The sequence below is a fragment of the Azovibrio sp. genome (assembly GCF_049658005.1).
GTDB lineage: Bacteria > Pseudomonadota > Gammaproteobacteria > Burkholderiales > Rhodocyclaceae > Azovibrio.
On record NZ_JBASOH010000050.1, the window covers coordinates 1 to 55,230 of the forward strand.

Genomic DNA, 55,230 nt, shown 5'->3' on the forward strand with positions numbered 1-55,230 from the left:
ATCCTGCGGTGGACTTCCGGAAATGAGTTTCGCTGATAGAATCCGGCCCATGCGCCGCTGGCTGACCATCCTCCTTCTCGTTTTTCTGCCGTTCCAGTTCTCCTGGGTTGCGGCTGCTGGCTATTGCCAGCACGAGACCGGGTCGGCTGCTCAGCACTTCGGTCATCATGACCACAAGCATCAGGCCGCTGCCGATCACGTCGGCACCCCGGACGCTAAAACCCTCGGTGGTGGCGTTGATGGCGATTGTGTAGCCTGCCATGCCGGTTGCGCTGCCGCGATCTTTAGCATCGTCAGCTTGCCAACTTCCGCCATCGCGTCTTTTGCGATTCCCTGGTTACCGGGGCATCTGAACGAGCCACCTCTCGCGCACCCCGAACGTCCCAACTGGTACTCGCTCGCCTGATACGGCGGGACGGATGCCTGTTCTCAAGTCAGCACGCGCTTTGTAGCCAGTGCTCTCCGTTTCGCCGAATTTATCCTGTAATTTCTGGAGAATTCGATGCGAAGACGTCTATTGCCGCTTGGGTTGGCGGCGCTGTTATTCAACCCCTCTTTTGCACAAACGATCGATATCGGACGTGGTGGCACTTACGAAATCAGTAACGGCAGCGCGCCGCGTGCTGTCGAACCGACATCCTCACTCAGCCTGAAGGCGGCGCTGTCCCTGGCGTTTGGCGCCAGCCCGGAACTGTCGGGCGCCAGACGCGAATTGGAGGCGATCGAAGCAACGATCATTCAGGCGCAAGTCCGCCCGAATCCAGAGCTTGCAACGCTGATCGAGGATACCCAGAAGGCGACCCGGACGACGACCCTGCAGTTGAACCAGCCGATCGAACTGGGTGGCAAGCGCGCCGCCAGGATCGATGCCGCCGAGCGAGGCCGCGATGCCGCAACGGTGGAACTGGACGCCAAGCGCGCTGAAATTCGTGCCGCCGTGGTGGCGTCCTTCTTCGATGTGCTCATTGCCCAGGAACGTTTGCGCCTGGCGCAGGGCTCGGTCGAGTTGGCGCAACGCGCCAGCGGCGCCGCCTCGCGCCGGGTCACAGCCGGCAAGGTGTCACCGGTCGAAGAAACCAAGGCCCGCGTGGCCGAAGCCGGGGTGCGGATTGAATTGACGCTGGCGGTCAGTGAACTGGCGACGGCACGCAAGCGACTCGCTGGCATTTGGGGCAATCCGGCACCGCGTTTCGAGCGCGCCGAAGGGGATCTGAATGCCTTGCCGCCGCTCCCAGCGCTGGCCGATTTGAACGCCCGCCTGGCCACGTCGCCCAATCTATTACGGGCAAAAATCGAGGTTGACCGCCGGCAAGCTCTCGCGGAGATTGAACGCAGCCGGCGCGTTCCGAACGTGACCGTCAGTCTGGGCGCCAAACGCGATGAACAACTGGGTAGAAATCAGGCGATTCTCGGCTTGTCGATTCCCCTTCCCGTGTTCGACCGTAATCAGGGCAACCTGCTGGAAGCACTGCACCGTACTGACAAGGCGCGGGACGACCTGTCGGCCACCGAAATCCGCCTGTCCAACGAGTTGGCACTGGCCTATGAGCGACTGAATAGCGCACGCTGGGAGACGGAGTCGCTGCGGCAGGACATTCTGCCCGGGGCGCAAAGTGCCTACGATGCCGCGACCAAGGGCTTTGAACTGGGCAAATTCAGCTTCCTCGACGTGCTGGATGCCCAACGCACGTCATTCCAGGCCAAATCTCAATATCTGCGCGCTCTGGCCGAAGCGCATCGATCTGCGGCCGAGATCGAACGCATTCTCGGTGAGGCATCGGCCAGTTCCCCCTCTGCCTCAGCCGCTACAAAACCGTAGGAACCCCATGAAAATCGATTTCAAGAAGAAACAAACGCTTTCCATTGCCGGCGTTCTGGTGGCCGGCGTCTTACTTGCCGGACTGATCCTCGGCACCGACAAGTCGCAACCGGAAAACGACGAGCATGGTCACGGCAGTCACACGGAAGCGGCTACGCATGCCGACAAGGAACACCACGGTGAGCCGGCCAAAGACGGCCATGCGGACGACAAGGGGCACGCCGACGAAGAACACCATGAGGCGAGCGCTCCCCGGAAAGGCCCGCACGGCGGGAAACTGTTCACGCAGGAAGGGTATGGCGTCGAGGTCACCATCTTTGAACAGGGCGTCGAGCCGGAGTTTCGCGTCTACGCCTATCAGGATGGCAAGGCGCTCGACCCGGCGGCCAGCCAGGTCAGTCTCACTCTCGAGCGCCTGGGGCGCCCGCCGCAGGCTTTCACCTTCGTGAAGGAAAAGGACTACCTTAAGGGTAATGCGGTGGTCGAAGAGCCGCATTCGTTTGCCGTAACGATCGCCGCCCAGTACGGCAACAAGGCTTATCGTTTCGCTTACGAGCAGATCGAGGCACGCGTCGCCATGTCCGATCAACAACTCAAGCAGAACAACGTCGAGGTGCTGACGGCCGGACCGGCGCGCATCAAGAGTGCCCTGCAACTGATCGGTGAAATCCGCTTCAACGAGGATCGCCAGGTGCACATCGTGCCGCGCTTGACCGGCATCGTCGAATCGGCGGCGGCCAATGCTGGTGATCAGGTGCGCAAGGGCCAGGTTCTTGCCGTGATTTCCAGCCAGGCACTGGCCGACCAGCGCAGCGAACTGCTGGCTGCGCAGAAGCGCCTGGCGCTGGCGCGCACGACCTATGCCCGCGAGAAGAAACTGTGGGAAGAGAAAATTTCCGCCGAACAGGACTATCTGCAAGCCGGCAACGCCCTGCAGGAAGCCGAAATCGCCAACCAAAACGCCCAACAAAAACTGGCTTCGCTCGGCGGCGAACTACGCGGCAGCGGCAATCTGACGCGCTACGAGATTCGCGCCCCGATTGATGGTGTGGTGGTCGAGAAGCACCTCTCTCTGGGCGAAGCGGTCAAGGAAGACGCCAACATCTTCATCATCGCCGACCTGTCCACGGTGTGGGCCGAGATGACGATTTATGCCAAAGACCTCAACACCGTCAAGGTTGGCCAGAAAGCCAGCGTCAAGGCGACCGCGTTTGAATCCCAGAGCAGCGGCACCGTTTCCTACGTTGGCTCGCTGATCGGAGAGCAGACCCGGACCGCGAAGGCGCGGGTCGTACTGCCCAACCCGAAAGGCATCTGGCGCCCCGGTCTGCCGGTCAACATCGAAGTGGTGGCCGACGAGGTCGAGGTGCCGGTGGCGGTCTCGGCGGAGGCGATCCAGAGCGTGCGCGACTGGACCGTCGTATTTGGCCGCTACGGCGACAACCTAGAAGCGCGGCCCGTGCAACTGGGGCGCAGCGACGGCAAATTCACCGAAGTCGTCAGCGGGCTCAACGCGGGTGAGCAGTACGCCGCGCAAAACAGCTTCCTGATCAAGGCCGATCTGGGCAAATCCGGCGCCAGCCACGACCACTAGGAGATCATCATGAAACAGATCATCGCCATTGTGCAACCTCACCGTCTGGAACAGATCGAACACGCCCTGCATGGCCTGGCGCATTTGTCCGGATTCACCATCTTTCCGGCGCGCGGCCATTCCCGCGGAAAAGGTCCGCACCACGCCTTCGCCGCCACCGAGTGGAACCCCGACGCCCACGACCGCCTGGTCTTGATGATGTTCTGCCCCGATGAGCAAGCGCCAACGGTGGTCGAGGCCATTCGCGTCGCTGCCCATACCGGCCTTGCCGGCGACGGCTTGATTGCGGTTTCCGAACTTGCCGACGTGTCACGCATCCGCTCCGGCGAACGCGGCGACGCGGCGCTCTAACCGAAAGATTCCCATGTTCGAAAAAATCATCCGTTTCGCCATCGAGCAGCGCTGGTTAGTGCTGCTGATGGTGCTCGGTATGGCAGCGCTGGGTGTTTATAACTACCAGAAGTTGCCGATCGATGCCGTACCCGACATCACCAACGTGCAAGTGCAGATCAACACGGCGGCCCCCGGTTATTCGCCGCTTGAAGCCGAGCAGCGCATAACCTACCCGATTGAAACCGTCATGGCCGGCTTGCCCGGCCTGCAACAGACCCGTTCGCTGTCGCGCTACGGCCTGTCGCAGGTCACCGTCATCTTCGAGGACGGTACTGACATCTACTTCGCCCGCCAACTCGTCAATGAACGCATCCAGCAGGCGAAAGGGAAACTGCCGGCCGGCACCGAGCCCGGCATGGGACCGATATCCACCGGCCTGGGGGAAATCTTCATGTGGACGGTCGAGGCGAGCGACGGTGCGCTCAAGGCCGATGGCACGCCCTATACGCCCACCGATTTGCGCGAGATCCAGGACTGGATCATCAAGCCGCAGTTGCGCAATGTGCCGGGCGTGACCGAGATCAACACCATCGGCGGCTACGCCAAGGAGTTCCAGGTTGCCCCCTTGCCCGACAAACTCGTTTCCTACGGTCTGGCCATGCCGGACCTGGTCGCCGCGATCGAGCGCAACAATGCCAACGTCGGCGCCGGTTACATCGAAAAGCGCGGCGAGCAGTATCTGATCCGCGCCCCGGGTCAGGTGGCTGACATTGCCGACATCGGCAACATCGTGGTCAGCAGTCGCCAGGGCGTCCCGATCCGTATCCGCGATGTCGCCGAGGTCGGCATCGGCAAGGAGCTGCGCACCGGTGCGGCGACCGAGAACGGGCGCGAGGTGGTGCTCGGCACAGTGTTCATGCTGATCGGCGAGAACAGCCGCAAGGTCTCTCAGGCCGTCGCCAAGCGTCTGGACGAGATCAACCGGACACTGCCGCCAGGCGTGGTGGCCCAGACTGTTTATGACCGGACGATACTGGTGGACAAGGCGATCGACACGGTCAAGAAGAACCTGATCGAGGGGGCCCTGCTGGTCATCGCGATCCTGTTCCTGTTTCTCGGTAATATTCGGGCGGCGATCATCACCGCCCTGGTCATTCCGCTCGCCATGCTGTTCACCTTCACCGGCATGGTCAGCAACAAGGTCAGCGCCAACCTGATGAGCCTGGGTGCACTGGACTTCGGCATCATCATCGATGGGGCAGTGGTGATCGTGGAAAACTGCGTGCGCCGGCTGGCCCATGCACAAGCCGTAGCGGGTCGGCCGTTGACGCGCAACGAACGGTTTCATGAAGTGTTCTCGGCGGCCAAGGAATCGCGCCGTCCGCTGTTGTTCGGCCAACTCATCATCATGGTGGTGTACTTGCCGATCTTCGCGCTCACCGGCGTCGAAGGAAAAATGTTCCATCCAATGGCGTTCACCGTGGTCGCCGCCTTGCTGGGCGCCATGATCCTGTCGGTTACCTTCATCCCGGCCGCCGTGGCGCTGCTGATCGGCGACAAGGTCAGCGAAAAGGAGAGCCGCCTGATGCTGTGGGCCAAGCGAGGCTACGCGCCGATGCTCGATCGGGTGATGCTCAACAAGCCCCTCGTCCTGACCATTGCGGCGGTCGCCGTCATCCTCTCCGCCTTGCTGGCCACCCGCATGGGCAGTGAGTTCGTGCCCAGTCTCAACGAAGGCGACATCGCGCTGCATGCCTTGCGCATTCCCGGGACCAGCCTGTCGCAGGCGATCGAGATGCAAACGGAACTGGAGCGAACCATCAAGCAGTTCCCGGAGGTCGACAGGATTTTCGCCAAACTCGGCACGGCTGAAATCGCCACCGACCCCATGCCGCCCAACGTCGCCGACAACTTCGTCATGTTGAAGCCGCAATCGGAATGGCCCGATCCAAGCCGCGACAAAGCTGATCTGGTCAATGCCATCCAGGCAGCGGTTGCCAAGGTTCCCGGCAATAACTACGAGTTCACTCAGCCGATCCAGATGCGCTTCAACGAGTTGCTTTCCGGGGTGCGCAGCGATGTGGCGGTCAAAGTGTTCGGCGACGACATGGACACGATGAACAGCACCGCCGGGGAAATTGCCGAAGTGCTGGAGAAGATTCCCGGCGCCGCCGACGTCAAGGTAGAACAAACCACGGGTTTGCCGATGATGACCATTCAAATCGACCGCGAGAAGGCCGCTCGTCTGGGTGTGAATGTTGGTGACATCCAGGAGGCAATCGCCATCGCCGTGGGCGGCAGGGAAGCCGGGGTGCTGTTCCAGGGTGACCGGCGTTTCGACATCATCGTCCGTCTGCCCGAACGGCTGCGCAATGACATGGAGGCCATGAAACAGTTGCCCATCCATTTGTCCATGGACGAGCCGGGGGGACAAAATCGCCGTGCCTATCTGCAACTGGGCGACGTGGCGAGCATTGAAGTCGCGCCGGGGCCGAACCAGATCAGCCGCGAAGACGGCAAGCGGCGGGTGGTCGTCACGGCCAATGTCCGCGGCCGGGATATCGGGTCTTTTGTCGCCGAGGCCGAAAAGAAGATGCAACAGACGGTCAAGGTGCCGGCCGGCTACTGGACAACCTGGGGGGGAACCTTCGAGCAGTTGCAGTCGGCGTCAAAACGTCTGCAGATTGTCGTTCCGGTGGCGTTACTGCTGGTATTCATGCTGCTGTTTGCCATGTTCAACAACATCAAGGATGGACTGCTGGTGTTCACCGGCATACCGTTTGCGCTGACCGGTGGCATTCTGGCGCTCTGGCTGCGCGATATCCCGCTGTCCATCTCGGCCGGGGTCGGTTTCATAGCGCTGTCTGGCGTGGCGGTACTCAACGGCCTGGTGATGATCGCCTTCATCCGTTCTCTGCGCGAGGAAGGTCGGTCCTTGGATGCGGCGATTCATGAAGGCGCCCTGACGCGACTGCGCCCGGTGCTGATGACCGCGCTCGTCGCATCACTCGGCTTCATTCCAATGGCCATCGCCACCGGCACTGGCGCCGAGGTGCAGCGCCCGCTGGCTACCGTTGTCATCGGCGGCATCTTGTCATCGACAGCGCTGACCCTGCTGGTATTACCGATCCTGTATTGGCTGGCCCACTGCAAGGATGATGAGGAGGAAGCGGGTGTCGCGGCATAAGCAGTAGGCCACTTGCGCATCAGGTATACCCTGAAAAAGCCTTGGCCGATAGGCTGGGGCTTTTTCAGGGTCGCCAACCCAGCATCCCGGAGAACCAACTGCGGCGCGGTTGATATCAGTCCACGCCGAGTGAAAGGGAAAACACTACCGGTGGGTACTGGGCAACGAGAGCGTAAAGCACGTTTTTCCGCCTTCTGAATCGACCGCAACATTCCCGCCGTGAGCAAACACGATCGATTTTGTGATCGCAAGCCCTAACCCCGAGCTTTCTGTCGTTCGCTGTCGTGAACTATCGACACGATAGAAGCGATTGAACAGACGAGGCAAATGTTCCACAGGAATGTCGCTCCCAGTATTCTCGACGACAACGAGGGTCTTGCCGTCGCCATTCTGGTTGATTTTGACCGTGACCGTGCCTCCCGTCGGCGTATGCCGCAGCGCATTGGACAGCAGATTGCTTACCGCCCGACGCAACATGAGCCGATCACCGACTATTTGGCCATTGCCAGTAAGCGACAAGACAATCGCCTTCTCGTCGGCCAGCACGTCGTAATACTCCAGCAAATCGCCGATTTCCTCAGCGAGATCGATCAGTTCTTGGTTGGGAATGATCTGGTTGTTGTCGGCTTTGGCCAGGAAGAGCATGTCGGAAATGGTTCGCGACAGGCGCTCGAACTCTTCGGCATTCGAAGCCAGGATGTCCCTATAGTCGTCAGCTGACCGCGCTTTCGACAGCGTGACCTGGGTTTGGGTCAGCAAATTGCTGACCGGTGTTCTCAATTCATGCGCCAGATCCGACGAAAAATCCGACAGGCGCTGAAACGACTCCTCAAGCCGCGACAGCATGTCATTCAGGGTGTCGGTCAAGGCGGCCAGTTCAAGCGGAATTGCCTCCGCCGGCAAGCGGGTATGCAGGCGATTGGCGGTAATTTCGGCAGCTTGGCGTTTGATCGAGTGCAGCGGAGCGAGACCGCGGCGGACGACAACCCAGCCCAGCAGCCCGATGGCCAGCGTGGCCAGCGTGATGAACACCCACAAGGTGCCCCGAAATCCCGACATAAAGTGTTCGTGATGGGATATTTCGGTCGCGATGACTATGGTGTAAGGGGTCTTTCCGTCGATCCCGGCGGTCACGGCGGCAGAAATGCCTCGCCATGGGAGCCCATCGGGAGCAGTCCACTTGATGGGGTGCTCGGGATTGCTGACGGCTGGCCGATCGAACAGCGCTGGGGGAAAGGCCAGATTTTCGTTGCCGTATAGAGCTTGTCGGGATGGTCCAAAAACTGCAACCACCAGGCCGTGGTGGCCGGTCAGGGCATCATCGAGTTGCCTTCTGAGCGCGTCGTTGTCTTGTGTTTTCGAATCTCTTTTAAGAATGTGTTGGGTCAGCTCCATTTTTCCGGAGAGCGCTTCCATATCCTGCTGCACGAAATGCTGCTCCACCAAATTGCCAATGAGCAGTCCCAGCAGAAAAAGGACGAGTGCCGCCGCCAAGGCAAACAACAGCGTCAGGCGCAGTGTCAGCGATCGACTCCAGGTAACGTTCAATCCGTAACCTCCAGCACATAGCCCATGCCCCGTACCGTACGGATCAGCTTGGGTTCGAATGCCTCGTCGATCTTTATCCGCAGGCGCTTGATGGCAACTTCGATCACATTGGTGTCGCTATCGAAATTCATGTCCCAAACCTGGGACGCAATTAACGACCGCGGCAAAACCTCGCCTTGCCGCCGAAGCAGCAGTTCGAGCAAGGCGAATTCCTTGGCGGTCAGGTCGATCCGCTTGCCCGATCGACTCACCCGGCGCCGCATCAGATCGAGTTCAAGGTCGGCAGCACGTAGATACTCCGACTCCTTTACCTTGCCGCCACGACGTAACAAGCCTCTCACCCTGGCCAGCAATTCCGAAAAGGCGAAAGGCTTGACCAGATAATCGTCGGCACCGAGTTCCAGCCCCTTGACCCGATCTTCCACCTGGTCGCGGGCCGTCAGGAACAAGACCGGCATTTCCTTGCCGGCCCGGCGGATGCCTTGCAGCACCTGCCAACCGTCAATGCCCGGCAACATGACGTCGAGGATGGCCAGATCGTGGGCTTCCGTCAGTGCCAAATGCAATCCATCCAGCCCGTTGGCGACCAGATCCACCACAAAACCCGCCTCGACAAGGCCCTGCTTCAAATAGGTTCCGGTTTTTGGCTCGTCTTCGACTACCAGTATTTTCATGGCGCTCACTACCTCTTGTTGTTGGTCTATAGAGAATTCTCCTTCGGTTTGCCGGTGCATTTGCTTAGATTACGTAAATGTAATCCGCAAGTCATCCCACTGTCGGTTTGGCAAAAGCACCATGGCGAGCATGGGAGCAATCAGACTCCAACATCCCCACGGAGAAAACACATGAACAAAATACTTATCGGCGCTTTGACGACAATCGTTTTTGGGGCAGGTACGGCCACCATCGTGGCCGCCTCCGGTCTTATCGACATGGGCGCGGATACGCCGCATAACCCGCTGGTCTATAAAGCCCTGGAATTTGGCCGGGAGCGATCGATTGCCCGCCGTGCGGCCGACCTCAAGGTGCCCGATGATTTCGGTAACCCGGAGCGGGTCCGGCGCGGGGCCGGGAATTACGATGCCATGTGTATCGATTGTCACCTGGCACCCGAAATGTCAGACTCGGAAATCCGCAAGGGCTTGTATCCAAGGCCGCCTAATCTAGTCACTCAGGCTCAAATGCCGGAACTCTCCAGGGATTCCGCACGTGACTTCTGGATCATCAAGCATGGCATCAAAGCGTCGGGAATGCCGGCTTGGTCGAAAGGCGGCATGGATGACGAGGCGATCTGGGATTTGGCCGCGTTCGTGCAGAAACTGCCGGGGCTAGCAAAGGCCGACTACGACCAACTGGTTGCTGCCAGTGATGGTCACGCGCACGGCGGCGTAAACGACCATGTCGATGGTCATGACGAACACGAATCGTCATCGGCGGTAAATACAGCGCTCAAACCCGTCGGTTCACCGGCGGCGGTGCACAGTCATGATGACCATGGACACGGCACGCACAAGCATTAGGCGATCGAAGCTTACAGAAATGTAATTTCGCGGTCAGCTTTTTGTTGGTCACGTAACACCATACTGACCGCACTTGATCTCCTGAGGAATATTTTCATGACGAAGCCCATCGCTGTTTTCCTGACTGTATTTGCCCTGGGCACAGGCATCACCTTGCCTGCATCGGCGGCCGAAATGGTCGATGTCTATAAGAGTCCCTACTGCGGTTGCTGCGGCAAGTGGGTCGATCATCTCAAGGCCGCCGGGTTCGAGGTGCGCACTCATGAGGTCAACGATGTGCCAGGGACGCGCAAGCGTCTGGGTATGCCCGATCGCCTCGGCTCTTGCCATACTGCAAAGGTCGCCGGCTATGTCGTCGAAGGCCATGTGCCGGCAGCCGACATTGAACGCTTGATCAAGGAGAAGCCAAAGGCCCTCGGACTGGCCGTGCCATCCATGCCGCCAGGTTCTCCCGGGATGGAAAGTCCTCGCCCTGTGCCGTATGAAACCCTGCTGGTCACTCAGGACGGCAGCACTAGTGTCTACGCCAAGCACTGACGGGAAGCAAAATGAAACTTTTTCAGAGGAACAATCCGGCAAGTATATTAACGCCACGTCGCCGGTTCGTGCAGGGTCTGATCGGCGGTGGTGTGCTGGCAGGCATCTCGCCTTGGGTGCAAGCAGCAGTCGCCCCGCTTGGCCTGACGCCGACGGGTAGCGCACCCGTACTATCCGGACCCGAAATTCAACTGACAGTCGCGGAAACCCCCGTAAACTTTACCGGGGAGATGCGACTGGCGACGACCATCAACGGCTCGCTGCCGGCGCCTACCCTGCGCTTGCGCGAAGGCGACATGGTCACCATCCGGGTGAACAACCGTCTGCCGGTCGCCACCTCGATTCATTGGCACGGCATCCTCCTGCCCTTCCAGATGGATGGGGTTCCCGGCATCAGTTTCGCCGGCATTGCCCCCGGGGAAACATTCACCTATCGTTTTCGCCTCCAGCAAAGCGGTACTTACTGGTATCACTCGCATTCCGGCCATCAGGAGCAGACGGGAATGTACGGGGCGATCATCGTCGAACCGCGGGGCGGCGAAACAATCCGCGCGGATCGTGACTATGTTGTTCAGTTGTCGGACTGGACCGACGAGAATCCGGAACATGTGTTCGCCAAACTCAAAGTCCAAAGCGACTATTACAACTACAGCAAGCCAACGGTCGGCGATTTCTTCCGTGATGTCTCGGATGGCGGTGTCGCTGCAGCAATCGAGAAGCGCAAGATGTGGAACGAAATGCGCATGAATCCGACTGATCTCGCCGATTTGTCCGCAGCCACCTATACCTACTTGATGAATGGCACGACCCCGGCTGGCAACTGGACGGGGCTTTTCCGTCCCGGCGAGCGGATTCGCCTGCGCTTCATCAATGGTGCCGCCAATAGCTTTTACGACGTGCGTATTCCGGGCCTGAAGCTGACGGTCGTCCAGTCGGATGGCGTCAATGTCGAACCGGTCACCGTCGACGAATTCCGCTTCGGCCCGGGTGAAACCTACGATGTACTGATCGAGCCGACAGAAGAAGCACATACGATCTTTGCCCAGTCCATGGATCGCAGTGGCTACGCCCGCGGTACGCTGGCCGTGCGTGCCGGATTGGAGGCGCCGGTGCCGATGCTTGACAAGGTCGAATGGCTGACCATGGCCGACATGATGGGCAGCATGGGGGGCATGAGCCATGGGGCAATGCCGGGAATGGACCGCGCATCCATGAGTCATGAGATGCCGGGCATGGATCACGGCGCCATGCCGATGGCGCATGACATGGACAATATGGGGCATGGTGCGATGGCAATGGATCATAGCCAGCACATGATGCACGACAATCCGCTGGCCAAACCATCCGCTAAAGTCCACCACGCCAGGACGGAGTATGGCCCGAGCACCGATATGCGCGTCGATATGCCACGCACCGGCCTTGATGATCCTGGCATTGGTCTGCGCAACAATGGTCGCAAGGTATTGACGCTGGCCGATCTGTCCACGATTGGCGGCCCGCTCGACCCGCGCGGGCCGACGCGCGAAGTCGAACTGCACCTGACCGGCAATATGGAACGCTACACCTGGTCGTTCGACGGCCTTGAGTTCGGCAGCAGCACGCCGGTGCATTTCAAACATGGCGAACGGGTGCGGGTCATTCTGCAGAACGACACGATGATGACGCACCCGATGCATATGCACGGTCTGTGGAGCGAGCTGGAAACAGCAGAGGGGAAATTTCAGGCACGTCGCCATACCATCCCGGTGCAACCGGCTCAACGCATCAGTTTTCTCGTGAATGCGGATGCGGTTGGACGCTGGGCCTGGCACTGCCACCTGATGTTCCACATGCACGCCGGCATGTTCCGAGAGGTGGTGGTGTCATGAGTAAATTCGGCCAAAAGGGAATGAAGATGAAGATGCGCAAAGCGCTGATCGCCCTCGTTGCGATTGCCGGTTTTCAGCCCGTCTGGGCTCAATCGGGACAGGAAATGGCTGCTATGGATCATGGCAACAGGAGCATGCAAGGCGGATCAGCCCCGACCAACGCGCGCGATCCGCATGCCTATGCGGATGGCAATACGCTGGACAGTGGCGAATATGCGCAGTCCGGACCGCGCCAACTGCGACTGGCCGACGAGCACAATTTCGGCAGCCTGCTGGTTGACCGTCTGGAGCACATTAGAACCAATGACGGCGCCAATTCGACCGCCTACGACCTGCAGGCATGGTTTGGTCGTGACTACGATCGTCTGGTGATCAAGGCTGAAGGAGATTACGCCAAGGGCCAGCTTCAAGAAGCCCGTACCGAACTGTTGTGGGGGCATGCCGTCGCCAATTACTGGGATGCGCAACTTGGCGTACGCCACGATAGCGGTGTCGGCCCCAATCGTTCCTGGCTGGCTTTGGGCATCCAGGGGCTGGCCCCCTACTGGTTTGAAGTGGAAGCGGCCGCCTATCTGGGTGAGGACGGCCGTAGTGCCTTGCGCCTCGCTGCAGACTATGACCTCCTGCTTACCCAACGCCTCATTCTGCAGCCACGTGCCGAGTTCAATCTCTATGGCAAGCGCGACCTGGCACGGAATATCGGCAGTGGCTTGTCCGACGGCGCGTTGGGTTTGCGCCTGCGCTACGAATTCTCGCGCCAGATTGCCCCCTACATCGGGGTCGAGCGGGTAGAGAAATTCGGTCAAACAGCCGACATAGCTCGTGATGCTGATGAGCGTGTCGGAGAAACGCGTTGGGTGGCCGGATTGCGTTTCTGGTTCTAGGTCAGTCCGCCGATAACGCATCAGTCGCCTGAATATTCCTTTCATTTTGTAACATCTAAATTGAACCACACCACAGGAGTTCTCATGAAAACTGCAATCACCGTCGCCACCCTGGCTTTCCTTGCCATCGCCAACACCCCGGCCATCGCCGAGTCCGGACACATGGACATGAAGCACGGTGCAGGCATGTCGCATGACGCCGGCCAGCCCATGGCCAAAATGTCGGAAGGCACGGTCAAGAAAGTGGACAAGGCGGCCGGCAAGATCACCATCGCGCACGGTCCGTTGGGAAACCTCAATATGCCGGGCATGACGATGGCTTTTGCCGTCAAGGACAAGGCGATGCTCGACCAGGTTAAACCCGGCGACAAGATTCGCTTTGTCGCCATGGACATGGGCGGCACGCTGACCGTGTCTTCGTTGGAAAATACCAAGTAAACAGTGCTGGAGACCGCAGTGATGGATGCTCGCCTGGTTCGCTCAGGAAAAAGCCCGTGGCGCCTTGCCGCCGTTGCCGTGTCGCTGGCGCTCTGGACGCAGTTCGGCATGGCGGCAGAAGATGTACCGGGAAAAACGGTCGACGAATTGTTGGCCTACGCCCGCGAGCACAATCCCGACCTGCGGGTTCGTCGCCTCGATGCCCAGGCGCAGCATGAACGGGTGGAATCCGCATCGGCCTTGCCCGATCCGAAATTCCAGGTCGAACTGATGGATTTCACCAATGCGATGACCCCCGGTAAGTCCGCGTCGCTGCTGCCGGGCGAGGTGGGCACCACCCGCTACCGGGTCATTCAGGGGTTTCCCTTCCCCGGCAAACGCGGCTTGCGGGGCGAGGTCGCGGAAGCGCTGGCCGGCCAGGCGGATACCAGCCACGATACGGCCCGCCTCGATCTGGAAGGGAAAATCAAGACGGCCTATGCGCGTTATTTCCAGGCGGTGGGCCAGTCGCGAATTCTCAACGAAACCCTGCAACTCGTTGGCGCGCTCGAGCATCTGGTAGTTCAACGCTATAGCGTGGGCCTGGTGCCGCAACAGGACGCGGTCCGCGCCCAGAGCGAGAGCACCAGTCTCAAGGTCGATCTGGTCGAAAGCGAACGGCGGCGCCGCGATGCTGCCGCCAAGCTGAATGCTTTGCTGCCCCGGGATGCCGATGCCCCTTTGGCCGAACCAGTACGTCTCGCGACAATCCCGCCAAGTCCGACGCTGGTGCAGGTTTTTGCCCGCGCCAAGGAGATTTCCCCCGACTTGAGCCGGGAGCGACTGGGGGTCGATGCCGCCGAGAAGGGCAAGGATCTGACCTACCTGAATCGCTATCCCGACTTCGGCGTCGCCCTGACCAACAATCGTCCGCGATCCGAGATGATCGGTCCGCAAACCTGGGACCTGATGCTGGAAGTCAATATCCCGCTGCAACAATCTTCCCGTCGCGCCCAGGAACGGGAAGCCGGGTACCGGCTGGACGCCGCCCGCGAACGCGTGGCCGCCGCTGAGGCCCGGCTCAACGGGCGTCTTGGTGAAACGTTGGCCGGCCTCAATGCCAGTGTCGACAAGGCCCGCCTGTTGCGCGACACGCTGTTGCCGCAAGCCCGAGCTACGCTGGATGCGGCACAGGCCGGCTATGAAAGTGGACGGGTCAATTTCAATACCCTGATCGAGGCGGAACGGCAGATTCTGCGCGCCCGGCTGGCTCTGCTCGACGCCGAGGTCGACGCCAATATCCGTCAAGCTGAACTCGAACAATTGGTAGGAGCACCGCTGTGAAGAAGTCGTCCCTCGTTTTATCCCTGGTCGCCGTTGCGGTTATTGCCGCCTATGGTGGTTACCGAACCGGTCAGCACGGCGATACGAGCAATGCCGCCACCCCAAACCAAGCATCGGTCGCCGGCGAAGGCAAGGCCGAACGCAAGGTGCTCTACTACCGCAATCCGATGGGCTTGCCCGACACCTCGCCGACACCAAAGAAAGACTCGATGGGGATGGACTATATCGCGGTCTACGAAGGCGATGAACCGGATGGCGAGGGGGCCGTCAAGGTCAGCCCGGCTCGCCTGCAGACCCTGGGCGTCAAGACTGCCAAGGCCGAAATGCAAGTGCTCGATGGCGGTGTCCGCGCCGTCGGCCGTATCGAAGTCGACGAACGGCAAACTTACGACATCGCGCCCCGCTTCGAAGGATGGATCGAGCGACTGCTGGTCAATGCCAGTGGCGATCCAGTCAAGCGCGGCCAGCCCCTGTTCTCGGTGTATAGCCCGGAACTGGTTTCGGCGCAGAAGGAACTGGCTATTGCGCAGGCCTTGAAGCTCGATACGCCGGGCGCCGACCCGTCGGCGCGCGAGGCCGCGCAACGCCTGGCCGATGCGGCCCGCGAACGACTGGCCAACTGGCAGGTGGGGGTCAAGGACAACCAGGTTGGGAGCCGGATCACCTTTGCTTCGCCGGTCGCCGGCATCGTTCTGGAAAAGAAGGCGGTCGAAGGCATGCGCTTCGCACCGGGGACGACAATTTACCGTATTGCCGATCTGTCCACAGTCTGGGTCATCGCCGATGTCTATGAGCAGGATCTCAAACGGGTCAAGGTTGGTGAGTCGGCGATGGTCGATATCGATGCCTTTCCGGGGCGTCACTTCGCAGCCAAAGTCAGTTACCTCTATCCGACCCTGAATACGGCAACCCGGACCACACCGGTGCGCCTCGAACTGCCGAACAAGGACGGCTTGCTGCGTCCCGGCATGTTCGCCCACGTCGAACTGGCGACCGCCGGCAATACGACCCGGCTCACCGTACCCAAGTCGGCGGTTATCGACACCGGCGAACGCCAGATCGTCCTGCGCGTTGCCGGTGAAGGCAAGTTCCAGCCGCAGCCAGTCAAGATCGGCATGCGCGGCAAGGATGCCGTCGAGATTCTCGAAGGGCTGGAAGCCGGTGTGGAAGTCGTGGTGGCCGCGAATTTCCTGATCGACGCCGAAAGCAATCTCAAGGCGGCGCTGTCTACCTTCTCCGAACCGAAAGCGGCGGCGGCCGCGAAGAGTTATTCGGCGATGGGCACCATTGATACGGTCGACGCGGCAAACAACACGATTTCGATGAATCATGAAGCCATTCCGGCCTTGAAGTGGCCGGCGATGACCATGGAATTCGGCCTGGCTGACGCCAATGTCGCCAAGGGTCTGCTGCCGGGGCAGACCGTGCATTTCAGTTTCGAAGACCGCGGCAACGGCGAATTCGTGATCGTCCGCCTCGAAAAGATGGACGGCAAGACGACGACCAGCCATCAGGGAGCGCACTGAGATGCTCGGCAAGTTGATTGAATGGTCGGCCCGCAATGTGTTCATTGTCCTGCTGGCCACCCTGGCCTTGATCGGCGGCGGCATTTATGCCGTCAAAAAGACGCCGCTTGATGCGCTGCCCGACCTCTCCGACGTCCAGGTCATCGTCTACACGCCCTATGCCGGGCAGGCGCCCAAGGTCGTCGAGGACCAGATCACCTACCCGCTGACCACGGCCATGCTGGCGGTACCCAAGGCCAAGGTCGTGCGCGGTTTTTCGATGTTCGGCGCCTCCTACGTCTACGTCATTTTCGAGGACGGGACCGATATCTACTGGGCACGTTCGCGGGTGCTCGAATACCTCAGCGCCGCCCAGGGCAACCTGCCGGCCGGGGTGTCGCCGCAACTCGGGCCGGATGCGACCGGCGTCGGCTGGGTCTTCCAGTACGCGCTGACCGGCAAGAACCAGTCGCTGGCCGACCTCAGGAGCATCCAGGACTGGTATGTCCGTTACCAGCTGACCAAGGCGGGAGGCGTCGCCGAAGTCGCCAGCGTCGGCGGTTTCGTCAAGGAATACCAGGTCACGGTCGACCCGCACCGCCTGGCCACCTACGGTATCCCGCTCGCCCGCCTGAGCCAGGTCATTCGCGAATCGAACCGCGATGTCGGCGGCCGGGTGATTGAGATGGCTGAAAAGGAATTCATGGTCCGCGGCCTCGGTTATCTGAAAGGCATCGAGGACATCGAAACGCTGGTTCTGAAAAGCGACGGTGGCACGCCGGTGCTGGTGCGTGATGTGGCGAAAGTCGAACTGGTGCCGGCCGGCCGCCGTGGCATCACCGAACTGAACGGCGAAGGCGAAGTCGTCTCGGGCATCGTCATGGCGCGCTTTGGTCAGAATGCGCTGGATGTCATCGCCAACGTCAAGGCCAAGATCGAGGAATTGAAATCCGGGCTACCAAGTGGCGTGGATATCGTTCCGGTCTATGACCGATCCGGCCTGATCGAGCGCGCGATTGACAATCTCAAGCACACCCTGCTCGAAGAAAGTCTGATCGTCGCGGTCGTCTGCGTGGTTTTCCTGATGCACGTCCGGAGCGCACTGGTCGCCATCCTGACCTTGCCGATCGGCATCCTGATCGCTTTCATCGCCATGCGCTCGCTGGGCATGGGCAGCAACATCATGAGCCTGGGTGGCATCGCCATCGCCATCGGGGCGATGGTCGACGCGGCCATCGTGATGATCGAGAACGCCCACAAGCGGCTAGAGCACCTCCCACCCGACGCCACCCAGGCGGAGCGCGGGGCAACCATGATCAAGGCCTGCAAGGAAGTCGGCCCGGCGCTGTTCTTCTCGCTGCTGATCATCACCGTTTCTTTCCTGCCGGTGTTCACGCTCGAAGGCCAGGAAGGCCGTCTGTTCAGTCCGCTCGCCTTCACCAAGACCTTTTCGATGGCCGGCGCCGCCTTGTTGTCGGTGACGCTGGTGCCGGTCCTGATGATGTTCTTCATTCGCGGGCGCATCATGCCGGAGCAGAAAAATCCGGTGAATCGCTTCCTGATCTGGGCCTACCGGCCAATCATCCAGTGGGTAATGCGCCACAAGATCCTGACGCTGGTCCTGGCATTGGTGTCGATGGCGGTGACGATCATTCCGGCCCGCCAGATCGGTTCCGAATTCATGCCGACCCTGAACGAGGGCTCGCTGTTCTATATGCCCGCCTCGCTGCCCGGCATGTCGGTGACTGAAGCCGCGCGCCTGCTGCAGACCACCGACCGGGTCATCAAGACCTTCCCCGAAGTTGAGTCGGTCTATGGCAAGGCCGGCCGTGCGGCCACGGCGACCGACCCGGCACCGATGGAAATGTTCGAAACCGTGATCAACCTCAAGCCGGAAAAGGAATGGCGGGCCGGCATGACGGTGGACAAGCTGATTGCCGAAATGGATGCGGCGCTCAAGTTCCCCGGTGTGGCCAACTCGTGGACCATGCCGATCAAGGCGCGTATCGACATGCTGTCGACCGGCATCCGCACGCCGGTCGGCGTCAAGGTGTTCGGCAAGGATCTGGGCGAGATCGAGAAGCTGGCCCGCCAGATCGAACAAGCCGTCAAGACGGTGCCGGGCACGTCGAGCGCCTACGCCGAGCGGGTGACCGGCGGCTATTACCTCGACATCACCCCGCGCCGCGACCAACTGGCGCGCTACGGCATCACCGTCGGCGATTTCCAGCAAGTGGTCAGCACCGCGCTGGGCGGTGCCCCGGTAACCACCGCCGTCGAAGGGTTGGAGCGCTACAACATTGCGGTGCGCTATCCGCGCGCCCTGCGCGAGGATCCGCAAAGCATTGCCAGTGAAGTCTTCATTCCGAGCAGCATGGGCATGATTCCGCTTGGCCAGCTGGCCAAGGTGGAATTGCGCAACGGTCCCCCCGGCATCAAGACCGAAAATGCCTTGCTTGCCGCTTATGTCTTTGTCGACATTCGTGACCGCGATGTCGGTTCCTACGTCAAGGACGCGCAGAAAGCCGTGAGCGAGAAGGTCAGCTTTCCGCCGGGTTACTACGCCACCTGGTCCGGCCAGTTCGAATATATGGAGCGCGCCAAAGCCAAGCTGGCGGTAGTCGTGCCGCTGACCCTGGCGATCATCTTCGTGTTGCTCTATCTGAATTTCCGGCGTCTGACCGAAACGGTCATTGTCATGCTGTCCGTTCCCTTCGCCCTGGTCGGTGGCATCTGGCTGATGTGGTGGCTGGGCTACAACATGAGCGTCGCCGTCGCGGTCGGCTTCATCGCGCTGGCCGGGGTGGCCGCCGAAACCGGGGTCGTCATGCTGATCTATCTCGACCAGGCCTGGCAAGAGCTCAGGCAAAGGCGACGAGCCGAGGGTGCGGTGCCGAGCGCCGCTGACCTCTACCACGCAATCATGGAAGGTGCTGTCGAACGGGTGCGTCCGAAGATGATGACCGTCGTCGCCATCATGGCCGGCCTGCTGCCCATTATGTGGAGCAGTGGTACCGGTTCCGAAGTGATGAGCCGCATCGCGGCCCCCATGGTCGGCGGCATGATTTCTTCGACGATCCTGACGCTGGGCGTGATTCCGGCGCTCTACGCACTGGTCAAGGAGTGGCGATTGAAGCGAGGTTTGGAGCAATGAGTTTGCATATGCGTCGGTGGGGCATGTTGTTTGCACTGTCGATCGGAATGGTTGGCCTCTCGCATGGACAAGGCTGGGTGGTTCCCAAACCCAGCTTCGGTTTGATGCCAAATGCTGCTGCTGGCAAGCAGCTATTCGCCAAGCACTGTGCGGCCTGTCACGGCGCCGACCTGAAGGGGTCGGACAAGGGGCCGCCTTTGCTGCACAAGATATACGAACCTGCGCACCACGCCGATGCCGCTTTCCAACTGGCAGCGGCCAATGGCGTGCGCGCTCATCACTGGAAGTTTGGTGATATGGCGCCTGTCAAGGGGGTAACCCCGGACGACGTCGCCCACATCACCGCATATGTTCGGATGGAACAGCGGAAGATTGGCATCCAATAGCAGCGGGATCGCCTGAATCTTTCAGGGGCTTGTGACCAATGGTGCCAGATAGGAAAAGTTGAATTTCTTGCTTGAGCAGAGCGAAACACACAGGGCGGAGTTTTGACAAGGGGCTCATTGCATTCTTGAAGTCAGCGCTCCATCTGTCCCCGACCGTTTGAAGAATCCCTGCGCTGAAGCAATTCCTGACGAAAATGTAATTAACACGTCACCGTGTGGACGGCCGGCGAAGCCCAAACTGCAATAGTCCAAGCGATTTCGACTTTGACGCTTTTCGTCTAACACAGGAGCCACGATCATGAAACTGTCCATTCTCATTGCTAGTGTTCTTTTTGCTGGTGCCGCCACAACTGGCGTTGCCTTTGCCGGCAACGACGATTCTCCAGCCCAGAAAGCTGCTGAAACACAGGCGGACCATTCCGTGGTCAAGCCGCATTCCCATGTTCAAGAGAAAACTGGCGTGCCGCAAACGATGCCAGGCTCAAAAGCCGATAGGCCGAATGCAGCCAAGGATAAGAGCATGCACAATCACCCGCGAGACATGAAGTAATTGGTTTTTGAGAGGCCCCGGACCAGGGGCCTTGTCACTTATTCGAGCGTGGATATTTGCAAGCCAGCCAAAAATGCAACCATTGGAACAATCCCGCTCCTCCGAATTTGACTTGACGCAGCCGGCGCCCGAGGGCGATCCGAGGCTGTGCAGCCACGGATCGATGAGTTACGTCTTGGACCTCGCTTATTCCGACGAGGTTATCGTGCCTTTTCCCAGCCTCGGCCACCATCCCGGGACGCTGGACATATAGGATCGATATTCCTCGCCGAACTCCGCTATGGCCAGCCCTTCCTCCTTGCGGGCGAGGCGGATATAGATAGTCACCAGGATCGGGAAGAGGACGAGGGTGATCAAGGTCGGCCACTGAAAGAGGAAGCCGATCATGACCAGAATGAATGCGGTGTACTGCGGATGGCGGATCCGTGCATACGGCCCGGTGCGGGCCAGACTTCCTTCGCGCTGTGCCTGATAGAGAACCGGCCACGCCTTGGCCAGGAGCCAGAAGCCAGCGAGGATGAAGACCGTGGATAGCAGATGGAAGGGACCAAAATGCGGATTGCCGCGCCAGCCGAAGAGCATTTCCGGCAGGTGGCCGGCGTCGTGCGACAGCCAGTCGATGCCGGGAAAACGTTCGGTCAACCAACCCGACAGCAGGTAAATCGTCAGCGGGAAGCCGTACATCTCGGTGAACAATGCCACGATGAATGCCGAAAACATGCCGAGCGTCCGCCAGTCCTGGCGGCTTTTCGGCTTGAAGAAACTGGCGGCGAAGACGATGAAAAAGATCGAGTTGATGACCACCAGGGACCACAGTCCGTAATCGCTGTTGCCGTGGTTCATTTTTCGTCCTTCGCGCTGCTGTCTTTTGCCTGCTGGCCATGTTCGCCATGTCCATGGTGCATGAACAGGTGCATCAGCGGACAAGCCAACAGGATCAGCCAGGGCAGGACGCCAAAAAAGTGTGCCTGATGCTCGGACAGCAGGTAGAACAGCGCTGCTGCCGCGAAAATCCACCATCCCCAGTTTAATCGCCGCTGATGATGCGTGTGCTGCATTGGTGCAGCGGGCTTGCCGGTCGTGTTTTCAGTCATGTTTTTTCTCCGCGCAGCGTTACTCAGTGCAGCTTGGCTGGAGGGCGGTTGCAGCAGGCGCCGCTGCCAGCATCGGCGGCGTTCTCGATTTCATTGCGTTCGGTGAACCGCCACCAGTCGCGGCGAAAACCATGCAGTCCGCCTTTGAGGATCAATCCGGAGCTGGTCGCCACGGCCTCGATCTGCGCCAGTGTCGCCTGCCGCAGGTCATATTCGACGAGCAAATCGTCATCGACAGGCCGGGCTACGGTAACGCCCATCATCTGCAGCAACTTGTCGCTGGCCTTACGCAGTGTTTCAGACGCCGGGGAAACGAACTGCAACTTGCGCTTTTTCGCTATCGGACGGATGTCGACCGTACGTTGCGGCCCGGTATAGAGCGCCGGGTTCTGAGTAAAGCGCTCCCGGCATTGCTCGGAACAGAAATGAAAAACGAGACTGCGGTGGGTTGTCGAATAATGTGATTCAGCAACCGGGATGTCCATGCCGCAGACCGGATCGCGGCTTGTCAAACTCTTGCCTGCCATGATGTATCTCCTTGTGCGTCGGGTGAGATGAGCGTGCCATTGGAATGACAATCACCCCACCGGATGCCTTTCAGTCTGCGCCGCTGAAGCGGTCGACATGGTGACCAGCTGATTACATTTTTGTCAGCCGTTCGCTTCAGGCGCCCCTCAGCCGGAGCGCGTTGCCAACCACGCTGACCGAAGAAAGACTCATGGCGGCGGCAGCGATGACCGGCGAGAGGACCAGTCCGAACGCCGGGTAGAGGACGCCGGCGGCGATGGGGATGCCCAGCGCGTTGTAGAGGAAGGCAAAGACGAGGTTCTGCCGCATATTGCCGACCGTCGCGGCGGACAACAGGCGTGCCCGGGCAATGCCGCGCAGGTCGCCCTTGACCAGCGTCACCTGGGCGCTGTTCATGGCGACGTCGGTACCGGTCCCCATGGCCACCCCGACATCGGCACGGGCCAGCGCCGGCGCATCGTTGATGCCGTCGCCGGCCATCGCAACGACCCGGCCTTCGCCCTGCAGGCGCTCGACCAGGGCTAGTTTGTCCGCCGGCTTGACCTCGCCATGCACTTCGTCGATGCCCAGCCGGGCACCGACGGCCTTGGCCGTGGTCAGCCCATCACCGGTGGCCATGATGACCCGCAAGCCCACCGCCCGCAGGCTGGCCAGTGCTTCCGGGGTACTGGCCTTGACCGGGTCGGAAACGGCAAGCAGGCCGAGCAATTTTCCGTCGGCGGCGAGATGCATGACGCTGGCACCATTTTTCCGGAGTTTTTCGGCATCGTCGGCTAACGCTGCCGTATCGACGCCTTCCTGAACCATCAGTGCCCCGTTGCCAAGCGCCAGTCGGCGGCCGCCAAGGTTTCCATGGACGCCGATGCCGCTGGCCGATTCAAAATCCTCAACTTTGTCGAGAGTTAGCCCCTGGTCACGGGCGGCGCGGACAATCGCCTCGGCCAGCGGATGTTCGCTCCCTTGGTCGAGGCTGGCGGCCAAACGAAGTACCTCGTCCCTGGTGGTGCCGGAAACGGCGATTGCCTGCTCGAAAGTCGGCCGTCCTTCGGTCAGGGTGCCTGTCTTGTCGACAATCAGCGTGTCGACCTTGCACATCCGCTCGATGGCCGCCGCATCCCGGAAAAGGATGCCCTGGGTGGCCCCGCGGCCAGTCGCGACCATGATCGACATCGGCGTGGCCAGACCCAGCGCGCAGGGGCAGGCGATGATGAGTACCGAGACGCCGTTGATCAGCCCGAGCAACCAGCCGCGCTCGCCACCAAAGAAGCCCCAGGCAAAGAAACTGGTTAGCGCAATGCCGATCACGACCACCACAAAATACGCCGCCACGACGTCCGCCATGCGCTGCATCGGCGCCTTCGAGCGCTGGGCCTGGGCGACCATCTGGACGATCTGGGCGAGGACCGTCTGCGAGCCGACCTTCTCCGAGCGGATGACCAGACTGCCGGAAGTATTCATGGTGGCGCCGATCGTTTTGTCACCCACCCGCTTGGTCACCGGCAAAGGCTCCCCGGTGAGCATCGATTCGTCGATGGCACTGACACCTTCGATGACGACCCCGTCGACCGGGACTTTCTCGCCGGGACGAACGCGCAGCTGGTCACCGACGTGGACCTGGTTGAGCGGCACGTCTTCCTCCGTGCCATCGGGCGCAATGCGGCGGGCGGTCTTGGGCGCCAGGCCGAGCAGCGACTTGATGGCGGCCGAGGTCTGCGAACGGGCCCGCAATTCCAGCATCTGGCCGAGCAGGGTCAAGGAGATGATGACGGCGGCCGCCTCGAAATAGACGCCGATACGACCGTGGGACACGAAGGAAGCCGGGAAAAGCCCCGGTGCCAGCGCGGCGACGACGCTATAGACGAAGGCCGCACCGGTGCCGATACCGATCAGGGTCCACATGTTCGGACTGCGCTGGATGATCGACCGCCAGCCGCGCACGAAGAACGGGGCGCCGGCCCAGAGTACGATGGGCAGGCTGAGCAGCATCTCGCTCCAGGTCCGGACCGCCGGCGTCAATCCGGGAATGACATGCCCAGCCATGGCCAGGACGACGACGATGACGGTCAACGGCAAACTGCCCCAGAAACGACGACGAAAATCCTGGTACTCGCTGTCGTCTTCTTCCTGTTCGAGTTCAGGCAATAGCGGTTCGAGCGCCATACCGCATTTCGGGCAGCTTCCCGGCCCGATCTGGCGGACTTCCGGGTGCATCGGGCAGGTATATTCGGCGCCCGGATCGGTGACCGGCACTGCCGCCGAGGTCTCGGCAGGTGCCAGATAGCTGGCCGGATCGGCATCGAATTTCGTTTTGCACTTGGCGCTGCAGAAGCGGTAGGGAATCCCCGCCAGCATGCTTTGGTGGGGCGATTCAGGCTTTACGGTCATGCCGCAGACGGGATCCTGGTTCATACAGCTTCCTTTCGAAGGACGATTCAAATTTTCAGGCGAGCCTCACGGCATTGCATTTCATTTCCACCATCTGGCGCAGGACGGCTTCCTCGGCGATAAAAATCTCGACCGCTTCCGGCGAGAATTGGGTGCCTGACAGGCGTACGATTTCCTGGCGTGCACTGTCGAAAGGCAGCGCCTTGCGGTATGAACGATCAGAGGTCATCGCATCCAGGGTGTCGATGACGGCGAACAGGCGAGCGCCCAGCGGAATCTCCTCTCCGTGCAGGCCCCGCGGATAGCCGGTACCGTCATGACGCTCCTCGTGGCAGCGGACCAATGCCGAGGCAATGGCGAGGTCCGGCAACTGGCTCACGATGTGATAGCCCAACTCGACATGGGTTCGCATCTGCACCCATTCCGCGTCGTTGAGCCCTTGCTGTTTGAGCAGGATATGGTCGGGAATGCCGATTTTTCCGATGTCGTGGAGTAAAGCACCCCAGTAAATCTGGCGCAGGTACGCCGGGTCGGTCACCAGATGGCGGGCCAGGACCAAGGTGTGGCAGGCTGTCCGGCGCGAGTGAAGGCCAGTTTCCTTTTCGCGGATATCCAGGGTCTCGGTGAGCGCCTCGACGAAGCGCCCATAGAGTCCCTCGATGGTGAGCGTAGCACCGTGCGGCTGCAGGCACCGGTCCAGCAGACAAGCTTCACATTGCAGGGCATCGCAATTATGCAGATACAGGCGGTTCGTTGCAGTCGATCCGCAATTAGCGCATTTTTCGGCAACGTGACCACCTGCCTCCATCGCCAATTCCTCCGGGGGAGTTTCCATGATTTGCCCGCTACGGTACCGGAAGGAAGCGATGCTTAGGGCTTACCCATGCCAGGCATTCCTTGGCCACCGGACTTCATCATCATTTCCATCATGTCCATGCGTTTTTCCATCTGCTGCATGCGCTCGTCAGTGCTGCCCATCGGGCCGCCTGAACCCATCATCATGCCCATGCCGCCCTGGCCCATTTTTCCCATCATCGGGCAACCCATCATGCCGGCTTGCATGCCGCTGGCCATCTGCATGTTCTCCCGCATCGTCAGCATATGCTCGGCCATGGCCTTCTGGCGCTCATCGTCGGTCTTGGCCTTGGCAACACGATCAAGCTGAAGCTGCATTTTTTCGACGTTTTTCTGCATCGCCTTGACCGTCTGCTCCGATGCCTTTGCCGTTGCCTGTGTCGGCGCCGATTGTGCTGCGGGCGCACGTTCCGGATGATGAGCATCGTCGGCCACGGCCGGCATGGCCGTGGCGATCGACGTCGAGGCGATCAGGGTGGCCAGCATTAAGGTATTCAGTTTCATGATTCATCTCCTTCATTGAGATTAGTTGCCCATCCGCCAATAGACTGTCGAATGGAGTCGAGTGAGCCTTCTCATTGATCCCATGATGGTCTTTCAAACCTTACGGGAACATGAGCAGAACATTACCGATTCGTCAGTTTGTACCCGCCGAAGCGGAAACCGGGACTTAGCGCCCGCGCTTGCGGCACTACTCAATGATCTTTGTTGCGGTCGCTTGAAGGTGGCTCAGGGCAGCGGTGCCAAACTGCGACAAAGAATGGTAAAGAATGCAAGTGATGAGCAGTTTCGGTGCATCAAAATGGGAGCGACTCCCGAAGGAGCCGCCGAGTTCGCGTAACGCTTGTGATCAGCCGCGATGGTCCTGATGAAGGATATTGTCCAAACGCATAACTTCGTCACCGTGCATCATGATCTTTTGACCGTCTTTGGTTTCCATGACTTGGCCCTGTTTCATTCGCACGGCACGCCCAAGCTTGTCCTCCATGCCCATCTTGCCGTCCTTGAGGATATAGACCGTCGAGCCATCCTTGAGCTGGATCGCTTTCTGAACCTCTTCGGCGGGGTAAGCCGCGAAGGCGGAAACGGCGGCGGTACTCAGAGCGGCAACCATCAACAATTTCTTCAGCATTTCTTTCTCCTTGAGAGTATTTAACTTACATTTCAGATGCTAACTACGGATGTCTGACGATTTCCCAGTTGCCGGGTGACAATTCCGTCATCCGGCAGTCAGGTTGTTCAGCCCCCTTGATAGGCAGGGTTTTCAGTCACATAGACCGTGATGCCGTCGGCTCCCGGGACGATCCTGGACAGCGGAAAGGCCGCCGTGCCGAGCGTATCGAAGGTCCAGACAACACTCTTGCCACCGACATTGATCTTGATGGTTTCCAGGCGCGTGACGTTCAGATACTTGCCGCCGCTGGGCAGGCTGACCTCGCGGTCGGCGTTTTTCGTGGCAGCGTAGCCGAACGGAGCCTGTTGATTGGCCGTCGGAGTGCTCTTGCTTTCCGAAACGTGGCTCAACCAGTGGAGGGATCCTCCTTCCGAGTAGTCCTCGTGGGCGTACGCCGTTCCGGCAGCGGCAACACTGATCGCAGCAATCAGGGCCAGTTGGGAAAATTTCGCTTTCATGGTTCTCTCCTTGTGACATCGGGTTAATCGTATCGGACTCATTTCGTCCAACCGTGATGCCATCTTAGGAAGCCGATACCAACAGAACGCTGACCCGGGCGTTACGTTTTTGAAAGCTTTTCGCCGGAAATTGTCAGGAATGAAACCGGTGATTTCGTACCACTTCTACATGCTTTTTCCGTCCAAGCACGCATAACAATAAATAATCAACCATTATCACGTCTTAGCATTGTGACTTCGTTAGCCTTGAATTTCGTTGATTTAGTATGTAATATCATATTACGTAATATGGTACGAAATTCGAGGATGCCATGGCCAGAGCCGGAATCTACAAATCAGAAGTCGTCAGAGCACGTAACAACCTGTTGGCAATGGGACGCTATCCATCGATCGATGCCATCCGCAGTGAATTGGGCGATACCGGCTCGAAAGGCACGATCCACCGCTACCTGAAGGAAATCGAGGAAGAGGAAGGTGGTAGCACCGGCACCCAGGTTGCTGTCAGCGAAGCCATCCAGGATCTGTCAGCCAGGCTGGCCGAACGCCTGCATCTGGAAGCCGATCAGCGCATCGCCGCACTGACTGACAAGCACAAGGCGGAAATCGCTGCGCTGAACGACGCCATGAGCACGTTACGTAATGAAGTCGAGTCTTTCCGTAGCCAGGCAGAGCGCCAGGCCATCGAGTTGGCGGCAGAGAAAGCGGCTCATACCGAAACCCAGACCAAGCTTCAGGAAGAAAGGATCGGTCGGGCACAAATGGTTCAACGTGTCGGGGATATGGAGGAGCAACTGGCGAAGGAAGAAGCGCACCGGATATCACTGGAAGAAAAGCACCAGCATGCCAGAGAGGCGCTGGATCATTTCCGCACCGCGGCGAAAGAGCAACGTGAGCAGGATCAGCGGCAGTTCGAGCAGCAGATTCAGTTTTTGCAGGGCGAGTTGCGTGCAGCCAAAGACACCGCGAATACCAAGCAGCAGGAACTCATCCGCAGTCATGAGGACAATGCCAGGCTATCGAGTGAACTGGGAAATGCCCGAGGTGAAATTCATCGTCTGGATACCGAAATGCGGCTGCTGCGTTCAGCCAAGGAGCAATTGATCGTCGCTGAATTAAAAAATCAGCAGTTGTCGGAGCAAATTGAGCAAGCTGATGCGCGGGCAGCCGATCTGCTCAAGGAAAACCAAGCGAACGTCTGCAAACTGCAGGAGACCCTGGAAACAGGGCGGCGGCTGGAATCCGAACTGATGGCGGCAAAAGCTGTTGTCGTCAGCCACGAGAAAATTCTTGAAAAGCTCACAGCCTTGCAGGCGCCGCCGCCGAAAAGCGTTAACACAATGAAAAATAGTGTTGACAGTCAGAATTCGCTTTTTAATTCAGAAGAGTAGGCGGTTTTCGGGGAATTTTTCATGATTCCCGGCCGACCCTCTTTCTGTACAACGCCTTGGGAATTCCCATCGCCGCTGGCGTCCTCTACCCGGCGTTCGGGCTGGTCCTCTCGCCGGTCATCGCGGCGGCCGCCATGAGTCTTTCATCGGTCAGCGTGGTCGGCAATGCCCTGCGTCTGCGGGGCGCCTGATCCGGAATGTTCAGGCGACTGATAGTGGGTTGGCGGACCTGGCTAGAACCAGAAACGCAATCCGGCTACCCAACGGGTTTCTCCAGCACGCTCGCCCGCATCACGAGCCATGTCGGCTGTTTGACCGAATTTCTCCACCCGCTCGACTCCTATGTAGGGGGCAATCTGGCGCGAGAATTCGTAACGCAGGCGTAAACCCAAGGTGCCATCGGACAAGCCGCTGCCGATATTCCATGCAGGGTCTTGCTTGCCATAGAGATTGAACTCGGCGCGCGGCTGCAAAATGAGGCGTTGCGTGAGCAGCAGGGCATAGTCTGCGGCGAGGCGCAAGGCACTTCGGCCGTTCTCGCCCATATAGGCGGTGGCGTCCACTTCGAACCAGTACGGGGCCAGTCCCTGGACACCCAACGCCAGCCAGGAACGATTGGGGCCGCTACCGCTATCGTGGCGTACACCCAGTTGCACATCCCAGTAATTGGCGACGGCGTGCCCCCACAACAGTTCGGTGCGTGCTTCCTGAAGTTTGTTCTGGGAGTAATCGCCTTCAGCCTTGATCACCAGCCGATCGTAATCACGACCAAACCAGGCCTGCAGATCGTAGGCGCTGGCATTGGCGCCATCAGTCGTTCTAACGTGTTCGAGGCGATCAACCAGCAGGCTGCCGAAATTGTGCTCGTCGGCCAGTCGCAACTGGCGCGGCCCGGATTGCGCATATTCGCCGCTGTCCAGCGTGTTGCCGTCTGCGTAGGCATGCGGGTCGCGCGCGTCGGCCGGGGCTGATCCGCCTTGCATGTTCATGGTGCCGTGATCCATGGCCGACGCCGCTTGTCCCGATTGAGCCCAGGCGGGCTGAAAGGCGGTGATTGCAAGGGTTGCGATCAGCGTATGGCAGATTTTCATCGTCATTCCTTTGCGGCCGAATCCGCTCATGACACCACCACCTCGCGGAACATGCCCGCATGCATGTGGAACATCAGATGGCAATGCCAGGCCCAGCGGCCAAGTGCATCGGCATTGATGAGGAAACTGATGCGCTGGGCAGGTTGCACCGGAAGGGTATGGCGGCGCGCCTGGAATTTTCCGTCGGCTGTCTCAAGTTCGCTCCACAGGCCGTGCATGTGCATCGGGTGCGTCATCATGGTGTCGTTCTGCAGAATGACCCGCACCCGTTCGCCATGTTTGAAATGCACCGGCGTGCTGCTGCCGAACTCAAGGCCATCGAACGACCAGGTGTAGCGTTCCATGTTGCCGGTCAGGTGCAGCTCGACTTCGCGCGTTGGCCCGCGCCGGTCGAGCGGCCCGCCTATCGTGGACAGATCGGCCAGCGTCAAGACCTTGCGGCCATTGTCGCGCAGGCCAATGCCAGGATCATCGAGGCGGGTGCGTGGCATATCGACGCGCATATCGGTGCTCGGGCCATACTCGGTCCGGGCATGGCGGACCTTGCCGGATGGTTTGGCCAGCGAATTGTCGTGCATCGTGTGCTGGCCATGATCCATTGCCATGGCGCCATGCTGCATCTGGTCCGGATCATGCTCCATGGGCATTGCGCCGTGCTCCATGCCCGGCATGTCATGATTCATGGCGGCCTGGTCCATTCCGGACATTGCCCCATGGTTCATGCCGCCCATGCTGCCCATCATGTCGGCCATGGTCAGCCATTCGACCTTGTCGAGCATCGGCACCGGCGCTTCCAGTCCGGCACGCACGGCCAGCGTGCCACGGGCGTAGCCACTGCGATCCATGGACTGGGCAAAGATCGTATGCGCCTCAGCCGTCGGCTCGATCAGCACATCGTAGGTTTCTCCCGGGCCGAAGCGGAATTCATCGACCGTGACCGGTTCGACATTGACGCCATCCGACTGGACGATCTTCATCTTCAGGCCAGGAATGCGCACGTCGAAAAAACTGTTGGCGGCACTATTGATGAAGCGCAGGCGAATCCGCTCGCCGGGACCAAAGAGCCCCGTCCAGTTGCCTGCCGGTGTCGTGCCATTCATCAAATACGTATAGGTGGCCGCGGACAAATCAGCCAGGTCGGTCGGGTTCATGCGCATTTCGTTCCACATCTTGCGCTTCTCGAGAGCTGCTGCGACACCGCCAGCCGCAACATCGCGCAAGAAATCGCCGACGGTCGGCTTGCTGTAGTTGTAGTAGTCGCTTTGGACTTTGAGTTTGGCGAACACATGCTCCGGACTCTCGTCGGTCCAGTCCGACAACTGAACAACATAGTCACGATCAGCACGGATTGTTTCGCCCCCCCGCGGCTCGACGATGATCGCCCCGTACATGCCGGTCTGTTCCTGGTACCCCGAATGCGAGTGATACCAGTAAGTACCGCTTTGCTGAAGGCGAAAACGATAGGTAAATGTCTGACCGGGAGCGATGCCGGGGAAACTGATGCCGGGAACCCCATCCATCTGGTAGGGCAGGATAATCCCGTGCCAATGAATCGACGTGGCGACCGGCAGATGGTTGGTCACCCGGATGGTGACCAGGTCGCCTTCGCGCAAGCGCAGGGTCGGCGCCGGCAGTGAGCCGTTGATCGTCGTCGCCAGCCGCATTTCCCCGGTGAAATTGACGGGGGATTCCGCGACAGTCAGTTGAATTTCGGTTCCGGACAGTTCGGGTGCGCTACCTGTAGGCGTTAGCCGAAGCGGGGCGAGCGCAGCTCGCACCCAAGGCGAGATGCCGGCCAGCACCCCCCCGCCGATCAGGCCCTGCACGAAACGGCGCCGTGGCGTAAAAATACTGGCCGGATCGTTGCTCTGAAGAGGATTCATTTTGCTTCCAGTCCGTGCTTGGCGAAGACGCGAATGCTGCCGTCCTGAGCGACCAGCAGGGTTTCATACGGCACAGGGCGGAAACTTTCCATCCCGGGAGAGCCAGGCGGCATGGATGGCACGGCCAAGCCGAGGGCCCTTGGCCTCTCCTTGATCAGCCGTTCAATGTCGGCTGCCGGCACATGGCCTTCGATGACATAGCCGGCAACCTTCGCGGTATGGCAGGAGCCGAGGCGGTCGGGCATACCCAGACGCTGGCGCGTCCCTGGCACGTCGTTCACTTCATGAGTGCGCACCGCAAACCCGGCGGCCTTGATGTGATCGATCCACTTGCCGCAGCAACCGCAGTACGGGCTCTTGTAGACATCGACCCTTTCAGCAGCCGATGCTGGCAGGGCGAGGCCTGCCCCCAGGACAAATCCTGTCAGGAAAACAGCGCCGGGCTTCGTCATGGACATACTCCTCAGAAGATCAAGTGCGGCCAGTATGAAATTGTGTGGCCAACATAAAGCTGACCCCGAAATTACATTTCTGTAAGCTTCACCCGCTCGATGCTTGTGCGCGCCGTGCCCATGGTGATCATGACCGTCGCCGTGGCGTCTACGCCGTTATGAACGTGACCGTCACTGGCCCGCCATGGTGCTTTTGCCTGACCGACAGCGGGATGACTCGCGCATTACATTTTTGTAATCCAGGCAGAGGCGCCCAGAAACTGATGGAGAATTCGTCCATGGACGATCCATAACGGATGGAAAGCACAATGAAAATACTGGTCGTCGAAGACGAGCCAAAAACCGGAACCTATTTGAAGCAAGGCCTGGTCGAGGCGGGTTTCGTGGTGGATCTGGTCGCCAACGGGCTTGATGGATTGCATTTGGCGCTGACGGAAGCCCACGACCTGGCCATCCTCGATGTCATGCTGCCGGGTATTGACGGGTGGCAGGTGCTGCAAGGCATCTGCCGGGCCGGCAAGGAAATGCCGGTCTTGTTCCTGACGGCCCGCGACCAGGTAGAAGATCGGGTCAAGGGACTGGAACTCGGCGCGGACGATTATCTGGTCAAGCCTTTTGCCTTTTCGGAATTGCTGGCCAGGGTGAGAAGCTTGTTACGTCGTGGCGGGAAGGCAAAGGAGTCGGAGTATCTACGCGCGGCGGACCTGGAACTTGATCTGATGCGGCGCCGGGTGATTCGATCGGGCAAGCGGATCGACCTGACCGCCAAGGAATTTGCCTTGCTCGAACTGCTGCTTCGGCGGCAAGGCGAGGTATTGCCGCGGTCGTTGATTGCGTCCCAAGTTTGGGATATGAATTTCGATAGCGACACCAATGTGATTGAAGTCGCCATCAAGCGCCTGCGGATCAAGATAGACGAGGCATTCGAACCCAAGCTGATCCGTACGGTACGGGGAATGGGCTATGTGCTGGAGGTCACGGATTGAACGTTACCTGGAGTCGATCGCTGACGTTGCGTCTGACGCTGTATCTGACGCGGCTGTTTGCCATGGCGGCGGCGCACGTCCTTTTTCTGAAAGTGGGGTTCTAAGCCCAAACCGGCGGAATTTGTCCAAGATGCCAAAACAGACAAGTGGATGGACTTCGCCAAGTGATGATTCCCTTCAATTTTCCTGATTTAACTTGATTCGAACGAATTGCCAAGTTCGATTTGAACGCCTTCAAGCAGAAGCAATCCTACGGCGGAACGCCAAGCCAAGAATGCGGCCATGCGGTCACCAGCAACTTGGGCTGCGATGGTCGCACCATCCAGCAACTGAGAGAATTGAGCGGAAAGTCGTTGTGAAATCTCTGTAGCCAAGACTTGGTTAAGAATTGACCCAATAAAATCCTGGATAAGTGCTTTGTGGTTGATCGAAGCTTGTCGAATCGAACTGTCTATTTCAGGGAATTCGGCTACAGCATTGATGAACATGCAGCCATTGAAAGAGTCTTCTTTGAACCAGCAGTGATGCCAAAGAAACAAGGCCCTGATTTTTTCCCTTGGGTCATCGACCTCGTTCACGAATTCGAGCAACGAGCGTCTGAAGCGCAGATCTCGCTCATTTAAGACTGCTTCGATCAAGGCATTTTTTGATGGAAAGTATTTGTACATGGTCATTTTGGCCACGCCAGATTCAGCAAGAACCCGATCAATTCCTACAGCATGATACCCATGCGCACGGAAGAGGGTTAAAGCAGTTTCCAGCACAAGCTGGCGTTTGTCACTCATATGCATCCAATACAGAACGGTCTTTCCATATCCTGAATCCGTGTTCGTAAAAAATAACACCTTCCTCGCAGGGCCGAACTGCATGATTTTCGCGGATCGGCCTGTTTTATTTCTCCTGCCGACGGTGTCAGGGGGGTGATTTTGCTCTCATCTCCGGCAAAAGTCGGCGTGGGTGGGAGGGTGCACCGTCATTTTCTGGCTCCAGGGCGAACCGCTAACTTCCGATGTGCGGAATCCGGGGCTGGCGGGTGTCAAACGCAAGGGTGGCATCACGGCGATGCCGCTTTCAGCAAGCGCTCCTGCAAGGCCTCGAACACTCGCACATGGGTCGCGAAGCCCCAGCCAAAGTCAAGCACAAGGCGGCGCGCATGAGCGACGAACTTCGCCGCCCGGTACATGACCTCCTGCAGCACGGTCTTCAACCGTCGCCGCCTGACAGCATTGCCCAATCAACGCCAATCCAGAGTACGAGGTCAGGTTGAGTTTGCGGGTCTGTTTGACTTCAAAGCGCGGCATGGTCAGTTGGGTGGAGGAGTCAAAATCGAAATTATACCATTACATCAATGTGTTAGACATGTTTTTGGGGGTGATGACACGGATTCAAGTATATTTTATGGTACCCACCACTCGACGAGCGTTACACCATCAAGGAATATCGTTATAACAATAGTTTATGTTAAAGAAGTTCTTGCAAATAGACAGACCTGTCTGTACTGTGTGAGGCGTTCAACAGAACAGTCACTTTTAAACCTAACAGGTAGTGAATTCATGGAATACGCAGCCGCTGAAGCCTACGACAAAGTCGATCCGAAACAACTCGTGGCACTCCGTGCCCAGCATGCATGGATTGTGGAACCGATCTATCGCGCCAGCGATGCGGTACTCAAGATGCCCTTTTTCTCATGGGTCTCACAGATTCAATCTCCGCTCGAGTTCAAGCCGGCGGCTGTCAAGCAAGTTCATTAAATCCAGGAGATATCGATGAACTTAATCGAAAAATGGAAAAAGGGAGGGGGCAGTTGCCCCCCCTCGCCGACACTCTTTGATATTTTGATGGGTTGGCTTGGTGGTGTCTTAGCGATTGGCGCAGTCGGATATCTTGCTCACGTGACTGGATACCCTCTAGTCCTCGGGTCCTTCGGTGCAAGTTGCGTATTGATCTTTGGCTTTCCGGAAAGTCCATTTTCTCAACCACGCAACGTTATAGGAGGTCACGTTCTGGCTTCGTTTATAGGGTTGGTGTTCTTGTCGCTTTTTGGTCCATATTGGTGGAGCATGGCTCTGGCTGCAGGGACAACGATTGCTGCCATGATGATTACGAGAACGGTACATCCTCCTGCCGGGTCAAACCCGTTAATCATCATGTTGTTAGCGCCAACGTGGAGTTTTATGCTTACACCAACGTTGATCGGTGCTGTCGCCCTGGTTTTGGTTGCCTTATTGTTCAATAACATCCCAAAGCAGCGAACTTACCCGCGCTATTGGCTCCGTTAAGTATCTGGCTGTTAAACGAGCATTTTCCTTGGAATTGGTGAGATGAAAGATATTCAACGCACGCTTTATGGCACCCCACTGTCCGGACACTCGCATCGCGTCGAATTGTTGCTGTTGATGCTTGCGCTGCCATATTCCTATATCGAGGCGCCTGCAAGAGTCCGGAGTTCTGCCGAATTTCTACGAATCAATCCCCTAGGTCAAATTCCTGTACTGATCGATGGAGAACTGATTCTCTGCGACAGCAACGCGATTATGGTTTACTTGGTCAAGCAATATGCGCCCGGCAGTGGGTGGCTACCTGAAGAACCAGTGGCTGCAGCACAGGTTTATCGCTGGTTGTCGATAGCCGCTGGGGAGGTGAGATACGGCCTGGCAACCGCTCGCGGGGTGAAGCAGTGGGGGTTGCCTGGCGATCTAAATATCGCCAGCGCTATTGCGGGAAAATTGCTTCGTTTTATGGATGGGCATCTCACTGGCCGCCGTTTTTTGGCACTCGATCAACCAACGCTAGCCGACCTGGCTTGCTACTCATATATCGCTCATGCTCCCGAAGGGGGAATATCGCTGGCAGAGTACCCGCAGGTTCGTGCTTGGCTCGCCGAAGTAGAGGCATTACCTCATTTCAAGTCGATGCCGGGCTTGCCTGTCCTTTGATACTCAGCAATGTCTTTCCCTTTCGAAAGAAATGCCAGGTAGTCAGGATGAGCTATACCCCAAGGCCTCCGCACTTGGACATCCTATTGGGGTAAGGCCCAGGAAACAGGTCCGTAATTCATCATCCCAGTCGGCGCGTTTGCGCTTGAGTCGCAGGCTGGACTTGACGGTATCCGTGGTATCCATGCGGAAGAGGTTGAGGAGGATTTTCTTGATGAGCGAGAGATTTTCCGGGGCGTTGTCCTTGCGGACGGTACTGGCATCTTCCTTCAGGGTGACATCGAGTACCCAGTGCAGCTGATTGCAGCGGATTTTCGATGCCCCAGTGCGAACGCACGGCTTCAGCGACTTCGGCCGGTGCGAGGGGGCGCGAGCCGATGTAGTCGTGCTGTTCGAGCTTGGGCGGCTTGCCTTTGACCTGGCGCACGGAATCGATACACGCGTTTGCAGTATTTTGAATGCCGCCGGCGGCAACCTTCAACGCAGCAAACAGCTCGACCGTGCCATGGCGCCGGTTCATGAAATGGCTGGTTCATGAAATACCCCTTCAATTTTACATAATAAAAATTATGCGCAATCATGGAGCCCAAAGGATAAACAAAGGAGGAACAAGAATCTGCCGGGTCCATGAATGAAGAGCGGCGTTTTCGCATCGCTCCTCATTGCAGTCTGCAAGTTACTGAATCAGGAGTTTTACCGCCTTGCCAGGCAAGGCTCCTTTACTTTTCAGCCACTCGGCCACATCGGTATTGTTTGTCTTGGCGGCCCAATCCAGCGCTGTTTCACCATTTTGCGTCTTCTTGTTCAAGGCGCAGCCCGCATTCACCAGCATCTGCACAACCTCCATGTGACCGCCACGCGCCGCGGCCATGAGAGCGGTCATGCCATTTTCGCTGCTGGCGTCGATGTCGGCGCCTTTTTCCATGAGAAACCGGACCACTTCCGGATGTCCGTTGAAGGCAGCGTAGATCAATGGCGTCCAGCCCTCCATGTTCACTTGCGCGCCAGCCTCAACCAGGCGTTTTACCAAGGGTAAGGCTCCTTGGTAGGCGGCGATGTGCAGTGCCGAATCGCCATGGCGATTACGGGCATTGACCCTGGCCCGTTGTTCGAGCAACAGGTCAACCAACTCCAGGTTGCCTTCCCGCGTCGCCAGCATGAGCAAGGTATTGCCTTCGATATCCGAGGTATTGGCATCCATACCCCGATTCAGGAGTTCAACCACGGCCCCCCGGTTGCCCAGTTTTATTGCCGTCATCATGTCGTCGTAAGAGGCGGCTCCTGCGGAACAAGGTGCCGTGATGATCAGGGTGCCGAGCAGTAAGCCGTACAGTTTTTGCTGAATTTTCATGGTGCGAGGACCTTCCGTACACTGGGGAAAAGGGAAAAAAAGTTTTGCGTGGTGGCTTCAGCGACTTCATCGAAGCGGAGACCTCGCAAGCGGGCGATTTCGTCGGCCACGAAGCGTACATGGGCAGGCTGATTGGTTTTGCCTCGATAAGGCACGGGTGCCAGATAAGGGGCGTCGGTTTCGACCAGGAGACGGTCGAGCGGTACTTTGCAGGCAACCTCCTTGACCTGCAAGGCATTCTTGAAGGTGACGATGCCGGAAATGGATATGTAAAAGCCGAGATCCAGGGCTTGCTGAGCGATGTCCCACGATTCCGTAAAGCAGTGCAGGATGCCCCCAACCGTCCGGGCCCCCTCTTCTGCCAGAATGCTCAGGGTGTCCCCGGCTGCATCCCGGGTGTGGATGATCAGTGGCTTGCCTGATGCAATGGCCGCCCGGATATGGGTCCGGAAACGCTGGCGCTGCCATTCGGGCTGGTCTTTCTGCCAGTGATAATCCAGCCCGGTTTCGCCAATCGCCACCACTTTCGGGTGCTGGGCCAGGGCGCACAGGGTTTCCTGATCGGGTTCCTGCACGTCCTCGTATTCCGGATGCAGGCCGACACTCGCAAACAGGTGAGGGTGTTGCTCGGCCAGCGCCAGAACCCGGGGAAAATCCTCCATATTCACGCCAACGCAGAGGGCTCCCCGCACTCCGTTCTCCTGCATGGCCGCGAGCATCCGGGGTAAGTTTTCTGACAGCCCGGGAAAATCCAGGTGGCAATGGGAATCGATCAGCATCGTGGCGTCAGAGGGTGTGGGTCGGGCGGGAGGAATTCAAGACGCCGGCCAGCAGGCTTTCGATCTTGCGTTTGGCTTCCTGTCCACTTTCATCGGCATTGAAATGGATGCCAATGCCCTGGGCGCGATTATTCTGGGCGCCCGCGGGCGTTATCCAGACGACCTTGCCGGCAATGGGCAATTTAGCCGGGTCCTCCATGAGGGACAGGAGCATGAAGACCTCGTCCCCCAGCGCATACTTGCGGGTGGTGGGAATGAAGATGCCACCATTTTTGAGCATGGGCATGAAGGCCGCATAAAGTGCTGACCTGGAATTGATATTCAGCGACAACACACTCGGGCGTGAAGCTGCCGCTTTGACGGGATCAGTCATGGGTTTTCACTCTACGAACAAGGCGCGATAGCCGAAAAGGAATTGCTCAAGAAACAGCCGGGCATTCAGTGGATGTTCACTCTCCCGACGCAGTTTAACCAGTTGCCGGTAGAAGCGGACCAGTTTTTCCAGCGAACTCCCGGTGGAAAGGGTTTCGATTCTAGCGCGTTGGCGTAAATAAAAGCGCGTTGGCAGGCCTTGGCTTGCAAGACTCAAATCCACCAGCCATTTTTGCGACCAATCCACCAGCTGGGGCAAAGGGTTCTCTCCCTTTACGGCTTTCAGGGCTTTATCCAAAGCCGTAGCCGTTGCAATGACTTCCAGCTTGCTGCCGCTACTCAGGGCCTGGATCAGCGCGTCCAGCCAGGCCGTTCCATTCGTGCTGGCCAGCGTCTGGGCCAAACCAGGCGCCCCACCCGCAAGGGCCAGCCAGACTTCAGGGTTTTCCACCCCCTCTTCCTGGAGCGCCCGTTGGGCGATGGCAGCGGGAGGCCGGGTGATCGGCAAGGCCTGGCAACGGCTGCGCAGCGTGGGAAGCAAACGCATCGGCTCACTGGATACCAATAAAAACAAGGTACCTGGAGGCGGTTCTTCAAGTACTTTGAGGATGGCATTGGCCGCACTACGGTTCAGGGTTTCCGCTGGATTGACGAGGATGATCCGCAAACCCTGGCGATGGGTGCCCACGCCGAAAAAGTCATCCAGTTCCCGGACCTGATCAATGGTGATCTGTTGCCCCCCTCGCCTGGCCTTGTCCGCACCCCCCTCTTCTTCCTGTGTTTTCTGGGCGGCGGGCTGCAGCATGCGGAAATCGGGATGGTTGCCCTGTTCGAACCAGTGGCAGGCAAGGCAGGCACCACAGGCTTTACCATCGGCTTGCACCTGTTCGCAGAGCAGGCTGGCTGCAAAGGCCTGGGCCAGCAAGCCCTTGCCCAGGCCACGGGGACCGCTCAGCAACAGGGCATGGGGCAAGCGCTGACGCCAGTCCTGCAACCGTCTCCAGGAATCTCCGTAGATTGAAATAACGTTCATGAACAAATGGATAGAACGTTTTGTTCAAGTTGTTTGCGAATATCATCCATCGCTTGCTCACCGTTGATGACACGAAAACGCTGGGGATGGCTGGCGGCCCGGTCCAGGTAGACATGACGGACCCGGTCATGAAACAGGGCCTGCTCCTGTTCAAATCGGTCCAGGTGGCGGTTGGCCAGGACGATCCGGCGCCGGGCCACCTCACAGGGCACATCGAACAACAGGGTCAGGTCGGGCTGGGTTTCGCCATGCACCCATTGCTCCAGCTGTTTGATCTTGTGGCGATCCAGGCCCCTGCCCCCGCCCTGATAGGCGTAGGTGGCATCGCTAAAGCGGTCACAGACCACCCACTCGCCCCGCTCCAGTGCGGGCAGGATCACCTGGGCCAGGTGTTCGCACCGGGCGGCAAACATCAGCAGGGTTTCGGTTTCCAGACACATGGGCTCGGACAGGAGCCATTCCCGCAGTTTTTCTCCCAGCGGCGTCCCGCCCGGTTCCCGGGTGGCAACGACGGTCTTGCCCTGTTGGCGCAAAAACGCGGCCAGCCAGTCCAGGTGACTACTCTTGCCGGCCCCGTCAATTCCTTCGAGGGTGATGAATTTACCTTTCAAAACAGGCTCCTGACTTTAACGAGCACGGCGCTGATAGCGATTGACCGCCTGCTCGTGCTCATCCAGGGTACGGGAAAAATGGCTGCTGCCATCCCCCCTGGCGACAAAATAAAAAGCCCCCGTCCTGGCCGGGTGCAAGGCGGCCTGCAGGGCGGCAAGGCCCGGCATGGCGATGGGGGTGGGAGGCAGGCCGGTACGGGTGTAGGTATTGAAGGGGGTGTCGGTCTGTAAATCGACCTTGCGGAGATTGCCATCAAACCGCTCCCCCAGGCCATAAATCACGGCCGGGTCCGTTTGCAGGCGCATGCCGCTACGCAGCCGATTGACGAAAACCCCTGCCACCATTTCCCGGTCGGCTGCCACGCCGGTTTCCTTTTCCACGAGGGAGGCCATGATCAAGGCTTCATAGGGCGTGCGGTAGGGCAAGCCGGGTTCCCGTCCGGCCCACTCCCGCTCCAGATGGCGCTGCATGGCCCGGGCCGCCTGGCTCAGCAGTTCCAGGTCGGTGGAATACTTGTCGACCCGATAGGTATCCGGGAAGAACATGCCCTCCGGCGCAATGTCGGGAAAACCGAGTTTCTGCATCAATTCCCTCTCATCCAGGGCGGTGGTCACATGCTCCAGTCCTTGATGGGCCGTCAGCAGGCTGCGCCACTGCCGGAAGGTCCACCCCTCGATGAGACGGACCTCCACCTGCAGTACCTTGCCCTCTACCAGGGCATCCAGAAGCGCCTCCGGCGTGGTCCCGGCGGCAATGCCGTAAGTGCCGGCGCGGATGGAGCCCTCCTTGCCGGACAGACGGGCCGCGAGTACCAGTAGCTCGCCCTGCACTTTCACCCCTGCCTGATCCAGGATGCGCACGACTCCCCGCAGTCCCGTACCCGCAGGGATGCGAAACTCCACGTTGTCCGCAGGCAAACGGAGGGGCTGCTTGAGCCAGCCATGAAAACCTCCGGCCAGCAGGGCCAGGGACAACGCCAGCAACAGGAAGGTACGCAGCAGAAACTTCACGGAAATACCAGGTCAAATGGCAGGTAGAGCGGCCCGGGCCAGCAGGGAACGGGCGCTATAATAGCCCAAACCCCTTTTTGCGAGGCCCCATGAATTCTTGTGCAAACACCTGGCAACAAAGTCTTTCTGCCCTTGGCGCCACATTCGACCCCGACAACACGGATGTCCAGCATTTTGGCGACCCGACCGCGGAACTGGCTGCCGCCGCCCAGGGCACCATCCTGGTTCCTCTCCTGCACTTTTCCTGCATCGAAGCCAGCGGCAGTGATGCCAAGGCGTTTTTGCAGGCTCAGCTCACCAATGATCTGAACTCCCTGCAGGCCGGACAGGCACAACTTTCCGCCTGGTGCTCCGCCAAGGGGCGCATGCTGGCCAGCTTGGTGAACTATCCGCTGGGGGAAAACTACCGGCTGATGCTGGCAACAGACCTGCTGCCCGCCATTCTCCAGCGTTTGCGGATGTTCGTGCTGCGCTCCCGGGTAACACTGGCCGACCTCTCCCAGACCCTGGGCCACCTGGGGCTTGCCGGGACCGGGGTGGAAGCCGCCCTGGCAGCGGCAGGACTGCCCACCCCCGAAATGCCGATGACGACCGCAACCCAGGATCAGGTCAGCATCATTCGCCTCTCCCCTGCGCGCGTCATCCTCGCCGCGCCTCTGACTGAACTTTCTGCCCTGTGGCAAAAGCTGGCAACCCTGGCCACACCGGCCGGCCGCCCCGCCTGGCAATATCGGGACGTGCAGGAAGCCTTTCCCTGGATTACCGGCGCCACCCGGGAAGAATTCGTGCCCCAGATGGCCGACTTCGAAAAAATGGGGGGCGTCAGCTTCCACAAGGGCTGCTACCCGGGCCAGGAAGTGGTGGCCCGGACTCAGTATCTTGGCAAAGTCAAACGCCACCTGTACCGGCTCAAGAGCCCGGTGCCCCTGAGTCCCGGCGAAGAACTCCATGCCCCGGCCAGCCCCGACCAGAGCGCCGGCAAAGTGATCACCTGCGCCCCGTCCCCCGATCGAGGCTTCGTCGCCCTGGCCGTCGTGCTGGCCCCGGCCGCCGGGGACCTGCATCAAGGCTCCATGAGCGGTCCCCGGCTGCAGGCCGAAGCCGTCAATCCCTGAGTCTCACGGATGTCTCACGAATGTGCCTGATCCTCGTCGCCTGGCAGGTCCATGAGGATTTTCCCTTGGTGCTGGCCGCCAATCGCGATGAATACTACTGCCGCCCTGCCCTGCCTCTGGCGCCCTGGACTGACAGTCCCGACATCCTGGGCGGACGGGACCTGGAAGCAGGCGGGAGCTGGCTGGCCTGCCACCGGGATGGTCGCTTTGCCGCCGTCACCAATGTCCGCCAGGGTAGTCCGGAAAAAGCCCGCTGCTCCCGGGGCGATCTCGTTAGAAACTACCTTCAAAGTAATCTGCAACCCGATGAATTTGCAGAGACTATCAGAGCAGAAGAATATGCCGGCTTCAATCTGCTGCTGGGCAGTCGGGAAGCATTGCTCTATCTGAGCAACCGCGGCCGGGAGTCAGTGCAGGCCCTGTCAGTGCAGGCCCTGTCTCCCGGCATTTACGGGCTTTCCAATCATCAACTGGACAGCCCCTGGCCCAAGCTGCTGAAGGCCCGCGAGGACTTTTCCCGGGCGCTGGCCGGATTGCCGGATGATGAAGCCTTTTTTCGGCTGCTGGCCGACACCGGACAGGCCGCCGATGCAGACCTGCCGGATACCGGCGTGCCCCTGGCGCTGGAGCGCATGCTCTCCAGTATTTTCGTAGCCTCCGCGACCTACGGCACCCGGGCTTCCACCCTCATGCGCTGTGACCGGATGGGCAACTTCAGCATGGAAGAGCGCCGCTTCGGCCCTCACGGGGTCTCTCTGGACACGCCAAGCCGGTGCGGGTCGCAAAAGGATAGCCCGTGATTTCCGGCCAGGAGTGCCTTGCCGGACTGCTGGAAGCGGTGGCCTGGGAACGCATTGAGAACGATGGCAAGGAGGAACGGCTGTTCCAGCCGATCCGCAAGATCCTCGTCAAAGGTTCGGCCGATGGGGTGTTCCGGCGCTGCGACAAACCGGTGCTCGTCGTGGCCGGCGAGGCGGCTGACGCGGTGGCGTCGGTCAAGCCACAGCGTTACCGGCTCCGGCAAGATCAAGTTCCGACAGGAGGTGCAACATGACCGCAGCCACTAAAGTGCTGACCGTACACGTTCCGCTACCGTTGGCCGACAAGGTGGATCAGATGGCTTCACGACTTGAACGCTCACGCGGCTGGATCATGAAGCAGGCGCTTTCCGCCTGGGTCGCCCAGGAAGAAGAACGCGACCGACTGACCCAGGAAGCGCTGTCCGACGTAGATGCCGGCCGCGTCATCGACCACCTGGCCGTGCAGGCATGGGCGGATAGCCTTGACACCGATCAGCCGCTGCCGCTGCCGCGCTGATGAAGCTGAAATGGACCAGCAAGGCGCTTTCCGATTTGGCGCGCTTGTATGAATTCCTGGCTCTGGTGAACAAACCCGCCGCCGCGCGGGCGGTGCAGGCGCTGACCAGAGCCCCGACCACCGACCACCGACCACTGACCACTGACCACTGACCACCGACCACCGACCACCGACCATTCTGCTGGCCAACCCACGCATCGGCGAGCAACTTTTCCAGTTCGAGCCGCGCGAGGTACGGCGAATTCTGGTCGGGGAGTATGAGGTTCGCTACGAACTTCAGGGTTCGATCATCTACATGTTGCGGCTGTGGCATACCCGGGAAGAGCGCTGAAATGGCTTTGCCCCCCCACCTGCGATGACTTCGTGCGCAAGTGGCGCCCCACCCTGGTTGAGATATCAGGGTAAAGCTCAGGCGTCGACGATATCCACCGGGGTGTAAACGGGGGTCGAGTCGAACAATTCCAGGATGTCCCGATTGCCCATGCGGATGCAGCCGTGCGAACGGGGCTCACCCAGAGGGGCACCCTCGGCGGTGCCGTGGATGTAGATGTAACGGCGCATGGTATCGACAGCGCCGAGGCGGTTGAAACCCGGCTCACAGCCGGAGAGCCACAGGATGCGGGTCAGGATCCAGTCCCGCCCGGGGAAAACCTCGGCCAGTTCCGGGGTCCAGATCTCGCCCGTGGGGCGGCGCCCGGAAAACACCGTATGGAGAGGACAGCCCGCTCCGATCTTGGCACGGATCAAATGACGCCCCCGCGGAGTCTGATGACTCCCCTGCTGCTCCCCAACTCCATTTTCCCCGGTGGAGACGGGAAAGCGGCGCAGCAGCCGCCCTTTCTCATCCAGCAATTCCAGGGTCTGCCGGGGAATGGAAACCAGGATGCGCCGGCCTGCCTTCATTTTCCCTGATGCCGGCGGGTGGCGAAGAAGTCCGACAAGAGCCGCCCGCAGCGCTCGGCGAGGACGCCGCCCACTACCTCGGCATGGTGATTGAGCCGGGGTTCGGCAAACAGATCGAGAATGCTGCCATGCACCCCGGTTTTCAAATCCCTGGCTCCATAGACCACCCGGGCAATGCGGGCATGCATGATGGCGCCGGCGCACATGGCGCAAGGCTCCAGGGTCACGAACAGTTCGCAGCCCGGCAGGCGGTAGTTACCCAGCCGGCGGGCCGCATCGCGCAGGGCGGCCACCTCGGCATGGGCGGTGGGATCGTGGTCGCCAATGGGGGAATTGAAGCCCCGGCCCACCACCACACCGTCCCGCACCACCACGGCCCCTACCGGCACCTCTCCCAGGCAGCCGGCCGCCTCGGCCTGAGACAGGGCTTCACGCATGAAAAATTGATCATCGAGCATGGCCTACCCCCTACCCCGGCTGTCTATGGCATGCGGCAAAAAGGCATTACGATAGCCGCAAATCCGGGCTATCTCAAGGATTGCCCAAGGGATTGCCCAAGGGATTGCCCGGGGGATTGCCCGGGGAGTTGCCAGAAAGGCTGGCAAGGGGGTTGCCTGGGGGGTTGCCAGGGAGGCTGCCGGGGCTTGACAGCAAACCAGGCTGGAATGCGCCCAGCCCGCGGCGCCATTTCCCCAGGGAAGTGCCCACTCGTCCATGCTGTTTCTGCCCATCCTCAAGTCATTTTTCAAGCCAGCCAACCCAGCCAAGCCAGCCAACCCAGGGCGTGCGCAAATACCAGCAGGATGCCCAGCGGGGCCAGATAGCGCAACACCAGGTACCAGGCCTTGAAAGGCAGGCCCGACAGTTGCATTTCATCCAGCACCTGCGCCCGGGTCATGATCCAGCCCACAAAAATGGCAATGGCCAAGCCGGAGAGGGGCATCATGATGCGGCTGGTCATGAAGTCCAGTAGTTCAAAAAGATTGAGGCCAAACAGGGTATGCCCGGACCAGCGATTGAAGGAAAGACAAACGCCGATGCCCAGCCACCAGACCGCCAGTCCGGTTCCCCAGGCTGCCACCGGACGGCGCAGCCGCATGCGTTCGGTCAGCCAGGCCACAAAGGGTTCAAGCAGGGAAATGGCCGAGGTCCAGGCGGCAAAGAGCACCAGGAGAAAGAAGAAAACTCCAAACCACTGCCCGCCCGGCATATGGGAAAAAGCCAGGGGCAGGGCCTGCAAAATCAGGCCGGGGCCGGCGGCAGGTTCCAGCCCGTAGGCAAAGGTAAGGGAAAAGATCGCCAGCCCGGCCAGTACGCCCACCAGGGTGCCGGCCAGGGCGACCCAGAGGCTGGTACCGGCGATGCTGGACTGCCGGTCGAGATAGGAGCCATAGGCCATGATCGCCCCCATGCCCAGGCTCAGGGAAAAGAAGGCATGACCTACCGCCGCCAGAATGACGGCGGGGGTAATGGCTTCCGGCTTGAAGGCAAACATGAAATCCCAGGCCGCCGGCATGTCTCCGGCAATGCCGCCCCAAACGGTCAGCAAGGCCAGGATCAGGAACAGGCCGGGCATCATGATCCGGTTCGCGACCTCGATCCCGGCGATGACCCCACGGGCCACCACTCCCACCGTCAGGGCCAGAAAGAGGGTGTGACAGAGCATCATCTGCAGGGGATCGGCCAGCAAGGCTTTGAAGCGGTTTGCTGCCGCCTCAGCATTTTCCAGGCGCAGACCGGACAATGCCTTGAACAGATAATCGACAATCCAGCCCGCCACCACGCTGTAAAAGGAAAGGATCAGCAGGGCGCCGACGATCCCGACCCAGCCTACCAGCCCCCACCCGGAACAACGGCCGCCTTCTTCGGCGACCTTGAGCATGGCGGAAACCGGATTGCCCCTGCCCCGCCTGCCGATCATGATCTCTGCCATCAACAAGGGCAGACCGATCAGGAGCACGCAGACCAGATACACCAGGACAAAGGCGCTCCCTCCCTGAGAGCCGGCCATGTAAGGAAACTTCCAGATATTCCCCAGCCCAACGGCGGAACCAATGGTGACCAGAATGAAGGCCCAGCGGCTGCTCCAGGTGGAGCGTTGAAAGTTGGCGGTCTGGCTCATGCGATTTGGCACGATGGCGGTAAGGTGATCTCAAAAATCAAAGGCTTGCCGCCACGGACATCGGGCCGGACATCGGGCTGAACGTCGGCCGGGCGGCGATCGCCGGTTTTTCGTAGAATGGACGACCATGAAACAGCTTGCCTATCTGCTGCGCCCCATGGCCAGCCAGGATCTGGAAGCGGTGCTGGGCGTGCAAAGACTGGCTTATACACCGGATTTGCACGAGTCCCTAACGGTTTTTTCCAGCAAACTCGAACGCTTTCCCGACAGTAACTGGGTGATTCAGGGAGAGCGGGGTCTGCTGGCCTATCTATTTGCGCAACCAGCCCGGTACCTTCATCCGCCGCCCTTGAATGATTGCGATGCTGCGGTCGCCGGCGCCGATGCTCTGCATCTGCACGACATGGCCGTGGCCCCCTGGTCCCGGGGCCTGGGGCTGGCCGGCCAGCTCGTGGCTACTGGCCTGAACTGGGGGCGCCACCAGAACCTGGCCTGGGCCACCTTGATTGCCGTGCAGGATTCCCGGTCTTTCTGGCAGGCGCATGGCTTTTGCTGCGGCAGCCTGGAGAAATCCCTGGACAGCTACGGTCAAGGGGCCCGCTATATGTATCAATCCCTGCTGGGATAAAATCAGGCCTTTTTTCATCACCTGCTGCAGGCCCTCATGCTCATCCTCAATCGCACCGTGTTCTTTGTTTCCGACGGCACCGGCATCACTGTCGAAGCCCTGGGACATAGCCTGCTTTCCCAGTTCGAGGGGGTGAAATTCACCCAGATCCGCATTCCCTTCATCGATAGCGAGGATAAGGCGCGGGAGGTGGTCGCCCGCATCAATGCCAGGAGTGAGGCCGATGGGATCCGCCCGATTGTGTTTACCACCCTGATCAATCCCAGGGTCGCGGCAATCGTGCATCAGGCCGACGCCTATTCCCTTTCCTATTTCGAGACCTTCCTCTCTCCCCTTGAAACCGAACTGGGGGTCAAATCCAGCCACACCGTGGGGCGGACCCACGGCACCACCGATAGTTCCGATTACAAGAAACGGATCGAGGCCATCAATTACACCCTGGCCCACGATGACGGGATCACCGACCAGGATCTGGAAGAAGCGGATGTGGTGCTGGTGGGGGTTTCGCGCTGCGGCAAGACGCCAACTTCCCTGTATCTGGCCATGCAGTTCGGCCTGAAAGCGGCCAATTTTCCCCTGATTCCCGAGGATTTCGAGCGCGGCAAACTGCCCGGGACCCTGGAAAAACATCGCCGCAAGCTGTTTGGTCTCACCATCCAGCCCGAGCGGCTGGCTCAGATTCGTGAAGAGCGGCGTCCCAACAGCCGCTATGCAGACCTTGCCAACTGTCGCCATGAAGTGGGCGAGGCTGAAAAAATGATGAAACGGGAAGGCATCCGCTGGCTGGATTCCTCCAGCAAATCCATCGAGGAAATTGCCACCACGGTACTCGAAGAACTGCAGCTCAGATAGCGGTCAGGCCTGCCGGCGCCGCACGGTCTCGAACAGGCAGATGGCGGCGGCGGCACCCACGTTCAGGGATTCCACCGCACCTGGCATGGGGATGGTGATGCGGTGCCGGGCCTGGGCCAGGGTTTTCGGCCGCACCCCTGTTCCCTCCGCGCCGAATATCCAGGCCAGAGGCCCTTGCCACTCGGCCGCATACAGGGAGGTGGCGCCTTCCAGGCAGGTAGCCAGGGAAGTGCCGCGGTAGCTCGCCAGAAAACCGGGCAGATCCTGGCCTTCGTGAAGATCCAGCAGAAAATGGGCGCCCTGCCCGGCGCGCAACACCTTGGGGGACCAGGCGCCCACGCTGTCGGGCGAGAGCAGCACCTGGCTGAAACCTGCGGCGGCAGCGGTGCGCAGCAAGGTACCCAGATTGCCCGGGTCCTGGATGCCATCGAGCAGCACGCAATCCTTGTCGTGGGCAGGGGACTGATCCGGCCCGGGAATGACCACCTCCGCCAGAATGCCGCTCGGGGTTTCCGTATCCGCCAGTTCCGCCAGCAGCTTGTCAGGCAAGCACACCACTTCGGCGGTGGGGTTGGCTGTCAGCCAGTCCGCAATTTCTGGCCGCGCCCTACCCTGATCTCCCACCAGCACCGTTTGCGGCAAGCCATGCCGGGCTTGCCAGGCGGTGAGCAGGTGCATGCCTTCGAGCAGGGTGGCGCCGGCCTTTTTGCGCTCCCGGCCGGATCGGGCCAGATTTTTCCAGGCCTTGTAGGCCGGATTGTCCCGGGAACGGATGACTTTCATCATCAGATCAGGCCCAGCTTGGCCACGGGGCCAAAACTGCGCCGGTGCTCGGGACAGGGGCCGTGGGCCTGGAGGGCGGCAAGATGCGCGGCGGTGGGATAGCCCTTGTGCCGGTCGAAACCATACTGGGGATATTGCAGGTGCAATTTCACCATGCCGGCATCCCGCACGGTCTTGGCCAGGATCGAGGCGGCGGCGATGGCGGCAATCTTGCCATCGCCCTGGACCACTGCTTCCACGGGAATATCCAGCCTGGGGCCGCGGTTGCCATCCACCACCGCCCGGACTGGCGCCAGGCTCAAGCCGGCCACGGCCCGCTGCATGGCCAGGAAGGTGGCCTGGAGGATGTTGATCCGGTCGATTTCCTCGGCGCTGGCGGCGGCCACACACCAGGCCAGGGCCTTGGCACGGATTTCCACGGCCAGCAAATTGCGGCGCTTTTCCGGGAGCTTCTTGGAATCGTCGAGGCCGACAATGGGACTGGCCGGGTCCAGGATCACGGCAGCCGCCACCACCGGCCCGGCCAGGGGCCCCCGCCCCGCCTCGTCGATGCCGCAGACGTCGCCGGGCAGGAGAATCAGGCCAGCAGACATTCGATGACTGCCGTCGCCGCCTTCTCGGCGGTGTTCTGCTGCAACTGATGGTGGATGTCGGTAAAGGCCCGCTCCAGGAAAGTGGCAATCCGCTGATCCCCTTCCAGATTGAGGAGGGCCTGGGCCAGGTTTTCCGGCGTGGCATCGTCCTGGAGCAGCTCCGGCACCAGGAAGCGGCCCGCCAGGATGTTGGGCAAGCCCACATAGGGCAGATAGCCCTTGCGCTTCATGATCCGGTAGGAGGCGGGGGCGAGCTTGTAGGTAATGACCATCGGGCGCTTCACCAGCGCGGCTTCGAGAGTGGCGGTTCCGCTCGCCACCAGCACCACGTCGGCGGCCCCCATGGCGTCCTGGGCGTGTCCGAACAGGAGCCGGAAAGGCAGGTTCGCCGCTTCATGCTGGTAGATGGCTGTTTCGAACTGGATCCGGGTTTCCCGGGTGGTCAGGGGCACCAGGAAGATGGCCTGGGGCTGGCTCTGATGGATCAGCCTGGCGGTCTGCACGAAGGTCCCGGCCATGTATTCCAGTTCCGACTGGCGGCTGCCGGGCAGGAGGGCGTAGATGGGGCCAGCCAAGGGCAGATTGAGCTTCGCTCGTGCTTCCTTCTTGTCCGTGTGCAGGGGAATCTGATCCGCCATGGGATGCCCGACGTAAGTCACCGGAATACCGGCCTTTTCATAGAGGGGGGGCTCCATGGGGAACAGGGCCAGGACCCGATTTACCGCCTTGGCGATCTTGTGGATGCGTTTGCCGCGCCAGGCCCAGATGGAAGGACTGACGTAATGGAGGGTGGTGATGCATCTGGCTTTCAGGTCGGCTTCCAGGCCCAGGTTGAAGTCGGGCGCATCGACTCCGATGAAGATATCGGGTGGGTTCTGCAGCAGGCGGGTCTTGAGCTGACTGCGAATGGCGGAAATTTCCCGGTAGCGCTTCAGGACTTCCACATAGCCCATGACTGCCAGCTTTTCCATCGGCCACCAGGCGTCGAAACCCAGGGCCGACATCCTGGGGCCACCGATGCCACAGAAGGTGGCATCAGGGAGGCGGGCCTTGAGGGCGGCAATCAGGTGGCTGGCCAGCAGGTCTCCCGAAGCCTCGCCCGCCACGATAGCGATGCGGGGAGCACGCTTCATCGAATGATGCCGCGCCTGGAGACTTCGAGGAAATCGACAAACATCTGCACGTCAGGCTGCTCTTTCGCGGCTTCGGCCAGCTTGGCCCTGGCCTCTTCCAGCATCAGACCGGATTTGTACAAGGTGCGGTAGGCTCGCTTCAGGGCGGCGATGGAGTCGGCAGTAAAACCGCGCCGCTTCAGACCTTCCACATTGATGCCATAGGGAGCTGCGGTATTGCCGGCGGCCATCAGGTATGGTGGCACATCCTGCAGCACCACGGTGCCAACGGCGGTCATCACATGGGCGCCGATGTGGCAAAACTGGTGCACCCCGGTGTAGCCCCCCAGGATGGCCCAGTCATCCACATGGACATGCCCGGCGAGCTGGGCATTGTTGGCAAAAGTGGTGTGGTTGCCGACCTGGCAGTCATGGGCGATATGCACATAGGCCATGATCCAGTTATCGTTGCCGATGCGGGTGACGCCCGCATCCTGGATCGTGCCCAGATTGAAGGTACAGAACTCGCGGATGGTGTTGCGGTCGCCGATTTCCAGACGGGTGGGCTCGCCGGCGTATTTCTTGTCCTGGGGCACCTCGCCCAGGGAGGAGAACTGGAAAATCCGGTTTTCCCGGCCAATGCGGGTATGGCCGCAGATCACCACATGGGAAGCAATGACCGTCTGATCGCCGATTTCCACATGCTCACCGATGAGGGTGTAGGGGCCGATCTCGACCCCGGCGCCGATTCTGGCACCCGGATGAACCACGGCGGTAGGATGAATCCTTGCACTCACTTGGCGATATTCCGCTTGGCGCACATCAGATTGGCTTCGGCGGCCAGTTCGCCATCGACCCGGGCCTCGGCCTGGTACTTCCAGATGCCGCGCATCAGACGTTTGATCTCCACATGCAGGTGTAGTTGATCCCCCGGTATCACCGGGCGCTTGAAGCGGGTGTTGTCGATGCCGACAAAATAGAACACCGAGTCATCGCTGGGCATTTCGCCCATGGTCTTGAAGGAAAGGATGCCGGCCGCCTGGGCCAGGGCTTCCACGATCAACACGCCAGGCATCACGGGGTGATGGGGAAAATGCCCCTGAAAGAAAGGCTCGTTGATGCTGACGTTCTTGTAAGCATGAATGGATTTACCCGGCGTGACTTCGACCACCCGGTCCACCAGCAGGAACGGATAGCGGTGGGGCAGGTATTCCAGAATTTGATGTATATCCATTTTTCAGCTCTTGATCTCTAGTTCTTCAAGTTTCTTTTCGAGTTCGCGGACTCGCTGGGCCAGTTGTCCCAGGTGTTTCAACTGGGCGGCACTCTGGAGCCACTTGTCGTGGGTGTCCAGAGGATAAAGGGCGGTGTACTTGCCCCCGTTGGTGAGACTCTTCATCACCATGGTGCCCGGGGAAATCTCGGTACCGGGCGCAATCTCCAGATGCCCGAGGATCATGGCGGCGCCGCCAAGGGCGCAGTGATGGCCGATCTTCGTGCTTCCGGCAATGCCGACACAGCCGGCGATCACCGTATGCTCGCCAATGACGCAGTTGTGGCCGATCTGGATCTGGTTGTCGAGCTTGCAGCCATCGCCGATGACCGTATCTTCCAGGGCTCCCCGGTCGATGCTGGTATTGGCGCCGATTTCCACGTTGTTGCCGATGACAACCTGGCCGATCTGGGGAATTTTCAGCCACTGGCCCGCTTCCGGCGCAAAACCGAAACCATCGGCCCCGATGACGGCACCGCTGTGGACGATGCACTGCTCACCCAGCTGACACCCCGGGTAAATGACGGCACCAGGATGAATGATGCTGCCCGCACCGATCGAGGCGCCAGCTCCGATGACGGCATTGGCGCGGATTTCCACGCCTTCGCCCAACACGACGCCAGGCCCCACATACGCCCCAGGCCCCAGGTGGCAGGAAGCCGGAATGGGAGATTCGGCGCAGGCCTGGGCATGCACCCCGGCGCCCAGGCGCTGCACCGGATTCAGCAGGGCTGCCACCCGGGCGTAATACACATAGGGTTTGGGCGTAAGAATGGCGGCAGCAGGCGCATCCTGTGCCATGTCCGGCGTCAGGATGACCGCAGAAGCCCGGCAGTGCTGGAGATGTTTGCGATATTTCGGATTGGCCAGAAAGCTGATCTGGCCGGTCCCAGCCCCCTGCAGGGTGCCCACCTGGGAGATGATGACGCTTCCGTCACCCCGCAGTTCACCGCCCAGGCGGTCCACAATAGCCGCGAGCGTGTAAGCCGCTCCGCTCGCGTCCGGATGCATCACTTGCTTTCCGAGAGTGCCTTGACCACCTGATCGGTGATGTCCAGTTTCGGACTGACCCAGACCACATCCTGGAGGATCAGGTCGTACTTCTGGCTGTCGGCGATCTGTTTGATGGCCCGGTTGGCCTTCTCGATAATCGCGGCATTGGCTTCATTCTGGCGCAGATTCAGATCCTCGCGGAACTCCCGCTGCTTGCGCTGGAATTCACGGGAAAGCTCGGAGAACTCGCGTTCCTTGTTGCGTCGCTCGGTTTCGGACAGGGTGACCGAATTTTTCTCCATGTTTTCCTGCATGCCCTGGAGCTGCTTCGCCATGCGCTGCAGTTCCTGGTCACGCTTGGAGAATTCGGCTTCGATTTCCTTGGCCGCCTTGATGGCGGAAGGGGCATTGCGGAAGATACGCTGGGTATCCACATAACCTACTTTCAATTCGGCAGCTTGGGCAAGCGGTACTGCCAGAAGGGTGAAAGCGGCGCAGATACTAGCGGCAAGAACGGATTTGGTATTCAACATTGCTCTCCTGCATCAAAAAGTGGAACCCAGTTGGAACTGGAAGGTTTCAGTGTCATCGCCCGGCTTGTCATTGAGAGGCGCGGCGATACTGAACTTGAGCGGCCCAACCGGGGAAATCCAGGCCAGGGAAAGCCCGGTGGAAGCCCTGATCGCTTCTGTGCTGATCTTCTGGCCCTTGCCAAAAACCTGGCCCATGTCGAAGAACCAGCCCAGACGCAATGTCTTGTCATAGCCAGGAAGCCCCCAGAGCAGTTCGGCATTGCCTACCAATTTGCGGTGTCCCCCCAGCCGTTCATCCGGATATTTGGCATCCACGGGCCCGAGGCTGGCTGAGGCATAGCCCCGGACCGAGTTGATACCGCCGACATAGTAGTTTTTATAGAAGGGGAGTTCATCCTGACCACCATAACCGTCGCCGATGCCCACGTCGCCGTTGATCATCAGGGTAAAGGTTTTGGATAGGGCAAAGAAGCGCTGATATTGATAATTCAATTTCCAGTACTTCAAATCCCCGCCAGGCAGCGCTACTTCAAGCGCCGCGCGCTGATAAACACCGGTCGTGGGGAAAATATAACTATCCTTGCCATCGCTGGTCCAGTTCATGGTCAACGGAAAGGCAAGATTCGACTCCCCGAATTTATTGACGAAATCGATATAACGCTGTGGACTATCGGAGAAAACTTCGGTTTTGGTATAGTCAAACGTCAAGCCGACGCCGATGGACTCGTGCTCGGAAATCGGGAAGCCAAAGCGAATGCCCGCACCGGTCGAGGCCGTCTTGTACTGACCCACATCCAGCGAAGTCGGGTCGACGGTGCGGTGATAGACATCAAACCCCTGACTGATCCCGTCCATCGTGAAATAGGGGTCGGTAAAAGACAAGGAGAGATTGCGATTGATCCTGCTGGTATTGAGCCCCAGGGCCAGATGCTTGCCACTGCCGAAAATATTATTCTGCGAAACGGAACCGGACAGCATGACTTTTTCTGACTGCGAAAAACCTGCCCCGAGCATGACGTTGCCGGTCGGCTTTTCGACGACATTCAGATTCACATCGACCTGATCCGCCGTTCCAGGTACGGGCGGCGTCTCCACCGTCACGTCGGTGAAGTAGCCGAGCTTGTCGACCCGTTGCCTGGAGAGGGTCACCTTTTCGGCGTTATACCAACCGCCTTCCATTTGCCGCATTTCTCGACGAATCACCTCATCCCGGGTACGGGTATTGCCGGTTACATTGACCCGGCGCACATAAACCCGTTTGCCCGGATCGACAAAAATGGTGAAGGCAACCTGTTTCTTTTCCTTGTCCATTTCAGGAGATGCATTGACATTGGCAAACGCATAACCCTGATCGCTCAAGCGGTCCGCAATTTTTTTGGTCGTGTTATTCAATTCATCCCGGGAAAAAACCTGCCCGGGTTTCAAGGGAACGAGACGACGTATCTCGTCTTCCGGCAAGACCAGGTCGCCCGCCAGTTTTATCGAGGAAATCTGGTAACGATCCCCTTCCGTAATATTGATCGTAATGTAAATATCCTGCTTGTCCGGTGAAATGCTGACCTGGGTGGAGTCGACCGCGAATTCCATGTAACCCCGGTTCATGTAATACGAACGCAGCTTTTCCAGATCGGCCGAAAGCTTTTGCCGGGAGTATTGGTCATTTTTGGTATACCAGGTCAGCCAGCCGGGTGTTGTCTGTTCGAACAGTTTCAGCAAATCAGATTCGCGAAAGGCCTGCGCGCCCACGATGTTGATCGACTTGATCCTGGCCGCATCCCCTTCATTGATATTGAAGTTGATACCCACACGGTTGCGCTCCAGGGGCGTCACCGTGGTGGTGATCTGCACACCATACTTGCCTTTGGAAAGATACTGGCGCTTCAATTCCTGCTCGGCGCGATCGAGCAGCGCCCGGTCAAAAATCTGGGTTTCCGCGATCCCCATGTCTTTCATGGCCTTGAGAATCTGATCCT

The 55,230-nt window shown here is 59.6% G+C and carries 59 protein-coding genes and 2 pseudogenes (1 of these 61 only partly in view); 27 read left to right on the plus strand and 34 right to left on the minus strand.

Annotation, left to right across the window (positions count from 1 at the left end; all coding sequences use genetic code 11):
- Positions 1-262 (minus strand): hypothetical protein (locus WBH99_RS05085; RefSeq protein ID WP_424219030.1); only part of this gene is annotated, 262 nt, incomplete at its 3' end.
- A 240-nt stretch (positions 263-502) separates the two neighbouring features.
- Between WBH99_RS05085 and WBH99_RS05090 the strand changes: the two genes are divergently transcribed.
- From WBH99_RS05090 to WBH99_RS05105, 4 genes are read left to right on the plus strand one after another with little or no spacing between them, the layout of a single operon-like run.
- Positions 503-1,819: a TolC family protein gene (locus tag WBH99_RS05090; RefSeq protein ID WP_046531527.1), complete on the plus strand. Its 1,317-nt coding sequence runs from the start codon at positions 503-505 to the stop codon at positions 1,817-1,819.
- A 7-nt stretch (positions 1,820-1,826) separates the two neighbouring features.
- On the plus strand, positions 1,827-3,413 hold the full coding sequence (locus tag WBH99_RS05095) for an efflux RND transporter periplasmic adaptor subunit (protein ID WP_046531528.1): 1,587 nt from the start codon (positions 1,827-1,829) through the stop codon (positions 3,411-3,413).
- A gap of 9 nt (positions 3,414-3,422) precedes the next feature.
- Positions 3,423-3,764 (plus strand): P-II family nitrogen regulator, encoded by a 342-nt coding sequence (locus tag WBH99_RS05100; protein ID WP_046531529.1) that lies wholly within the window; start codon positions 3,423-3,425, stop codon positions 3,762-3,764.
- A 13-nt stretch (positions 3,765-3,777) separates the two neighbouring features.
- Entirely contained in the window at positions 3,778-6,933 is a 3,156-nt protein-coding gene (locus WBH99_RS05105; protein ID WP_424219031.1) for an efflux RND transporter permease subunit, read from the plus strand.
- A 144-nt stretch (positions 6,934-7,077) separates the two neighbouring features.
- Here the strand turns inward: WBH99_RS05105 and WBH99_RS05110 are convergent, their stop codons facing one another.
- Entirely contained in the window at positions 7,078-8,481 is a 1,404-nt protein-coding gene (locus WBH99_RS05110) for a heavy metal sensor histidine kinase (RefSeq protein WP_424219032.1), read from the minus strand.
- Positions 8,478-9,155 (minus strand): heavy metal response regulator transcription factor, encoded by a 678-nt coding sequence (locus tag WBH99_RS05115; RefSeq protein WP_424219033.1) that lies wholly within the window; start codon positions 9,153-9,155, stop codon positions 8,478-8,480. The genes WBH99_RS05110 and WBH99_RS05115 overlap by 4 nt, the downstream gene beginning before the upstream one ends.
- Before the next feature lie 171 nt (positions 9,156-9,326).
- Between WBH99_RS05115 and WBH99_RS05120 the strand changes: the two genes are divergently transcribed.
- The 10 genes from WBH99_RS05120 to WBH99_RS05165 all read left to right on the plus strand — a co-directional run bounded on the left by WBH99_RS05120 (position 9,327) and on the right by WBH99_RS05165 (position 20,646).
- Positions 9,327-10,001, plus strand: coding sequence for a c-type cytochrome (locus tag WBH99_RS05120; RefSeq protein WP_046531532.1), 675 nt, complete (start codon positions 9,327-9,329; stop codon positions 9,999-10,001).
- 96 nt (positions 10,002-10,097) lie between these two features.
- Positions 10,098-10,538, plus strand: a complete 441-nt coding sequence (locus WBH99_RS05125) for a DUF411 domain-containing protein (RefSeq protein ID WP_424219034.1) — start codon at positions 10,098-10,100, stop codon at positions 10,536-10,538.
- Positions 10,539-10,549: 11 nt separating this feature from the next.
- Positions 10,550-12,406, plus strand: a complete 1,857-nt coding sequence (locus WBH99_RS05130; protein ID WP_424219035.1) for a copper resistance system multicopper oxidase — start codon at positions 10,550-10,552, stop codon at positions 12,404-12,406.
- On the plus strand, positions 12,403-13,290 hold the full coding sequence (locus WBH99_RS05135) for a copper resistance protein B (RefSeq protein WP_424219036.1): 888 nt from the start codon (positions 12,403-12,405) through the stop codon (positions 13,288-13,290). Before WBH99_RS05130 ends, WBH99_RS05135 begins: the two co-directional genes overlap by 4 nt.
- 84 nt (positions 13,291-13,374) lie before the next feature.
- Positions 13,375-13,728, plus strand: a complete 354-nt coding sequence (locus WBH99_RS05140; RefSeq protein ID WP_424219037.1) for a copper-binding protein — start codon at positions 13,375-13,377, stop codon at positions 13,726-13,728.
- A 21-nt stretch (positions 13,729-13,749) separates the two neighbouring features.
- Positions 13,750-15,051: a TolC family protein gene (locus WBH99_RS05145; RefSeq protein ID WP_424219038.1), complete on the plus strand. Its 1,302-nt coding sequence runs from the start codon at positions 13,750-13,752 to the stop codon at positions 15,049-15,051.
- Entirely contained in the window at positions 15,048-16,577 is a 1,530-nt protein-coding gene (locus WBH99_RS05150; protein WP_424219039.1) for an efflux RND transporter periplasmic adaptor subunit, read from the plus strand. Before WBH99_RS05145 ends, WBH99_RS05150 begins: the two co-directional genes overlap by 4 nt.
- Before the next feature lies 1 nt (position 16,578).
- Complete coding sequence (locus tag WBH99_RS05155) at positions 16,579-19,710, plus strand: efflux RND transporter permease subunit (protein ID WP_424219040.1); 3,132 nt, start codon at positions 16,579-16,581, stop codon at positions 19,708-19,710.
- Positions 19,707-20,096 carry a c-type cytochrome gene (locus WBH99_RS05160; protein ID WP_424219041.1) on the plus strand — a complete coding sequence of 130 codons (390 nt, stop codon included), beginning with the start codon at positions 19,707-19,709 and terminating at the stop codon, positions 20,094-20,096. The genes WBH99_RS05155 and WBH99_RS05160 overlap by 4 nt, the downstream gene beginning before the upstream one ends.
- A gap of 298 nt (positions 20,097-20,394) precedes the next feature.
- Entirely contained in the window at positions 20,395-20,646 is a 252-nt protein-coding gene (locus WBH99_RS05165) for a hypothetical protein (RefSeq protein WP_424219042.1), read from the plus strand.
- Positions 20,647-20,832: 186 nt separating this feature from the next.
- Here WBH99_RS05165 and WBH99_RS05170 read toward each other — a convergent pair whose 3' ends face one another.
- The 8 genes from WBH99_RS05170 to WBH99_RS05205 all read right to left on the minus strand — a co-directional run bounded on the left by WBH99_RS05170 (position 20,833) and on the right by WBH99_RS05205 (position 27,140).
- Positions 20,833-21,489 carry a methyltransferase family protein gene (locus WBH99_RS05170; protein WP_424219043.1) on the minus strand — a complete coding sequence of 219 codons (657 nt, stop codon included), beginning with the start codon at positions 21,487-21,489 and terminating at the stop codon, positions 20,833-20,835.
- On the minus strand, positions 21,486-21,704 hold the full coding sequence (locus WBH99_RS05175; protein ID WP_424219110.1) for a DUF2933 domain-containing protein: 219 nt from the start codon (positions 21,702-21,704) through the stop codon (positions 21,486-21,488). The genes WBH99_RS05170 and WBH99_RS05175 overlap by 4 nt, the downstream gene beginning before the upstream one ends.
- A gap of 59 nt (positions 21,705-21,763) precedes the next feature.
- Entirely contained in the window at positions 21,764-22,267 is a 504-nt protein-coding gene (locus WBH99_RS05180; protein WP_424219044.1) for a YHS domain-containing protein, read from the minus strand.
- Between the two features lie 136 nt (positions 22,268-22,403).
- Positions 22,404-24,677: a heavy metal translocating P-type ATPase gene (locus WBH99_RS05185; protein ID WP_424219045.1), complete on the minus strand. Its 2,274-nt coding sequence runs from the start codon at positions 24,675-24,677 to the stop codon at positions 22,404-22,406.
- Positions 24,678-24,708: 31 nt separating this feature from the next.
- Positions 24,709-25,488, minus strand: coding sequence for an HD-GYP domain-containing protein (locus WBH99_RS05190; protein ID WP_424219046.1), 780 nt, complete (start codon positions 25,486-25,488; stop codon positions 24,709-24,711).
- A gap of 35 nt (positions 25,489-25,523) precedes the next feature.
- Complete coding sequence (locus WBH99_RS05195; RefSeq protein WP_424219047.1) at positions 25,524-26,012, minus strand: hypothetical protein; 489 nt, start codon at positions 26,010-26,012, stop codon at positions 25,524-25,526.
- A 346-nt stretch (positions 26,013-26,358) separates the two neighbouring features.
- Complete coding sequence (copK, locus tag WBH99_RS05200) at positions 26,359-26,640, minus strand: periplasmic Cu(I)/Cu(II)-binding protein CopK (RefSeq protein ID WP_424219048.1); 282 nt, start codon at positions 26,638-26,640, stop codon at positions 26,359-26,361.
- A gap of 107 nt (positions 26,641-26,747) precedes the next feature.
- Positions 26,748-27,140 (minus strand): CzcE family metal-binding protein, encoded by a 393-nt coding sequence (locus tag WBH99_RS05205; protein WP_424219049.1) that lies wholly within the window; start codon positions 27,138-27,140, stop codon positions 26,748-26,750.
- 311 nt (positions 27,141-27,451) lie between these two features.
- Between WBH99_RS05205 and WBH99_RS05210 the strand changes: the two genes are divergently transcribed.
- Positions 27,452-28,528: a DNA-binding protein gene (locus tag WBH99_RS05210; protein ID WP_424219050.1), complete on the plus strand. Its 1,077-nt coding sequence runs from the start codon at positions 27,452-27,454 to the stop codon at positions 28,526-28,528.
- 56 nt (positions 28,529-28,584) lie between these two features.
- Complete coding sequence (locus tag WBH99_RS05215) at positions 28,585-28,719, plus strand: hypothetical protein (RefSeq protein WP_424219051.1); 135 nt, start codon at positions 28,585-28,587, stop codon at positions 28,717-28,719.
- 42 nt (positions 28,720-28,761) lie between these two features.
- Here the strand turns inward: WBH99_RS05215 and WBH99_RS05220 are convergent, their stop codons facing one another.
- From WBH99_RS05220 to WBH99_RS05230, 3 genes are read right to left on the minus strand one after another with little or no spacing between them, the layout of a single operon-like run.
- Complete coding sequence (locus WBH99_RS05220; protein WP_424219052.1) at positions 28,762-29,649, minus strand: copper resistance protein B; 888 nt, start codon at positions 29,647-29,649, stop codon at positions 28,762-28,764.
- Positions 29,646-31,502 (minus strand): copper resistance system multicopper oxidase, encoded by a 1,857-nt coding sequence (locus tag WBH99_RS05225; RefSeq protein WP_424219053.1) that lies wholly within the window; start codon positions 31,500-31,502, stop codon positions 29,646-29,648. The genes WBH99_RS05220 and WBH99_RS05225 overlap by 4 nt, the downstream gene beginning before the upstream one ends.
- Positions 31,499-31,954 carry a DUF411 domain-containing protein gene (locus WBH99_RS05230; protein ID WP_424219054.1) on the minus strand — a complete coding sequence of 152 codons (456 nt, stop codon included), beginning with the start codon at positions 31,952-31,954 and terminating at the stop codon, positions 31,499-31,501. Before WBH99_RS05230 ends, WBH99_RS05225 begins: the two co-directional genes overlap by 4 nt.
- A 308-nt stretch (positions 31,955-32,262) precedes the next feature.
- On the opposite strand from WBH99_RS05230, the gene WBH99_RS05235 reads away from it, so the two are divergent.
- Positions 32,263-32,940: a heavy metal response regulator transcription factor gene (locus WBH99_RS05235; protein ID WP_424219055.1), complete on the plus strand. Its 678-nt coding sequence runs from the start codon at positions 32,263-32,265 to the stop codon at positions 32,938-32,940.
- Between the two features lie 191 nt (positions 32,941-33,131).
- Here WBH99_RS05235 and WBH99_RS05240 read toward each other — a convergent pair whose 3' ends face one another.
- A complete protein-coding gene (locus tag WBH99_RS05240) occupies positions 33,132-33,725 on the minus strand; it encodes a TetR/AcrR family transcriptional regulator (protein WP_424219056.1) in 594 nt (197 codons plus the stop codon).
- 269 nt (positions 33,726-33,994) lie between these two features.
- A pseudogene (locus WBH99_RS05245) lies at positions 33,995-34,159 on the minus strand (IS1380 family transposase); the annotation flags it as partial.
- 334 nt (positions 34,160-34,493) lie between these two features.
- Between WBH99_RS05245 and WBH99_RS05250 the strand changes: the two are divergent.
- Genes WBH99_RS05250 through WBH99_RS05260 form a run of 3 tightly spaced genes read left to right on the plus strand, consistent with a single transcriptional unit; the run spans position 34,494 to position 35,876 of the window.
- Positions 34,494-34,691 (plus strand): hypothetical protein, encoded by a 198-nt coding sequence (locus tag WBH99_RS05250; protein ID WP_424219057.1) that lies wholly within the window; start codon positions 34,494-34,496, stop codon positions 34,689-34,691.
- Between the two features lie 15 nt (positions 34,692-34,706).
- Positions 34,707-35,219, plus strand: a complete 513-nt coding sequence (locus WBH99_RS05255; protein WP_424219058.1) for an HPP family protein — start codon at positions 34,707-34,709, stop codon at positions 35,217-35,219.
- A 42-nt stretch (positions 35,220-35,261) separates the two neighbouring features.
- Positions 35,262-35,876 (plus strand): glutathione S-transferase, encoded by a 615-nt coding sequence (locus WBH99_RS05260; RefSeq protein ID WP_424219059.1) that lies wholly within the window; start codon positions 35,262-35,264, stop codon positions 35,874-35,876.
- Between the two features lie 121 nt (positions 35,877-35,997).
- Here the strand turns inward: WBH99_RS05260 and WBH99_RS05265 are convergent, their stop codons facing one another.
- From WBH99_RS05265 to mltG, 7 genes are all read right to left on the minus strand, one after another.
- Positions 35,998-36,396, minus strand: coding sequence for a hypothetical protein (locus WBH99_RS05265; RefSeq protein ID WP_424219060.1), 399 nt, complete (start codon positions 36,394-36,396; stop codon positions 35,998-36,000).
- 156 nt (positions 36,397-36,552) lie between these two features.
- The gene (locus WBH99_RS05270; protein WP_424219061.1) at positions 36,553-37,227 is read right to left on the minus strand and encodes an ankyrin repeat domain-containing protein; all 675 of its coding nucleotides are present in this window, start codon (positions 37,225-37,227) and stop codon (positions 36,553-36,555) included.
- The gene (locus tag WBH99_RS05275; RefSeq protein ID WP_424219062.1) at positions 37,224-38,006 is read right to left on the minus strand and encodes a TatD family hydrolase; all 783 of its coding nucleotides are present in this window, start codon (positions 38,004-38,006) and stop codon (positions 37,224-37,226) included. The genes WBH99_RS05270 and WBH99_RS05275 overlap by 4 nt, the downstream gene beginning before the upstream one ends.
- A gap of 7 nt (positions 38,007-38,013) precedes the next feature.
- Entirely contained in the window at positions 38,014-38,379 is a 366-nt protein-coding gene (locus WBH99_RS05280; protein ID WP_424219063.1) for a PilZ domain-containing protein, read from the minus strand.
- A gap of 6 nt (positions 38,380-38,385) precedes the next feature.
- A complete protein-coding gene (holB, locus tag WBH99_RS05285) occupies positions 38,386-39,411 on the minus strand; it encodes a DNA polymerase III subunit delta' (RefSeq protein WP_424219064.1) in 1,026 nt (341 codons plus the stop codon).
- Positions 39,408-40,022, minus strand: coding sequence for a dTMP kinase (tmk, locus tag WBH99_RS05290; RefSeq protein ID WP_424219065.1), 615 nt, complete (start codon positions 40,020-40,022; stop codon positions 39,408-39,410). The genes holB and tmk overlap by 4 nt, the downstream gene beginning before the upstream one ends.
- 15 nt (positions 40,023-40,037) lie before the next feature.
- Positions 40,038-41,033 carry an endolytic transglycosylase MltG gene (mltG, locus tag WBH99_RS05295; protein WP_424219066.1) on the minus strand — a complete coding sequence of 332 codons (996 nt, stop codon included), beginning with the start codon at positions 41,031-41,033 and terminating at the stop codon, positions 40,038-40,040.
- A gap of 89 nt (positions 41,034-41,122) precedes the next feature.
- Between mltG and WBH99_RS05300 the strand changes: the two genes are divergently transcribed.
- The 5 genes and pseudogenes from WBH99_RS05300 (at position 41,123) to WBH99_RS05320 (ending at position 43,796) form a co-directional block, all read left to right on the plus strand.
- Positions 41,123-42,148, plus strand: a complete 1,026-nt coding sequence (locus WBH99_RS05300) for a YgfZ/GcvT domain-containing protein (RefSeq protein ID WP_424219067.1) — start codon at positions 41,123-41,125, stop codon at positions 42,146-42,148.
- 20 nt (positions 42,149-42,168) lie between these two features.
- Positions 42,169-42,948, plus strand: a complete 780-nt coding sequence (locus tag WBH99_RS05305) for an NRDE family protein (RefSeq protein ID WP_424219068.1) — start codon at positions 42,169-42,171, stop codon at positions 42,946-42,948.
- A complete protein-coding gene (locus tag WBH99_RS05310) occupies positions 42,945-43,202 on the plus strand; it encodes a hypothetical protein (RefSeq protein WP_424219069.1) in 258 nt (85 codons plus the stop codon). Before WBH99_RS05305 ends, WBH99_RS05310 begins: the two co-directional genes overlap by 4 nt.
- Positions 43,199-43,465 carry a CopG family ribbon-helix-helix protein gene (locus WBH99_RS05315; RefSeq protein WP_424219070.1) on the plus strand — a complete coding sequence of 89 codons (267 nt, stop codon included), beginning with the start codon at positions 43,199-43,201 and terminating at the stop codon, positions 43,463-43,465. Before WBH99_RS05310 ends, WBH99_RS05315 begins: the two co-directional genes overlap by 4 nt.
- Positions 43,465-43,796 (plus strand): annotated as a pseudogene (locus WBH99_RS05320) (type II toxin-antitoxin system RelE/ParE family toxin). Before WBH99_RS05315 ends, WBH99_RS05320 begins: the two are co-directional and overlap by 1 nt.
- Positions 43,797-43,873: 77 nt before the next feature.
- Here the strand turns inward: WBH99_RS05320 and WBH99_RS05325 are convergent.
- From WBH99_RS05325 to WBH99_RS05335, 3 genes are all read right to left on the minus strand, one after another.
- Positions 43,874-44,368, minus strand: a complete 495-nt coding sequence (locus WBH99_RS05325; protein WP_424219071.1) for a L,D-transpeptidase family protein — start codon at positions 44,366-44,368, stop codon at positions 43,874-43,876.
- Positions 44,365-44,826 (minus strand): tRNA adenosine(34) deaminase TadA, encoded by a 462-nt coding sequence (tadA, locus tag WBH99_RS05330; protein ID WP_424219072.1) that lies wholly within the window; start codon positions 44,824-44,826, stop codon positions 44,365-44,367. Before tadA ends, WBH99_RS05325 begins: the two co-directional genes overlap by 4 nt.
- Before the next feature lie 287 nt (positions 44,827-45,113).
- On the minus strand, positions 45,114-46,490 hold the full coding sequence (locus WBH99_RS05335; protein WP_424219073.1) for a sodium-dependent transporter: 1,377 nt from the start codon (positions 46,488-46,490) through the stop codon (positions 45,114-45,116).
- A gap of 127 nt (positions 46,491-46,617) precedes the next feature.
- On the opposite strand from WBH99_RS05335, the gene WBH99_RS05340 reads away from it, so the two are divergent.
- Positions 46,618-47,118: a GNAT family N-acetyltransferase gene (locus tag WBH99_RS05340; RefSeq protein WP_424219074.1), complete on the plus strand. Its 501-nt coding sequence runs from the start codon at positions 46,618-46,620 to the stop codon at positions 47,116-47,118.
- 36 nt (positions 47,119-47,154) lie between these two features.
- The gene (gene ppsR / locus WBH99_RS05345) at positions 47,155-47,970 is read left to right on the plus strand and encodes a posphoenolpyruvate synthetase regulatory kinase/phosphorylase PpsR (RefSeq protein ID WP_424219075.1); all 816 of its coding nucleotides are present in this window, start codon (positions 47,155-47,157) and stop codon (positions 47,968-47,970) included.
- 3 nt (positions 47,971-47,973) lie between these two features.
- Here ppsR and WBH99_RS05350 read toward each other — a convergent pair whose 3' ends face one another.
- The 8 genes in view from WBH99_RS05350 to bamA are tightly spaced (at most 12 nt apart) and all read right to left on the minus strand, a layout consistent with a single transcriptional unit that may run on beyond the window.
- Entirely contained in the window at positions 47,974-48,756 is a 783-nt protein-coding gene (locus tag WBH99_RS05350) for a TrmH family RNA methyltransferase (RefSeq protein WP_424219076.1), read from the minus strand.
- Complete coding sequence (rnhB, locus tag WBH99_RS05355) at positions 48,756-49,346, minus strand: ribonuclease HII (protein ID WP_424219077.1); 591 nt, start codon at positions 49,344-49,346, stop codon at positions 48,756-48,758. The genes WBH99_RS05350 and rnhB overlap by 1 nt, the downstream gene beginning before the upstream one ends.
- Positions 49,331-50,479, minus strand: a complete 1,149-nt coding sequence (lpxB, locus tag WBH99_RS05360) for a lipid-A-disaccharide synthase (protein ID WP_424219078.1) — start codon at positions 50,477-50,479, stop codon at positions 49,331-49,333. Before lpxB ends, rnhB begins: the two co-directional genes overlap by 16 nt.
- Complete coding sequence (gene lpxA / locus WBH99_RS05365; RefSeq protein WP_424219079.1) at positions 50,476-51,255, minus strand: acyl-ACP--UDP-N-acetylglucosamine O-acyltransferase; 780 nt, start codon at positions 51,253-51,255, stop codon at positions 50,476-50,478. Before lpxA ends, lpxB begins: the two co-directional genes overlap by 4 nt.
- The gene (fabZ, locus tag WBH99_RS05370; RefSeq protein WP_424219080.1) at positions 51,252-51,692 is read right to left on the minus strand and encodes a 3-hydroxyacyl-ACP dehydratase FabZ; all 441 of its coding nucleotides are present in this window, start codon (positions 51,690-51,692) and stop codon (positions 51,252-51,254) included. Before fabZ ends, lpxA begins: the two co-directional genes overlap by 4 nt.
- A 3-nt stretch (positions 51,693-51,695) precedes the next feature.
- Positions 51,696-52,742, minus strand: a complete 1,047-nt coding sequence (lpxD, locus tag WBH99_RS05375) for a UDP-3-O-(3-hydroxymyristoyl)glucosamine N-acyltransferase (protein WP_424219081.1) — start codon at positions 52,740-52,742, stop codon at positions 51,696-51,698.
- Complete coding sequence (locus tag WBH99_RS05380; RefSeq protein WP_424219082.1) at positions 52,742-53,257, minus strand: OmpH family outer membrane protein; 516 nt, start codon at positions 53,255-53,257, stop codon at positions 52,742-52,744. The genes lpxD and WBH99_RS05380 overlap by 1 nt, the downstream gene beginning before the upstream one ends.
- A 12-nt stretch (positions 53,258-53,269) precedes the next feature.
- Positions 53,270-55,230 carry the 3' portion of an outer membrane protein assembly factor BamA gene (gene bamA / locus WBH99_RS05385; protein ID WP_424219083.1) on the minus strand. Its footprint extends 319 nt past the window's final position, so only the last 1,961 of its 2,280 coding nucleotides appear in the window; the start codon falls outside the window, past its right edge; the stop codon is at positions 53,270-53,272.

Coding starts and splice junctions, on each gene's coding strand:
- WBH99_RS05090 (WP_046531527.1), top strand. CDS start 503: ATGCGAAGACGTCTATTGCCGCTTGGGTTGGCGGCGCTGTTATTCAAC.
- WBH99_RS05095 (WP_046531528.1), top strand. CDS start 1,827: ATGAAAATCGATTTCAAGAAGAAACAAACGCTTTCCATTGCCGGCGTT.
- WBH99_RS05100 (WP_046531529.1), top strand. CDS start 3,423: ATGAAACAGATCATCGCCATTGTGCAACCTCACCGTCTGGAACAGATC.
- WBH99_RS05105 (WP_424219031.1), top strand. CDS start 3,778: ATGTTCGAAAAAATCATCCGTTTCGCCATCGAGCAGCGCTGGTTAGTG.
- WBH99_RS05115 (WP_424219033.1), bottom strand. CDS start 9,155: ATGAAAATACTGGTAGTCGAAGACGAGCCAAAAACCGGAACCTATTTG.
- WBH99_RS05120 (WP_046531532.1), top strand. CDS start 9,327: ATGAACAAAATACTTATCGGCGCTTTGACGACAATCGTTTTTGGGGCA.
- WBH99_RS05125 (WP_424219034.1), top strand. CDS start 10,098: ATGACGAAGCCCATCGCTGTTTTCCTGACTGTATTTGCCCTGGGCACA.
- WBH99_RS05130 (WP_424219035.1), top strand. CDS start 10,550: ATGAAACTTTTTCAGAGGAACAATCCGGCAAGTATATTAACGCCACGT.
- WBH99_RS05135 (WP_424219036.1), top strand. CDS start 12,403: ATGAGTAAATTCGGCCAAAAGGGAATGAAGATGAAGATGCGCAAAGCG.
- WBH99_RS05140 (WP_424219037.1), top strand. CDS start 13,375: ATGAAAACTGCAATCACCGTCGCCACCCTGGCTTTCCTTGCCATCGCC.
- WBH99_RS05145 (WP_424219038.1), top strand. CDS start 13,750: ATGGATGCTCGCCTGGTTCGCTCAGGAAAAAGCCCGTGGCGCCTTGCC.
- WBH99_RS05155 (WP_424219040.1), top strand. CDS start 16,579: ATGCTCGGCAAGTTGATTGAATGGTCGGCCCGCAATGTGTTCATTGTC.
- WBH99_RS05160 (WP_424219041.1), top strand. CDS start 19,707: ATGAGTTTGCATATGCGTCGGTGGGGCATGTTGTTTGCACTGTCGATC.
- WBH99_RS05165 (WP_424219042.1), top strand. CDS start 20,395: ATGAAACTGTCCATTCTCATTGCTAGTGTTCTTTTTGCTGGTGCCGCC.
- WBH99_RS05170 (WP_424219043.1), bottom strand. CDS start 21,489: ATGAACCACGGCAACAGCGATTACGGACTGTGGTCCCTGGTGGTCATC.
- WBH99_RS05175 (WP_424219110.1), bottom strand. CDS start 21,704: ATGCAGCACACGCATCATCAGCGGCGATTAAACTGGGGATGGTGGATT.
- WBH99_RS05180 (WP_424219044.1), bottom strand. CDS start 22,267: ATGGCAGGCAAGAGTTTGACAAGCCGCGATCCGGTCTGCGGCATGGAC.
- WBH99_RS05185 (WP_424219045.1), bottom strand. CDS start 24,677: ATGAACCAGGATCCCGTCTGCGGCATGACCGTAAAGCCTGAATCGCCC.
- WBH99_RS05190 (WP_424219046.1), bottom strand. CDS start 25,488: ATGGAAACTCCCCCGGAGGAATTGGCGATGGAGGCAGGTGGTCACGTT.
- WBH99_RS05195 (WP_424219047.1), bottom strand. CDS start 26,012: ATGAAACTGAATACCTTAATGCTGGCCACCCTGATCGCCTCGACGTCG.
- copK (WP_424219048.1), bottom strand. CDS start 26,640: ATGCTGAAGAAATTGTTGATGGTTGCCGCTCTGAGTACCGCCGCCGTT.
- WBH99_RS05205 (WP_424219049.1), bottom strand. CDS start 27,140: ATGAAAGCGAAATTTTCCCAACTGGCCCTGATTGCTGCGATCAGTGTT.
- WBH99_RS05210 (WP_424219050.1), top strand. CDS start 27,452: ATGGCCAGAGCCGGAATCTACAAATCAGAAGTCGTCAGAGCACGTAAC.
- WBH99_RS05220 (WP_424219052.1), bottom strand. CDS start 29,649: ATGAGCGGATTCGGCCGCAAAGGAATGACGATGAAAATCTGCCATACG.
- WBH99_RS05225 (WP_424219053.1), bottom strand. CDS start 31,502: ATGAATCCTCTTCAGAGCAACGATCCGGCCAGTATTTTTACGCCACGG.
- WBH99_RS05230 (WP_424219054.1), bottom strand. CDS start 31,954: ATGACGAAGCCCGGCGCTGTTTTCCTGACAGGATTTGTCCTGGGGGCA.
- WBH99_RS05235 (WP_424219055.1), top strand. CDS start 32,263: ATGAAAATACTGGTCGTCGAAGACGAGCCAAAAACCGGAACCTATTTG.
- WBH99_RS05240 (WP_424219056.1), bottom strand. CDS start 33,725: ATGAGTGACAAACGCCAGCTTGTGCTGGAAACTGCTTTAACCCTCTTC.
- WBH99_RS05250 (WP_424219057.1), top strand. CDS start 34,494: ATGGAATACGCAGCCGCTGAAGCCTACGACAAAGTCGATCCGAAACAA.
- WBH99_RS05255 (WP_424219058.1), top strand. CDS start 34,707: ATGAACTTAATCGAAAAATGGAAAAAGGGAGGGGGCAGTTGCCCCCCC.
- WBH99_RS05260 (WP_424219059.1), top strand. CDS start 35,262: ATGAAAGATATTCAACGCACGCTTTATGGCACCCCACTGTCCGGACAC.
- WBH99_RS05265 (WP_424219060.1), bottom strand. CDS start 36,396: ATGAACCGGCGCCATGGCACGGTCGAGCTGTTTGCTGCGTTGAAGGTT.
- WBH99_RS05270 (WP_424219061.1), bottom strand. CDS start 37,227: ATGAAAATTCAGCAAAAACTGTACGGCTTACTGCTCGGCACCCTGATC.
- WBH99_RS05275 (WP_424219062.1), bottom strand. CDS start 38,006: ATGCTGATCGATTCCCATTGCCACCTGGATTTTCCCGGGCTGTCAGAA.
- WBH99_RS05280 (WP_424219063.1), bottom strand. CDS start 38,379: ATGACTGATCCCGTCAAAGCGGCAGCTTCACGCCCGAGTGTGTTGTCG.
- holB (WP_424219064.1), bottom strand. CDS start 39,411: ATGAACGTTATTTCAATCTACGGAGATTCCTGGAGACGGTTGCAGGAC.
- WBH99_RS05300 (WP_424219067.1), top strand. CDS start 41,123: ATGAATTCTTGTGCAAACACCTGGCAACAAAGTCTTTCTGCCCTTGGC.
- WBH99_RS05305 (WP_424219068.1), top strand. CDS start 42,169: ATGTGCCTGATCCTCGTCGCCTGGCAGGTCCATGAGGATTTTCCCTTG.
- WBH99_RS05315 (WP_424219070.1), top strand. CDS start 43,199: ATGACCGCAGCCACTAAAGTGCTGACCGTACACGTTCCGCTACCGTTG.
- WBH99_RS05325 (WP_424219071.1), bottom strand. CDS start 44,368: ATGAAGGCAGGCCGGCGCATCCTGGTTTCCATTCCCCGGCAGACCCTG.
- tadA (WP_424219072.1), bottom strand. CDS start 44,826: ATGCTCGATGATCAATTTTTCATGCGTGAAGCCCTGTCTCAGGCCGAG.
- WBH99_RS05335 (WP_424219073.1), bottom strand. CDS start 46,490: ATGAGCCAGACCGCCAACTTTCAACGCTCCACCTGGAGCAGCCGCTGG.
- WBH99_RS05340 (WP_424219074.1), top strand. CDS start 46,618: ATGAAACAGCTTGCCTATCTGCTGCGCCCCATGGCCAGCCAGGATCTG.
- ppsR (WP_424219075.1), top strand. CDS start 47,155: ATGCTCATCCTCAATCGCACCGTGTTCTTTGTTTCCGACGGCACCGGC.
- WBH99_RS05350 (WP_424219076.1), bottom strand. CDS start 48,756: ATGATGAAAGTCATCCGTTCCCGGGACAATCCGGCCTACAAGGCCTGG.
- rnhB (WP_424219077.1), bottom strand. CDS start 49,346: ATGTCTGCTGGCCTGATTCTCCTGCCCGGCGACGTCTGCGGCATCGAC.
- lpxB (WP_424219078.1), bottom strand. CDS start 50,479: ATGAAGCGTGCTCCCCGCATCGCTATCGTGGCGGGCGAGGCTTCGGGA.
- fabZ (WP_424219080.1), bottom strand. CDS start 51,692: ATGGATATACATCAAATTCTGGAATACCTGCCCCACCGCTATCCGTTC.
- lpxD (WP_424219081.1), bottom strand. CDS start 52,742: ATGCATCCGGACGCGAGCGGAGCGGCTTACACGCTCGCGGCTATTGTG.
- WBH99_RS05380 (WP_424219082.1), bottom strand. CDS start 53,257: ATGTTGAATACCAAATCCGTTCTTGCCGCTAGTATCTGCGCCGCTTTC.